Origin of the sequence: Microbacterium bovistercoris, from assembly GCF_003387575.1 — a bacterium.
In the GTDB taxonomy this organism is placed as follows: domain Bacteria; phylum Actinomycetota; class Actinomycetes; order Actinomycetales; family Microbacteriaceae; genus Microbacterium; species Microbacterium bovistercoris.
The window spans coordinates 55955-111309 of the sequence record NZ_QUAB01000014.1; the positions used below are offsets into that span (position 1 = coordinate 55955).

57 protein-coding genes (1 of these 57 cut by a window edge) are annotated in these 55355 nt (G+C 70.6%); 33 read left to right on the forward strand and 24 right to left on the reverse strand.

Annotated elements, in window-relative coordinates; all coding sequences use genetic code 11:
* The 6 genes from phnC to DY023_RS02415 all read left to right on the forward strand — a co-directional run.
* Window positions 1–493, forward strand: partial view of a phosphonate ABC transporter ATP-binding protein gene (gene phnC / locus DY023_RS02390; protein ID WP_116240747.1) — the 3' portion only. 320 nt of this gene lie to the left of the window's left edge; only the last 493 of its 813 coding nucleotides appear in the window; its start codon lies off the left edge, out of view; the stop codon is at window positions 491–493.
* Window positions 490–2235 (forward strand): PhnE/PtxC family ABC transporter permease, encoded by a 1746-nt coding sequence (locus DY023_RS02395; RefSeq protein ID WP_116240748.1) that lies wholly within the window; start codon window positions 490–492, stop codon window positions 2233–2235. The genes phnC and DY023_RS02395 overlap by 4 nt, the downstream gene beginning before the upstream one ends.
* Complete coding sequence (locus DY023_RS02400) at window positions 2232–3377, forward strand: TIGR03364 family FAD-dependent oxidoreductase (RefSeq protein WP_116240749.1); 1146 nt, start codon at window positions 2232–2234, stop codon at window positions 3375–3377. Before DY023_RS02395 ends, DY023_RS02400 begins: the two co-directional genes overlap by 4 nt.
* The gene (locus tag DY023_RS02405) at window positions 3374–4078 is read left to right on the forward strand and encodes a phosphonatase-like hydrolase (protein WP_116240750.1); all 705 of its coding nucleotides are present in this window, start codon (window positions 3374–3376) and stop codon (window positions 4076–4078) included. Before DY023_RS02400 ends, DY023_RS02405 begins: the two co-directional genes overlap by 4 nt.
* A 132-nt stretch (window positions 4079–4210) precedes the next feature.
* Window positions 4211–5296 (forward strand): alcohol dehydrogenase catalytic domain-containing protein, encoded by a 1086-nt coding sequence (locus DY023_RS02410; protein WP_116240751.1) that lies wholly within the window; start codon window positions 4211–4213, stop codon window positions 5294–5296.
* Between the two features lie 68 nt (window positions 5297–5364).
* Window positions 5365–5568, forward strand: a complete 204-nt coding sequence (locus DY023_RS02415) for a hypothetical protein (protein WP_116240752.1) — start codon at window positions 5365–5367, stop codon at window positions 5566–5568.
* Between the two features lie 4 nt (window positions 5569–5572).
* On the opposite strand, the gene DY023_RS02420 is transcribed toward DY023_RS02415, so the two are convergent.
* Window positions 5573–6028, reverse strand: a complete 456-nt coding sequence (locus tag DY023_RS02420; protein ID WP_116240753.1) for an FHA domain-containing protein — start codon at window positions 6026–6028, stop codon at window positions 5573–5575.
* Between the two features lie 396 nt (window positions 6029–6424).
* Here DY023_RS02420 and DY023_RS02425 point away from each other — a divergent pair, with 396 nt between their 5' ends.
* Together DY023_RS02425 and DY023_RS02430 are read left to right on the forward strand one after the other, a co-directional pair.
* Window positions 6425–7405 carry a hypothetical protein gene (locus tag DY023_RS02425; protein ID WP_116240754.1) on the forward strand — a complete coding sequence of 327 codons (981 nt, stop codon included), beginning with the start codon at window positions 6425–6427 and terminating at the stop codon, window positions 7403–7405.
* A 133-nt stretch (window positions 7406–7538) separates the two neighbouring features.
* Window positions 7539–8579 (forward strand): NAD(P)H-dependent flavin oxidoreductase, encoded by a 1041-nt coding sequence (locus DY023_RS02430; protein WP_116240755.1) that lies wholly within the window; start codon window positions 7539–7541, stop codon window positions 8577–8579.
* A 98-nt stretch (window positions 8580–8677) separates the two neighbouring features.
* On the opposite strand, the gene purU is transcribed toward DY023_RS02430, so the two are convergent.
* Window positions 8678–9529 (reverse strand): formyltetrahydrofolate deformylase, encoded by an 852-nt coding sequence (gene purU / locus DY023_RS02435; protein ID WP_116240756.1) that lies wholly within the window; start codon window positions 9527–9529, stop codon window positions 8678–8680.
* A 58-nt stretch (window positions 9530–9587) separates the two neighbouring features.
* Here purU and DY023_RS02440 point away from each other — a divergent pair, with 58 nt between their 5' ends.
* Both DY023_RS02440 and DY023_RS02445 read left to right on the forward strand, forming a co-directional pair.
* Complete coding sequence (locus DY023_RS02440; protein WP_245958555.1) at window positions 9588–10787, forward strand: cation:proton antiporter; 1200 nt, start codon at window positions 9588–9590, stop codon at window positions 10785–10787.
* Entirely contained in the window at window positions 10784–11251 is a 468-nt protein-coding gene (locus DY023_RS02445; protein WP_116240758.1) for a glutaminase, read from the forward strand. Before DY023_RS02440 ends, DY023_RS02445 begins: the two co-directional genes overlap by 4 nt.
* A 105-nt stretch (window positions 11252–11356) precedes the next feature.
* On the opposite strand, the gene DY023_RS02450 is transcribed toward DY023_RS02445, so the two are convergent.
* The gene (locus DY023_RS02450) at window positions 11357–12073 is read right to left on the reverse strand and encodes a glutamine amidotransferase-related protein (protein WP_116240759.1); all 717 of its coding nucleotides are present in this window, start codon (window positions 12071–12073) and stop codon (window positions 11357–11359) included.
* A gap of 100 nt (window positions 12074–12173) precedes the next feature.
* Here DY023_RS02450 and DY023_RS02455 point away from each other — a divergent pair, with 100 nt between their 5' ends.
* Window positions 12174–14702: an ATP-dependent Clp protease ATP-binding subunit gene (locus tag DY023_RS02455; protein ID WP_245958556.1), complete on the forward strand. Its 2529-nt coding sequence runs from the start codon at window positions 12174–12176 to the stop codon at window positions 14700–14702.
* A gap of 54 nt (window positions 14703–14756) precedes the next feature.
* Here DY023_RS02455 and DY023_RS02460 read toward each other — a convergent pair whose 3' ends face one another.
* Window positions 14757–15497: a LysR substrate-binding domain-containing protein gene (locus DY023_RS02460; RefSeq protein ID WP_116240761.1), complete on the reverse strand. Its 741-nt coding sequence runs from the start codon at window positions 15495–15497 to the stop codon at window positions 14757–14759.
* 182 nt (window positions 15498–15679) lie between these two features.
* On the reverse strand, window positions 15680–16354 hold the full coding sequence (locus DY023_RS02465) for a helix-turn-helix transcriptional regulator (protein ID WP_116240762.1): 675 nt from the start codon (window positions 16352–16354) through the stop codon (window positions 15680–15682).
* Between the two features lie 80 nt (window positions 16355–16434).
* Between DY023_RS02465 and DY023_RS02470 the strand changes: the two genes are divergently transcribed.
* On the forward strand, window positions 16435–16866 hold the full coding sequence (locus tag DY023_RS02470) for a hypothetical protein (RefSeq protein WP_116240763.1): 432 nt from the start codon (window positions 16435–16437) through the stop codon (window positions 16864–16866).
* A 31-nt stretch (window positions 16867–16897) separates the two neighbouring features.
* On the opposite strand, the gene DY023_RS02475 is transcribed toward DY023_RS02470, so the two are convergent.
* Window positions 16898–17236: a hypothetical protein gene (locus DY023_RS02475; RefSeq protein ID WP_245958557.1), complete on the reverse strand. Its 339-nt coding sequence runs from the start codon at window positions 17234–17236 to the stop codon at window positions 16898–16900.
* Entirely contained in the window at window positions 17233–18813 is a 1581-nt protein-coding gene (locus DY023_RS02480; protein ID WP_181905692.1) for a PspC domain-containing protein, read from the reverse strand. The genes DY023_RS02475 and DY023_RS02480 overlap by 4 nt, the downstream gene beginning before the upstream one ends.
* Before the next feature lie 115 nt (window positions 18814–18928).
* Here DY023_RS02480 and DY023_RS02485 point away from each other — a divergent pair, with 115 nt between their 5' ends.
* Window positions 18929–20122 carry an ATP-binding protein gene (locus DY023_RS02485; RefSeq protein ID WP_116240765.1) on the forward strand — a complete coding sequence of 398 codons (1194 nt, stop codon included), beginning with the start codon at window positions 18929–18931 and terminating at the stop codon, window positions 20120–20122.
* On the forward strand, window positions 20119–20775 hold the full coding sequence (locus tag DY023_RS02490) for a LuxR C-terminal-related transcriptional regulator (RefSeq protein WP_116240766.1): 657 nt from the start codon (window positions 20119–20121) through the stop codon (window positions 20773–20775). Before DY023_RS02485 ends, DY023_RS02490 begins: the two co-directional genes overlap by 4 nt.
* Window positions 20776–20779: 4 nt before the next feature.
* Here DY023_RS02490 and DY023_RS02495 read toward each other — a convergent pair whose 3' ends face one another.
* The 4 genes from DY023_RS02495 to tyrS form a co-directional block, all read right to left on the reverse strand.
* Complete coding sequence (locus DY023_RS02495; RefSeq protein WP_116240767.1) at window positions 20780–21187, reverse strand: DapH/DapD/GlmU-related protein; 408 nt, start codon at window positions 21185–21187, stop codon at window positions 20780–20782.
* Window positions 21188–21254: 67 nt separating this feature from the next.
* Entirely contained in the window at window positions 21255–22028 is a 774-nt protein-coding gene (locus DY023_RS02500; protein WP_116240768.1) for a DNA-formamidopyrimidine glycosylase family protein, read from the reverse strand.
* Window positions 22021–22761, reverse strand: coding sequence for an EI24 domain-containing protein (locus DY023_RS02505; protein WP_116240769.1), 741 nt, complete (start codon window positions 22759–22761; stop codon window positions 22021–22023). Before DY023_RS02505 ends, DY023_RS02500 begins: the two co-directional genes overlap by 8 nt.
* A gap of 99 nt (window positions 22762–22860) precedes the next feature.
* Window positions 22861–24066, reverse strand: coding sequence for a tyrosine--tRNA ligase (gene tyrS, locus DY023_RS02510; protein ID WP_116240770.1), 1206 nt, complete (start codon window positions 24064–24066; stop codon window positions 22861–22863).
* 214 nt (window positions 24067–24280) lie between these two features.
* Here tyrS and DY023_RS17880 point away from each other — a divergent pair, with 214 nt between their 5' ends.
* The gene (locus DY023_RS17880) at window positions 24281–24757 is read left to right on the forward strand and encodes an HIT family protein (protein ID WP_181905693.1); all 477 of its coding nucleotides are present in this window, start codon (window positions 24281–24283) and stop codon (window positions 24755–24757) included.
* Window positions 24758–24762: 5 nt separating this feature from the next.
* Here DY023_RS17880 and DY023_RS02520 read toward each other — a convergent pair whose 3' ends face one another.
* Together DY023_RS02520 and DY023_RS02525 are read right to left on the reverse strand one after the other, a co-directional pair.
* A complete protein-coding gene (locus DY023_RS02520) occupies window positions 24763–25311 on the reverse strand; it encodes a P-loop nucleotide/nucleoside kinase family protein (protein ID WP_116240772.1) in 549 nt (182 codons plus the stop codon).
* A 6-nt stretch (window positions 25312–25317) separates the two neighbouring features.
* The gene (locus tag DY023_RS02525) at window positions 25318–29982 is read right to left on the reverse strand and encodes an ATP-dependent helicase (RefSeq protein ID WP_116240773.1); all 4665 of its coding nucleotides are present in this window, start codon (window positions 29980–29982) and stop codon (window positions 25318–25320) included.
* A gap of 53 nt (window positions 29983–30035) precedes the next feature.
* On the opposite strand from DY023_RS02525, the gene DY023_RS02530 reads away from it, so the two are divergent.
* Window positions 30036–30647: a hypothetical protein gene (locus DY023_RS02530; protein ID WP_116240774.1), complete on the forward strand. Its 612-nt coding sequence runs from the start codon at window positions 30036–30038 to the stop codon at window positions 30645–30647.
* A 37-nt stretch (window positions 30648–30684) separates the two neighbouring features.
* Window positions 30685–31089 (forward strand): DUF6157 family protein, encoded by a 405-nt coding sequence (locus tag DY023_RS02535; RefSeq protein WP_116240775.1) that lies wholly within the window; start codon window positions 30685–30687, stop codon window positions 31087–31089.
* Window positions 31090–31092: 3 nt separating this feature from the next.
* Here DY023_RS02535 and DY023_RS02540 read toward each other — a convergent pair whose 3' ends face one another.
* A complete protein-coding gene (locus DY023_RS02540) occupies window positions 31093–31278 on the reverse strand; it encodes a PspC domain-containing protein (protein ID WP_116240776.1) in 186 nt (61 codons plus the stop codon).
* Between the two features lie 32 nt (window positions 31279–31310).
* The gene (locus DY023_RS02545; protein ID WP_116240777.1) at window positions 31311–32939 is read right to left on the reverse strand and encodes an ABC-F family ATP-binding cassette domain-containing protein; all 1629 of its coding nucleotides are present in this window, start codon (window positions 32937–32939) and stop codon (window positions 31311–31313) included.
* Between the two features lie 261 nt (window positions 32940–33200).
* Here DY023_RS02545 and DY023_RS02550 point away from each other — a divergent pair, with 261 nt between their 5' ends.
* On the forward strand, window positions 33201–33440 hold the full coding sequence (locus DY023_RS02550; protein ID WP_147303245.1) for a hypothetical protein: 240 nt from the start codon (window positions 33201–33203) through the stop codon (window positions 33438–33440).
* On the opposite strand, the gene DY023_RS02555 is transcribed toward DY023_RS02550, so the two are convergent.
* Window positions 33407–34072: an alpha/beta hydrolase gene (locus tag DY023_RS02555; protein WP_116240779.1), complete on the reverse strand. Its 666-nt coding sequence runs from the start codon at window positions 34070–34072 to the stop codon at window positions 33407–33409. The genes DY023_RS02550 and DY023_RS02555 overlap by 34 nt on opposite strands.
* Before the next feature lie 320 nt (window positions 34073–34392).
* Between DY023_RS02555 and DY023_RS02560 the strand changes: the two genes are divergently transcribed.
* From DY023_RS02560 to DY023_RS02570, 3 genes are read left to right on the forward strand one after another with little or no spacing between them, the layout of a single operon-like run.
* Window positions 34393–34980, forward strand: a complete 588-nt coding sequence (locus DY023_RS02560) for an NUDIX hydrolase family protein (protein WP_116240780.1) — start codon at window positions 34393–34395, stop codon at window positions 34978–34980.
* Window positions 34981–34993: 13 nt separating this feature from the next.
* Window positions 34994–35917 (forward strand): aminoglycoside phosphotransferase family protein, encoded by a 924-nt coding sequence (locus DY023_RS02565; protein ID WP_116240781.1) that lies wholly within the window; start codon window positions 34994–34996, stop codon window positions 35915–35917.
* 29 nt (window positions 35918–35946) lie between these two features.
* Complete coding sequence (locus tag DY023_RS02570; RefSeq protein WP_116240782.1) at window positions 35947–37851, forward strand: M3 family metallopeptidase; 1905 nt, start codon at window positions 35947–35949, stop codon at window positions 37849–37851.
* Window positions 37852–37914: 63 nt separating this feature from the next.
* Here the strand turns inward: DY023_RS02570 and DY023_RS02575 are convergent, their stop codons facing one another.
* The gene (locus tag DY023_RS02575; protein WP_116240783.1) at window positions 37915–38982 is read right to left on the reverse strand and encodes a threonine aldolase family protein; all 1068 of its coding nucleotides are present in this window, start codon (window positions 38980–38982) and stop codon (window positions 37915–37917) included.
* Between the two features lie 81 nt (window positions 38983–39063).
* On the opposite strand from DY023_RS02575, the gene DY023_RS02580 reads away from it, so the two are divergent.
* Window positions 39064–40518 carry an MFS transporter gene (locus DY023_RS02580; protein ID WP_116240784.1) on the forward strand — a complete coding sequence of 485 codons (1455 nt, stop codon included), beginning with the start codon at window positions 39064–39066 and terminating at the stop codon, window positions 40516–40518.
* 3 nt (window positions 40519–40521) lie between these two features.
* On the opposite strand, the gene DY023_RS02585 is transcribed toward DY023_RS02580, so the two are convergent.
* Both DY023_RS02585 and DY023_RS02590 read right to left on the reverse strand, forming a co-directional pair.
* The gene (locus DY023_RS02585; RefSeq protein ID WP_116240785.1) at window positions 40522–41169 is read right to left on the reverse strand and encodes an SDR family NAD(P)-dependent oxidoreductase; all 648 of its coding nucleotides are present in this window, start codon (window positions 41167–41169) and stop codon (window positions 40522–40524) included.
* Between the two features lie 99 nt (window positions 41170–41268).
* Window positions 41269–42720: a DUF6421 family protein gene (locus tag DY023_RS02590; protein WP_116240786.1), complete on the reverse strand. Its 1452-nt coding sequence runs from the start codon at window positions 42718–42720 to the stop codon at window positions 41269–41271.
* A 71-nt stretch (window positions 42721–42791) separates the two neighbouring features.
* Here DY023_RS02590 and DY023_RS02595 point away from each other — a divergent pair, with 71 nt between their 5' ends.
* A complete protein-coding gene (locus DY023_RS02595) occupies window positions 42792–43244 on the forward strand; it encodes an Lrp/AsnC family transcriptional regulator (RefSeq protein ID WP_116240787.1) in 453 nt (150 codons plus the stop codon).
* Window positions 43245–43251: 7 nt separating this feature from the next.
* On the opposite strand, the gene DY023_RS02600 is transcribed toward DY023_RS02595, so the two are convergent.
* Window positions 43252–43992: a YggS family pyridoxal phosphate-dependent enzyme gene (locus tag DY023_RS02600; protein ID WP_245958558.1), complete on the reverse strand. Its 741-nt coding sequence runs from the start codon at window positions 43990–43992 to the stop codon at window positions 43252–43254.
* A 120-nt stretch (window positions 43993–44112) separates the two neighbouring features.
* On the opposite strand from DY023_RS02600, the gene DY023_RS02605 reads away from it, so the two are divergent.
* Window positions 44113–45069: a 1,4-dihydroxy-2-naphthoate polyprenyltransferase gene (locus tag DY023_RS02605; RefSeq protein ID WP_116240788.1), complete on the forward strand. Its 957-nt coding sequence runs from the start codon at window positions 44113–44115 to the stop codon at window positions 45067–45069.
* Window position 45070: 1 nt separating this feature from the next.
* Here the strand turns inward: DY023_RS02605 and DY023_RS02610 are convergent, their stop codons facing one another.
* The gene (locus DY023_RS02610) at window positions 45071–46096 is read right to left on the reverse strand and encodes an ArsR/SmtB family transcription factor (RefSeq protein ID WP_116240789.1); all 1026 of its coding nucleotides are present in this window, start codon (window positions 46094–46096) and stop codon (window positions 45071–45073) included.
* A 67-nt stretch (window positions 46097–46163) separates the two neighbouring features.
* On the opposite strand from DY023_RS02610, the gene DY023_RS02615 reads away from it, so the two are divergent.
* From DY023_RS02615 to DY023_RS02625, 3 genes are read left to right on the forward strand one after another with little or no spacing between them, the layout of a single operon-like run.
* Window positions 46164–46544 (forward strand): cupin domain-containing protein, encoded by a 381-nt coding sequence (locus DY023_RS02615; RefSeq protein WP_116240790.1) that lies wholly within the window; start codon window positions 46164–46166, stop codon window positions 46542–46544.
* Window positions 46545–46551: 7 nt separating this feature from the next.
* Entirely contained in the window at window positions 46552–46845 is a 294-nt protein-coding gene (locus DY023_RS02620) for a DUF4287 domain-containing protein (RefSeq protein ID WP_116240791.1), read from the forward strand.
* 10 nt (window positions 46846–46855) lie between these two features.
* Window positions 46856–47500, forward strand: coding sequence for a dihydrofolate reductase family protein (locus DY023_RS02625; RefSeq protein ID WP_116240792.1), 645 nt, complete (start codon window positions 46856–46858; stop codon window positions 47498–47500).
* Window positions 47501–47551: 51 nt separating this feature from the next.
* Here DY023_RS02625 and DY023_RS02630 read toward each other — a convergent pair whose 3' ends face one another.
* Window positions 47552–47827 (reverse strand): DUF4229 domain-containing protein, encoded by a 276-nt coding sequence (locus tag DY023_RS02630; protein WP_116240793.1) that lies wholly within the window; start codon window positions 47825–47827, stop codon window positions 47552–47554.
* A 66-nt stretch (window positions 47828–47893) separates the two neighbouring features.
* Between DY023_RS02630 and DY023_RS02635 the strand changes: the two genes are divergently transcribed.
* From DY023_RS02635 to DY023_RS02650, 4 genes are all read left to right on the forward strand, one after another.
* Window positions 47894–48232 (forward strand): PLD nuclease N-terminal domain-containing protein, encoded by a 339-nt coding sequence (locus DY023_RS02635; RefSeq protein WP_116240794.1) that lies wholly within the window; start codon window positions 47894–47896, stop codon window positions 48230–48232.
* Complete coding sequence (locus DY023_RS02640; RefSeq protein WP_116240795.1) at window positions 48229–50133, forward strand: thiamine pyrophosphate-binding protein; 1905 nt, start codon at window positions 48229–48231, stop codon at window positions 50131–50133. The genes DY023_RS02635 and DY023_RS02640 overlap by 4 nt, the downstream gene beginning before the upstream one ends.
* The gene (locus DY023_RS02645; RefSeq protein WP_116240796.1) at window positions 50130–50594 is read left to right on the forward strand and encodes a hemerythrin domain-containing protein; all 465 of its coding nucleotides are present in this window, start codon (window positions 50130–50132) and stop codon (window positions 50592–50594) included. Before DY023_RS02640 ends, DY023_RS02645 begins: the two co-directional genes overlap by 4 nt.
* A 141-nt stretch (window positions 50595–50735) precedes the next feature.
* Entirely contained in the window at window positions 50736–51590 is an 855-nt protein-coding gene (locus DY023_RS02650; RefSeq protein WP_116240797.1) for a polyphosphate kinase 2 family protein, read from the forward strand.
* Window position 51591: 1 nt separating this feature from the next.
* Here the strand turns inward: DY023_RS02650 and DY023_RS02655 are convergent, their stop codons facing one another.
* Complete coding sequence (locus DY023_RS02655; protein ID WP_116240798.1) at window positions 51592–52860, reverse strand: isochorismate synthase; 1269 nt, start codon at window positions 52858–52860, stop codon at window positions 51592–51594.
* A gap of 9 nt (window positions 52861–52869) precedes the next feature.
* Window positions 52870–53481, reverse strand: a complete 612-nt coding sequence (locus DY023_RS02660) for a DUF402 domain-containing protein (RefSeq protein ID WP_116240799.1) — start codon at window positions 53479–53481, stop codon at window positions 52870–52872.
* Window positions 53482–53525: 44 nt separating this feature from the next.
* Between DY023_RS02660 and DY023_RS02665 the strand changes: the two genes are divergently transcribed.
* Complete coding sequence (locus tag DY023_RS02665; protein ID WP_116240800.1) at window positions 53526–54245, forward strand: class I SAM-dependent methyltransferase; 720 nt, start codon at window positions 53526–53528, stop codon at window positions 54243–54245.
* 20 nt (window positions 54246–54265) lie between these two features.
* Entirely contained in the window at window positions 54266–55318 is a 1053-nt protein-coding gene (locus DY023_RS02670) for a polyprenyl synthetase family protein (RefSeq protein WP_116240801.1), read from the forward strand.
* Window positions 55319–55355: the final 37 nt, after the last annotated feature.

The window sequence follows — 55355 nt, forward strand, 5'->3', positions numbered from 1 at the left end:
TGCCCTCGCCACGCTGCGCGGTCCCAGGCTCGGCCTGTTCGGCTACTCGCGCGCCCTGCGCCGCCGCGCGCTCGGGCACCTCGACCGCGTCGGACTGCTCGACCGCGCCTACCAGCGCGCGGACACCCTCTCCGGAGGGCAGCAGCAGCGCGTCGCCATCGCCAGAGCCCTCATGCAGAACCCCGAGGTGCTGCTCGCCGACGAACCCGTCGCCTCGCTCGACCCGGAGTCGAGCTCGCAGGTGATGGCGCTCATCCGGGAGATCGCCGCCGAAGACGGACTCACCGTGCTCTGCAGCCTGCACCAGGTGGATCTCGCGATCGACTGGGCCGACCGCATCGTCGGCCTGCGGCACGGCGAGGTCGTGCTCGACACCACCACCGATGACCTCGACAAGGCTCAGGTGATGGAGATCTACGGCCGCGTCGCCACCACGACCGCCGAACTGAACGCGCTGGAGACCGAGCTGCTCGCCGCGGAGCCTGTGGCATGACGCTCACCGCCCCGCGCCTGCAGCGGCCGTCCGTGCCGCCGCCCGCCGACATCCTCGACCGTGCACCCCGTCACCGGGTCAGCCCCGAGCGCATCTCCGCCACGCTGACCCTGCTCGTCATCGCCGGCCTCGCCGTGGCATCCCTCGCCGAGCTGGACATCTCGTTCGCCGGCATGGCCGACAGCTGGGGGAACGCACAGAACTTCTTCGCCCGCGTCGGCGGACTGACCTTCCCGCCGGCCGACGAGCTGATCCAGCTCACCGTGCTCACCGTCGGCCTCGTGCTCACCGGAACGCTGCTCGCGGCGGTGCTCTCGGTGCCGATCGCCTACCTCGCCGCATCCAACACGACCCCGAACGCCACCGCCCGCGCGATCGCCCGCTTCATCGGCGTCTTCACCCGTGCGCTTCCCGATGTCGTGCTCGCCATGGTCTTCGTGCTGATGTTCTCGCTCGGCACCCTGCCCGGCATCCTCGCCATCGGCATCCACTCGATCGGCATGATCTCGAAGATGTTCGCCGACGCGATCGAGCAGATCGACGAGGGCCCGCGTCTCGCGATCCGCGCCGCAGGCGGAACGCGGATGCAGGAGTTCTTCTCCGGCGTGCTGCCGCAGGTGCTGCCCAGCTGGGTGGCCACTGTGCTGCACCGCAACGACATCAACCTCCGAGGCTCGGTCGTGCTCGGCTACGTCGGCGTCGCCGGCCTCGGCCTCGAGATGTCGCACGCTTTCAAGTCGCTGAACTACGGCCTCGGCCTGGGCATCGCCCTCGTGATCTTCCTGCTCTGCGTGGTGATGGAGATCGTCTCCAGCGCGGTGCGCGTCGCAATGCTCGGGGAGAAGGATGCCGGGAGAGGCGTGTTCGTGCGCTTCGTCACTTCGTTCCGCAACAGGAAGCCGGAACACCCCCGGGTGCTGAGCGAGCGAAGCGAGACGAAGTACGCCTCCGTCGACGCAGCCATGCGCCGTCCCTGGACCGCCACCCGCATCCGCAATGTCTCGGCCGGCTTCGTCGCGATCGCGGTCGTGATCGCCGGCGTCGCAGTGAGCGACATCGTCTGGGGCGACCTGTTCACGTTCTGGGCGAAGATCCCAGAGGTCGTCGCGCAGTTCTGGCCGCCGGACTTCGGCAGTTACGGCTTCCCGGTGATCGCCGGAGCCATGCTCGACACCGTGAAGATCGCGCTCGCCGCGTGCCTGATCACCCTCGTGCTCTCGCTCGGCATCGGCTCGCTCGCCGCGCGCAACGTCGCCCCGAACGCCGGAGTCCGAGGCGGGTTCCGCCTGCTGCTGGTGATCATCCGAGGCATCCCCGAGCTCATCCTCGCGATCGTGCTGATCGTGATCACGGGCCTGGGAGCGCAGGCGGGGACGATCGCGCTCGCGTTCGGCGGCATCGGCCTGCTCGGCAAGCTCATCGCCGACTCGTTCGAGGAGGTGCCCCGCGGACCGGAGCGCGCGATGACCGCCGCCGGCGCCACGCGCCTGCAGCGCTACGCCGCGGCCACGCTCCCGCAGGGGTCCCGCGCCCTGATCGGCCACACGTTCTACCTGCTCGACACGAACATCCGCGCCGCGACGCTGCTCGGCATCGTCGGCGGCGGCGGCATCGGCTACTACCTGCTGAACGCCGGGCAGGGCTCGAACTACCCGCTGGTGACGAGCATCGTGCTGATGATCCTCGTGACCGTGCTGATCGTGGAGGGCATCGCAATGTGGATGAGGAAGGTGTTCCGATGAGCCGCGCAGATGTCGTCGTCGTCGGGTCGGGGATCGTCGGGCTCGGCGCCGCCTACGCGGCGGTGCGCCGGGGACTGAGCGTCACCGTCGTCGATCGCACAGAGCGCCCCGTGGGCGCCACGATCCGCAACTTCGGGCATCTCTGCATAGGCGCGCAGACAGGTGAGGCGCGCCGGTACGGAGACGCCTCCCGCGGGCTCTGGCTGCGCCTCGCGCAGGACGCGGGATTCTGGCTGCGCGAGTCCGGCACGTTGGTCGCGGCCCGGCACGACGACGAGCTCGCCGTGCTCGAGCGGGCCGCCCGCGACGGCGGCATCCGGATGCTGGATGCCGCGGAGCTGCTGACCCGTGCGCCGCTGCGCCGGGGCGATCTCGTCGGCGGCGCGCTCATCGAGGCCGATCTGCAGGCGAACCCGCGCGAGGCCGCCGATGCGATCGTCCGGCACCTCGCAGGCCTCGGCGTGGACTTCCGCTTCCGCACCGCGGTCACCGCCGTCGAGACCGGGCGAGTGCACACCACCCGCGGACCGATCGACGCCGGGCTGGTGGTCGTCGCGGTGAACCATGACATCGACCAGCTGCTGCCCGGAGTCGCCGAGGACGTCGGCATCCAGCGCTGCGCCCTCGACATGATGCGCGTCGCGGCGGACCTGCCCGCGCCGCTCACGGCACCGCTGCTCACCGGCTGGTCGCTGGTGCGCTACGGCCGGTTCGGGGCACTGCCCGAGACGGCGGCGCTGCGGGAACGGCTGCACGCCGAGCGCCCCGACCTCGCCGCGCTCGACCTGAACCAGATGTACACCCAGCTGCCGGACGGATCGCTGCTGGTCGGCGACTCGCACGTCAAGGATGTGCAGCCGGGGCCGTTCCAGCCCGAGGCGGCCTTCGACGCGTTCCTCGACGAGGCGCGGGCGCTGTTCGCCGCAGACCGCTTCCGCGTGCTCGAGCGGTGGCAGGGCGTGTACGCGTCCGGACCGGCGGAGTTCCTCCGCGAACAGGTCGCCGACGGCGTGCTCGCGATCGCGGCGACCACCGGCATCGGCATGACCTGCGGACTCGGCCTCGCCGAGACCGCCCTCTCAGAGACCCTCGGGTGGGCATCGTCGTCCGCCCTCATCACCGCCCAGGAGGCACTCGCATGATCCCCATCGAACTCGTCGTACTCGACATGGCCGGCACGACGGTGCTCGACGACGGCGTCGTGGAGCAGGCGTTCCAACGGGCTGCGCAGCGCACCGGCATCGCTGAGCGGATGCCGTGGGACGAGGCCCTCGCCTATGTGCGCGAGACCATGGGGCAGTCCAAGATCGACGTCTTCACGCATCTCTCCGGTGGTGACCGTGCTGCGGCCGAGCGCGCCACGACGGCGTTCGAGGGTGCGTACGAGGAGATCATCGCGGAGCAGGGCGCCACGGAGATCCCCGGTGCACGCGCGGCGATCGAGTCGTTGAAGGGTGCCGGCTTGCAGGTCGCCCTGACCACGGGCTTCGCCCCGGTGACCCGCGACGCGATCATCGCCGCGCTCGGCTGGGGAGACCTCGTCGACGTCGCGCTGTCGCCGGCGGATGCCGGACGCGGGCGCCCCGCACCCGACCTGGTGCTCACCGCACTGCTGCGCGCGGGGGCCTCCGACGTGCGTGCGGTCGCCGTCGCGGGCGACACCGTGAGCGACGTGCGCTCGGGTCGCAGCGCGGGAGCGGGGTTCGTCGCCGGTGTGCTGACCGGCGCGCACGACCGCACGGCGCTGACGGAGGCCGGAGCGGATGCCGTGCTGGCATCCGTCGTCGACCTGCAGCCCGCGCTCGCCGCGCAGGGTCTGCTGCCGCTCCCGGCGGCCGTGTGATGCCGCGCGCGGGAGGCGTGCCGACAGCGGGTGCACCGCTGGCCGTCGAGTGCACCGGCTCAGGATGTCGATACGTGGTGCTTTCGGCGACTGCCGGCGCGCTCGCCGCCGGCAGCGCAGGAGGAGTGTGAGATGCGGGCGGCACTGACGCGACCTCCGGGGGTGCACCGCGACGTCGTGCTGCGGCCGCCCGCCGTGGCGATGGCGTTCCTCGGGGAGGGACTGCCGCACGAGGCCGTCGCCGTACCGGGCGTCGCCCTCGGCGAGCACGAGGTGCTCGTCGCGGTGGAGCTCTCCACCGTGTGCGGTTCGGACGTGCACACCGTGCAGGGGCGCCGCGCGGCAACGGTGCCGCTCGTACTCGGGCACGAGAGCGTGGGGCGCATCGTCGCCGTGGGCGACGGCGGGGCCCGGTGCGCCGAGGGCTCGGAGCTCGCCGTCGGCGACCGCGTGGTGTGGTCGGTCACGGCATCGTGCGGGACATGCGATCGCTGCGCCGCAGGCATCCCGCAGAAGTGCCGTTCGCTGGCCAAATACGGGCATGAGCGCATCGCGCCGCACGCCGAGCTGAACGGTGCCTTCGCCAGCCACGTGCAGCTGAAGCCGGGCACGACGATCGTCCGCGTTCCCGAGCAGCTTCCGGCGGCGGTCGCCGCCCCGGCATCCTGTGCCACGGCGACCGCGTGGGCAGCCGTCGCCCGAGCGGGCGCGATCCGCCCGCTTCAGGGGGCGCGCGTGCGCGTGCACGGGGCTGGTCTGGTCGGCATCTCGGCCGCGGCCATCGCCGCCGAGCAGGGCGCTGTCGTCGACGTGCGCGATCCGGATGCTGCGCGCGCCGCGCAGGCCGAGGAGTTCGGTGCGGCCGGATTCGACGGGGCACCCGACATCGTGATCGAGGCCTCAGGGCATGCGGTGCAGGTGGCGCTGGCCGAGGTCGAGGTCGGCGGGGTCGTCGTGCTGGTCGGAAGCGTGTTCCCCGCGCCGCCGGTTCCCCTGGACGCCGAGAGCATCGTGCGACGACTGGTGACCGTCGCCGGGGTGCACAACTACACCGGAGCCGAGCTCGCCGGGGCGGTCGGCTTCCTCAGCGGCGCAGGACGGGCCTACCCGTTTGCGGCGGCTGTCGGTGCGGTGCATCCGCTCACCGACCTGGACGGCGCGATCAGGGCCGCCGCAGCGCCCGGTGCCCCGCTGCGGATCGGCGTCGCCGCGCACTGATGCCGTCGCAGATGCCGGTGCCGCGGCGGGCCCAGAGTGTCACACTGGAATCAGGAAAGGAGGCGACCATGGCCGATCCTGAGATCAACACGTGGTGGCCGCACCTGCACGCTGCGACGAAGGACCTGCTCGACGACATCGGCGGCGACCCGCTGCCCGCACACGTGCTCGATGAGATCGCGGTCATCACGGGCAGACCCGTTCCCGAGGACTGCCACCTGACGCCGAGCGATCACGACTTCATCCGCACGCAGCGCGAAGAGGTCGACTGACCAGTCAGTGGTGGCGGTAGTCCGGGCGATCCGGCTGCCGTCGCTGGTGCGTGCCCTCGCCGCCTTCGCGTCCGCCGTAGGGGCGGCCGTGATCGGCGTACTCGGCGCGCATGAAGACGATCCGCCAGGGGCCCATCGTGAATCGCGCTCCGGTGCGCAGCACCTCGGTGCGATCCTCCGACCCCCCGATCGGGCGGGCGTTCGTCTCGCCCGGTCCGTGCATGGTCAGCAGGTACTCGTCGTGCTCGTCGTGCCGGATGGTGGCGTGCAGGGGCATCGTGCCCTCGAGCACGACGTGATTGCCGCCGTCAGAGCCGATGGTGACGAGATCGGCGTCGAGCGGGAAGACGATCCGCCCGTCCTCCTCGTTCACGATGAGCAGGTGCGGTTCGCCGGACCCCCACGACGAGTGGGTGGTCGTCGGCTGGGGCGCGTGGGGCGCCGGCGCTTCAGGACGCATGATGTCCTCCTCGGGCTCGCCGTCGGCGGCCCTGGGGACCCGCTCCCGTCACGGGGGCGGAGCCGCCGACGGGTTCATCTCCGATGTTACGCCGGTCGCAGGGGCGCGGCTCCGGTTCTGCCGCTCCCCAGCCCGTTGGCTCCGGTCGCGATCCAGCACAGTGTTGGCGCTCGGGACTGTGCTCGATTGCGACGGGAGCGCGTGGGGCTCGCGGTCCCTCCTGTTCGAATCGCGATTCAGCACAGTGTTGGCGCGTGGGACTGTGCTCGATTGCGACGGGAATACGTGGGGCGGGGTCGCGTTGCGATTCGCGATCGAGTGCTCTGCCCGGACCGGACGCACGGAGCCTGTGGATAACGTCTGCGTGCGTGTCGGCTCCCTGCCATCATCGGGCGGATGACGGCACGACGCCCGCTTCCGGATGAACTCGACCAGCGATTCGGCATTGCTGTCGCCAGCGCGAGCGGTGTGGCGCGCAATCGCATGCGGGCGTCCGACCTCGACATCCCCTTCCCGGGTGTCAGACGCCGCATCCTGCACGACCTGCCCGATCCGCCGTTCGATCCGTACGAGCGGCAAGCCCACGAACGCCTTGAGCGTGCGCTCGACTACGCACCACGGCTGACCGATGCCCAGTTCGTCAGCCACGAGTCGGCCGCGGCCGTGCTCGGTGCACCGCTGCCCATGGTCCTGGACGAGCACGGCGAGATCGCCGACCTCTCGCGCGCGTCCGTGCACGTCAGCGTTCTCGGTACAGGGCCGCTCCCTCGCTGCTCGGGGGTGATCGGCCACCGCGCGAACCCCGAGACCACGCGTGTCGGGACGGCCCGAGGCATCCGCATCTCCGATGCGGCGACGACCTGGGCGTCCCTGGCGCATCTGCAGGTTCCCGACCTCGTCGCCGTCGGTGACTACTTCTGCCGTAGGTGGCGGCCCGGGGTCGGCCGGAAGCACGTCGGCAGACGGTCGTTCTGCACGATCGATGATCTGCGAAAGGTCACCACCGGCGGTCGCCGTCGCGGAATCATCCGTCTGCGCGAGGCCGTGGAGCTGGTCCGAGAGGACTCCTGGTCGCCTCGCGAGACGAAGCTGCGACTGATGCTGTGCGAAGCGCACCTGCCGGAGCCTCAGCTCAACATCGATGTGCGCGACGACGACGGTCGATTCCTCGGATGCGTGGATCTGGCATATCCGGAGCTCAAGGTCGCGATCGAGTACCAGAGCATGTTGCACGGCCCGCGGTACGCGGCGGACGTGGAGCGGATCGCCGCGCTGCGCGCAGCAGGCTGGATCGTGATCGAGGTGACCAGCGAGTTGTTCCGCCGCCCCGACGAGATCGTGCGCCGCGTGCGCGCGGCGATCTCCGAGCGGCGCTGAATCGCGCTGCCGTCGCAATCCGGCACGGTGTTCGCGGCTGGGCTGTGCTCATTGCGACGGGAGCGGATGCGTGGCCACGTGCGACGGGAACGTGCGTGAAACACGGGTTCGGCGCGGGCGTAGCCTCGGGAGTATGAGTGACCTCTGCGCGCTGCTCGGCATCCGGCATCCGATCGTCCTGGCTCCGTTCGGCGGGCTGTCCTCGGTGGCACTGACAGCAGCGGTGAGTGAGGCGGGCGGGCTCGGATCGTACGGGCTGTACGGCTACGACGGCGAGCGGATCGCGCGCACGGCCGCCGCGCTGCGGGATGCCACGGACGCGCCGTTCGCGCTGAACATCTGGCTGCCGACCGGGGACGAGGTCGCCCCAAGCCCCGAGCACGACGGCTATGCGCAGACGCTCGTCGCGTTCTACGCCGAAGTCGGCATGGATGCTCCGCCGCGACCCGACCGCTATCTGCCGACGCTCCAGGAGCAGCTCGACGCGATCTGGGATGCCGCACCTGCCGCGCTCAGCGTCGTGTTCGGAGTACCCTCGGGAGAACTCGTCGAGGAGGCCCACCGGCGGGGCATCCGGGTGATCGGCACGGCGACCACCGTCGCCGAGGCGGTGGCGCTCGAGGCCGGCGGGGTGGACGCGATCGTCGCGACAGGTGCCGAGGCGGCCGGCCACCGGGTGTCGTTCCTGAAGCCGGCGGAGCAGTCGCTGGTCGGGTTGTTCTCGCTGCTGCCGCAGGTGGCGGATGCCGTGTCGGTGCCGGTGATCGCGGCCGGCGGCATCGCCGATCGCCGTGGGGTCGCCGCGGCCTTCGCCCTGGGTGCCGACGGCGTGCAGGTCGGCACTGCGTTTCTGGTCACGGGGGAGTCGGCTGCGAACGACGCACACCGGGTGGCGATCCGTGGCACTGCGGCCGACGAGAGCGTTCTGACGCGGGCCATGAGCGGACGGCTGTCCCGTGGCGCCGCGAACCGCGCGGTCCGCGAGATCGAGGCATCCGGCGCCATCGCGCCGTTCCCCGCGCAGAACTGGCTCACCGGACGGTTCCGCGCCGTCGCCGGGGAGCGCGGCCTCGGTGAGCTGCAGTCGCTGTGGCTCGGGCAGTCGGCGCCGCTCGCACGCGGCACCGCAGCATCCGACGTCTTCGCCGAGCTGCTGGCGGGCGTGCCCGCCTGACGCTCCGGTCGCGATCCGGCACAGTGGCGGGTCGCGTGACTGTGCTCGATTGCGACGGGAGCGTGGCGGGCGACCGCGGCAGGGGCGCGAGGGCGACGTTAGAGGATGACGGTCGAGCGGCCGTGCACGATCACGCGGTCCTCGGCATGCCACTTCACGGCGCGAGCGAGCACGAAGCGCTCCACATCTGCGCCTCGGCGCTGCAGCTCGGCGGCCGACTCGGCGTGCGTCACCCGCGTGACGTCCTGCTCGATGATCGGCCCCTCGTCGAGGTCGGCCGTGGCGTAGTGCGCTGTCGCGCCGATCAGCTTCACGCCGCGCTCCTTCGCCCGTGCGTACGGGTTCGCGCCGATGAAGGCGGGCAGGAAGGAGTGGTGGATGTTGATCACCGGTGCCCCGAGCGACTCGATGAACGAATCGCTGAGGATCTGCATGTACCGCGCGAGCACCACCAGGTCGACGTTGCCGCGCAGCAGGTCGAGCTGCCGCTGCTCCATCGCGGCCTTGTCGGCGGCGGGGATGTGCACGAACGGCACCCCGAAGGCCCGCACCGAGTCGGCCAGGTCGGGGTGGTTCGAGACGACCATGGTCACGTCGATGTCGAGCTCGCCGCGCTGCGTGCGCCAGAGCAGTTCGAGCAGGCAGTGGTCGTACTTCGACACGAAGATCGCCACGCGCTTGCGCCGCGAGGCGTCGTGCAGCGACCACTCCATGTCGAAGCGCTCCGCGACGGCCGAGATGGATGCCTCGAGCGCCGGCCGCTTGGCGGCGAGCCCATCCAGGTGGATCACGGTGCGCTGGAAGAAGCGCCCGCCTGCGGCATCCGTCGAGTGCTGATCGAGCGAGATGATGTTCGCGCCGTGCTCGGCGAGCGCGCCGGCCACGGCAGCGACGATGCCGGGCTGGTCGTCGCAGGCGATGAGAAGGCGGGCGGTGTCGGGCTGGGCCATGCATAGATTCTGCCGCTCCGGAGCTTCGCGCCGCCAATCATGACACTACGCTGGGCGGGTGGAACACAGCGCAATCAGCCTCGTCATGATCCCTCTGCTGGCGGTGCTCGCGCCGATCCTGGCGCGGCTGATCGGTCCTGTGCTGCGCATTCCGGTCGTCGTCTTCGAACTGGTGCTCGGGATCATCGCCGGCCCGGCGCTGCTCGGCTGGGTGCACCCCAACGAGATCATCGACATGCTCAGCGAGTTCGGGCTCGCGATGCTGTTCTTCCTCGCCGGCACCGAGATCGACTTCAAGGCGCTCGGCCGCAAGTCGCTCGGTCGTGCCTCGCTCGGCTGGCTCGTCAGCATCGCTCTGGGCATCGGCGTCGGCTTCATGATCGCTCCCGGCGACGGCATGATCGTCGTGGCGATCGCGCTCAGCTCGACGGCGCTGGGCACCCTGATGCCGATCCTGCGGGACGCCGGCGAGATGGACACCCCGTTCGGCAAGGCCGTCATCGCGATCGGCACGATCGGCGAGTTCCTGCCCCTGATCGCGATCTCGATCTTCCTGAGCGTGCGGGCGGCTCCTGCGGCCACCATCGTGCTGCTCGTGTTCGTCGTGATCGCGCTCCTCGCCGTCTACGCCGCCCGTCGCATTCCGCACGGCCGGCTGCACACCTTCGTGAGCACGACTCTGCACACCTCGGCGCAGTTCGGCGTGCGGTTCGTGCTGCTGCTGGTCGCGGCGCTGGTGGCGCTGAGCATCTGGCTCGATCTGGACATGCTCCTCGGCGCGTTCGTGGCCGGATCGGTGTGGCGGATCATGATGTCGAGCGCCTCGAAGAAGGACGCCGAAGAGATCGAGAGCAAGGTCGAGGCGATCGCCTTCGGATTCCTGGTGCCGATCTTCTTCATCTACACGGGCGTGACGTTCGATCTGAAGGCGCTGCTGGCCTCGCCACTGGCGATGGCACTGGTTCCGATCCTGCTGATCGCGCTGCTGGTGATCCGTGGTCTCGCCGCGCAGTTCTCTGCGACGTCGGAGATGACGAAGCGCGACCGTTCCGCGCTCGCGCTGCTCGCCGCGACCGGCCTTCCGATCATCGTCGCCGTCACCGGAATCGGCGTCAGCGAGGGGATGCTCGAGACCGATATCGCCGCAGCCCTGGTCGGTGCCGGCATGCTGTCGGTGCTGCTGTACCCGCTGATCGGAATGACGATCCGCGGTGAGCGCTCCGCGGTGCAGAGCCCGCAACTGCAGGGCGAGCTGTGACCACAGCATCCGCGCTGTTCGACGCCGCACGGCAGCGGCTCGCGGATGCGCCGAAGCAGGGTCTCGGGGTGGCGAAGGTCTCGCGCTGGCGAGCACTGCGGATCGTCCGCGCGGGGGAGGCGTGGCATCTCGGGGTGCTGCTTCTCGGCGACGACGGCGTGTACACGACCGGCGAGGTGCTCCGCGCCGCCGAAGAGGTGCGTCGCGGTTACGCCGCGGAGTCGGCCAGGGCGCGGGCCGACCGCCGCGCGCAGGCGCGTCGCGGTGGCTTCGGTGAGGGCGAGATCGTGCACGTCGGGTGGACGGCGCTCGATGTCGCCGCGGTGGATGCCGGCGGGGCATCCGGTCCGCTGTTGGTGGCCGACGGCGTACCATCCGTGCGCTGGAGCGCTGCTGGTGTGATGCCGCTGGAGGTCTATCTGAACGAGCAGATCGAGTTGCGGTACCCGGGGTCCGGGGACTGAGGTCCTTCGTCTCGCTCCGCTCGCTCAGGAACCGGGGTCGGCGCATCGGAGCGGTGCTCCGGGGCCGAGCGAGCGAAGCGAGTCGAAGTGACGAAGGGCGTCGCCTCAGCGACCGACCAGCTCCACGAACCGGCGCAGCAGGTCGGTGCCGGTGGGTGAGGTGGCGAGGATCTCGGCCTCGACGCGGTCGAACTCCGCCGGGTCGAAGTACCCGGTGCTGCGATAGAAATCCATGCGATGCGCGAAGTCCTGCGGCGTGGGCTCGGGGTGGAACTGCGTCGCATAGAGCCGGTCCCCGACCCGGTACGCCTGCACCGGGCAGTCATCGTTCGTGGCGAGCAGCACCGCGCCCGGAGGTGGCTCGGAAGAGCCCTCCTTGTGCGCAGTGAGCACGTCCATCTCGGGAGCGCTGGGGCCGAAGAGCGGGTCCTGCGCGCCCGCGGCGGTGATGCGGATGCTGGTCTCGCGGGTGAACTCCGGGGTCGCGGTGCCGACCGTGCCACCCAGCATCCTGGTGACGACGCCGATCCCGTAACAGGTGAACATCGCCGCCGGCCCGCCGTCGATCGCGGCGCGGGCGATCCTCTCGAGGTCGGCCTCGACCCGCAGCTGATCGTCGGTCTTCTCCTCATCGCCGACGTTGAACGGCGACCCGCCGACGACGATGCCGTCGTATGCGCGCCAGTCGATCTCGTCGAGCGGATGCCCGATCAGATCGTGGCGGTCCAGCCTCTCCACGCCGAGACCGCGCCGGAAGGACAGGTGCTCGGCTGCTGCCGCGCCCTGCTCCGGACGCACGCAGACGTAGAGGAGTGAGACCACGAGCCGAGTTTAGTTGCGGTGCGGGGGAATACCGTCATCAGGTTGACGTTGAACTTGATAGAAGTACACTCAACTTCTTCGGATTCTTCAGGAGGACATGATGCCCAGCGACATCAACGGCGGTGGATCGTTCGACGACTTCCTCGCCCGCTACCTCGCCGGGGAGCAGGCCCGGCAGGCGCGATCGATCGACCTCGGTCGCTTTCTCACCGCACGCACGCAGCAGATCCTGCAGCGCGCGGGCCGCTTCGCGATCGAGCGCGGCCAGACCGAGCTCGACGCTCTGCACATCCTGCGCGTGATCGTCGACGACGAGGCCGTCGCGCGTGCGGTCCAGCACATCGGCGTCGACCCCGCGGCGATCGTCGCATCCGTCGACGCCCGGCTGCCCGAACCGCGCGATGCCGGCGACGTGGACGCCGCGACGCTCACCCCGAGCGCCTCGCGCGCCCTGTTCCACGCGTACCAGGTCGCCCGTTCGTCGGGTTCGACGTACATCGACCCCGAGCACCTCTTCTTCGCGCTGGTGCTCGGCCAGGACGTGCCCGCGGGTCAGGTGCTGGCCCGCGCCGGCGTCACCGCGGAGGCCCTGACGCAGGGGCTGCGTGAGGGCGTGCCCGCCCCTGTGGGTGCTCCCGCCGAGCAGGCATCCGATTCCCCGGCATCCGAGACCCCGATGCTCGACCAGTACGGCCTCGACCTCACCGCCCGCGCCCGCGCGGGTGAGGTGGATCCGGTGATCGGCCGTGCCGACGAGATCGAGCAGACCATCGAGATCCTCAGTCGGCGCACCAAGAACAACCCGGTGCTGATCGGCGAGGCCGGCGTGGGCAAGACCGCGATCGTGGAGGGCCTGGCCCGCGCGATCGTCGAGGGGGCCGTGCCAGAGCAGCTGAAGGACCGCCGCGTGGTCGCCCTCGACCTGCCCGGCATGCTCGCCGGCACCCGGTACCGCGGCGACTTCGAGGAGCGCCTCACCAAGACGATGGACGAGATCTCCGCTCACAAGGGCGAGGTCATCGTGTTCATCGACGAGGTGCACACCGTGGTCGGCGCCGGAGGGTCCGGAGAGGCCGGCGGCATGGACGCCGGCAACATCCTCAAGCCCCGTCTGGCACGAGGCGACCTGCACATGATCGGCGCGACGACGCTCGACGAGTACCGCCGCATCGAGAAGGACCCGGCGCTGGAGCGCCGCTTCCAGCCGGTGAAGGTTGGCGAGCCGTCCGTCGCCGACGCCGTGCGCATCCTCGAAGGCCTCAAGCAGGCCTATGAGGACCACCACCGCGTCACCTACACGGATGCCGCCATCCGCGCCGCCGTGCAGCTGAGCGACCGGTACCTCTCCGATCGGGTGCTGCCCGACAAGGCGATCGACCTCATCGACCAGGCCGGTGCGCGACTGCGCCTGCGTCTCGGCGTGCCGGTTGACGTCAGCGACCTGATGGCGCAGCTCGCCGATCTCGAGGCGCAGAAGAACGCGGCCGTGGCGAGCGAGCACTACGAGGAGGCCTCGCGCATCCGCGACGAGATCGCCGAGGTGCAGGAGAAGATCGAGTCCGCGTCGACGAGCGTCGTCGGGAACACGATCGTGGACGAGCCTGAGATCGCCGCGGTGATCTCCCGCGCCACCGGCATCCCCGTGAGCCGGCTCACCGAGGGTGAGCGCGAGCGTCTGCATGATCTGGAAGCCGACCTGCACGCGCGGGTGATCGGTCAGGACGATGCGGTGAAGGCCGTGGTGCGTGCCGTGCGCCGCAACCGCACCGGCATGGGCGACGCCCGTCGCCCTGTGGGATCGTTCCTGTTCCTGGGGCCGACCGGTGTCGGCAAGACCGAGCTGGCCAAGGCCCTCGCGTCCCGGCTGTTCGACGACGAGGACGCGGTGATCCGGTTCGACATGAGCGAGTTCGGCGAGCGGCACACAGTGTCGCGCCTGGTCGGCGCCCCTCCGGGATATGTGGGCTACGACGAGGCCGGTCAGCTCACCGAGCGCGTGCGGCGCAACCCGTACTCGATCGTGCTGTTCGACGAGATCGAGAAGGCGCACCCCGACGTGTTCAACCTGCTGCTGCAGGTGCTCGACGACGGTCGCCTCACCGACGGCCAGGGGCGCACGGTCGACTTCCGCAACACGGTGATCGTGATGACCTCGAACTTCGGCTCGGAGTTCCTGGCCTCCCGGTCGGGTGCGCTCGGCTTCGTGGCGTCGCGAGATGCCTCGGGATTCTCCTCGCAGGAGGACCTGAAGGCCCGTGTGATGGGCAAGCTGCGCGAGGCGATGCGCCCCGAGTTCCTGAACCGCATCGACGAGATCGTGATCTTCCAGAAGCTCTCGCTCGAGGAGATCTCGCAGATCGTGCGGCTGGTGCTCGGCGCCACGGCCGACCGGCTGTCGCTGCGTTCGGTGGCCCTCGAGGTCACGGATGCCGCGGTGACCTGGCTCGGCGAGCACGGCTACGAGCCGGAGTACGGTGCCCGGCCGCTGCGCCGGCTGATCCAGCGCGAGGTCGACGACCGCATCGCCGACCTGTTCGTCTCGGGCGAGCTGACAGACGGCGGGCACGTCGTGGTGGATGCCTCGGGCGAGGCGCTCGCGGTGACGGCCAAGGCGCCGGTCACGGCCTGACGCGGCACGGGAAGGCCCGGCGCTTCGGCGGCGGGCACTTTCTGGTGCCGGGCGTCAGCGCGAGGAGTTCGCGGTGCGTCCGCGGACGATCCCGACGAAGGTCTCGACGTCGGGGGTGGTGCGTTCGCGGGGCCAGGCCAGGGCGACGGTGGAGGTCGGGCCGCCCTGCAGCACGCGGAAGTCGGCGTCCTTGCGGTGATGCAGGCGGGCGAGCGACATCGGCACGACGACGATCCCGATGCCCGTGGCCACGGTCGCGATCGCGTCTGCCGTCGTCGCGACGGGCGCGAACCGCGGCGCCGCCGTCGGCAGGTCGAGCGGGCCGAGCACGTCGTCGAGCGGTGTCACCAGCACCTCGCCGTCGAGATCGGCGGAGGTGAGGGACTCGGCTGCCATGAGGTGCGACTCGGCGGATGCCACGACGACAGGCAGCTCGTCGTAGAGACGGATCACGTGCAGGTCATCGGGGCTGTCGATCGGCAGACGCACCAGGGCCGCGTCGAGGTCGGACAGCGCGTCGCGCTGACCGGCGACCTCGATCGGCATCAGCTCGAGGGCGACGCGCGGCATCCGGGTCTTCCAGGCATCGATCCACCTGCCCGGCGTCGCTCCCGGAACGGCGCCGAGCCGGAACGTGCGGGGAGCGTCGTCGACGACCTCGCGGGGAGCGGCCTTCTTGGTCTGCGGGCGCTTCGCCTGCGCCGCCTTCTTGCCCGCCGGGGCTTTGCCCGGGGGCTTGCCGCGTCCGCCACTGGGTCGCTTCCCGGATGCGGGCCGCCCGCTCTTCTTCGCCACGTTCCCACGCTACTTCCTCGCAGGCCCGCCCATGCGAGGTTGGCACCGCGCCGGACGCTGTCCCGCACCGGATGCCGGAGCCGAGCGACGCACGCTGAGGATCGCTCCTCGCGCCGGATGCCGGAGAACCGGTCCGCGCGGGCAGTCGCACCGTCGCGCATCCCGGCGGGTGTGCCGAGCGCTCAGGCGCCCCGGGTGACCGTCACGCAGCAGCGTCCATCGGCGGGGTCGAGGCGCGCGCAGACGTGGTCGCAGCCGAGGCCCTCGACGACGCCGTCGACGTAGGCGTGGTTCATTCCGCAGACGAGTCCGGTGTGCTCCCGTGCGAGCGAGTCGAAGGGGCAGTTCGCGAGGACCAGGTCGTCGTCCGATCGGCGCGGCTCATACCCCTGCGTGGCGAGGGCCGCCGCCGTGCGGTCGAGCTCGTCGCCGTCCACCGCGGTGGCCGTCTCGCCCAGCATCCGTCCCTCCTCCTTCGCGACAGCGTCCAGGGCGTCGGGCAATGCCGTGCCGTCGGCGGTGCGCTCGATCGCCGCGGCGAGCAGGTGCCCGACCAGGTCGTACCGGCGCTCCGGCAGCGACACCGCGACGGTCTCGGCGACGCGTCGGTAGAGCTTCGACGGGCGTCCGGCGCCGGGCCCGCTCCGGCCGGAGAGTCGGCGGAACTCCACCTCGAGCAGTCCCGCGTCCACGAGACGGTCGAGCTGGAACCGTGCGACGTGCGGCGGCAGGTCGAGAGCGGATGCCGCCGCTTCGCGACCGACCGCCTCGGGCTGGGCGGCGACGTACTCGTACAGCGCCTGCCGGGTGGGATCGGCGAGTGCGCCGATGCGTCCTGCCTCCGCGCTGACATCCATCCTCTAAGTGTAGCGACTCTTGTATTTAGAAGACCACCGTTCTAAAATTTGGAAAACTCACTTTTAGAAAAGAGGGCATCATGGCCGCTCCCAGCGTCACCCGTCCTGCACTGATGCAGGACGGCAACCGGCAGGCGTTCCTGCTGCTGCGCACCGTCTTCACCGTCGCCCCGATCCTGTTCGGCCTGGACAAGTACGTCCGGGTGCTGATAGCTGACTGGGAGCGCTACCTTGCGCCGTGGATGCTGCGGCTCACCCCCTTCGACGCGCACACGATGATGCTCGTCGTGGGAGCGATCGAGATCGTCGCCGGCATCCTCGTCGCGTTCCTGCCCCGCCTCGGCGGGTACGTGGTCGCGGCCTGGCTGGCAGGCATCATCGTCAGTCTGGTCAGCGTCGGCGGCTATCTCGACATCGCGCTGCGCGACTTCGGGCTGCTGATCGGTGCGCTCGCGCTGTCCAGCCTCGCGGCGGGACAGGGGTACCGACTGCTGGGCGGGCGCAAGGGCTGACGGGCGTCCGGCGAAGAGCGCGACTCCGGTCTCAGTGTGGCATCCTGCGCTGCAGCCGGCGGAGCAGCCCGGCGAGCCCGGCGACGAGCACGAGCACGCCGACGGCGAGCAACGAGACCGCGATGATCGTGGCCGGGGCCAGCCCGGCGAGCCAGTCGGTGACGCTGTCGCGTCGCTGCGGATCACTGAGAAGCCAGATGCCTCCGAACGCGAGGCCCGCGAAGAACAGGCCCCACACGATCGCAGCCCAGCGCGTGCGCGGCGCCGTGGAGGCCGCGCCCGGAGCCTCCGGCGCAGCCGCCGTCTCGGCATCCGCTTCGGCGAACATGACCTCGCTCAGGGACTCGACGCTGTCATCCGCGGTGCTCATCGGGAATTCTCCTCGGCCTGCTCGTAGAACGTGATGGTGATGTCGCCGGACTGCTGCTGCAACCGCACCGGCGCGATGGTGTTCGGCGCGTCGGGCTGCTCGGGATCCGGCCCGGAGGCCTTGGTGCGCTGGATCAGCCGGGTGCCGTCGGCCTGCCGGGTGCCGGTCCAGACTCCGCCGTCCGTCGCCTCGTAGACGCCGTCCTCTCCGATCTTGAAGGTCGTCCAGTGCACTGCGGCGTCCTGGACGGTCGCGTCCAGTTGCAGTGTGACACCCTGCGGCACCTCGATCGAGGTGTAGCCGTCGCCCTTGTACAGGGTGACCGGGTTGCTCTCGCCGCCGTCGAGAGGCATGAGGTAGATCGACATCGACCCGAACGGCTGTCGCACCGTCGACGCCTCGCCATTGCTCATTCCGCTGTCGCCCATCACCACGTCGCCGATGGTGGTGAACCCTCCGGCGATCGCCCCGCCGACGAGAGTGATCACCGTGAGAAAGGCGAGCAGCCCGCTTCGGCGTCGTGAGACGCCGGCGATGACCATGCCGAGCGCGAGGATCAGCGCGGCGGTGCACAGGGCGAGCGACACGGCGGCACCGCTGTCCGCCAGCAGGGCGACCACCGCTCCCGTCACCAGGGCCAGTCCTGCCACGGCCGCGAGGTACGCTCCGCTGACGCGGGGGTTCGATGCCCGCTTCGCTCGACGGCGTTCGGATGCCTCGGCGGCGAACTGCGCGGCGACCGCCTGCCTCTCACGCCGGGCCTGTTCCCGTGCGGCACGGTCGGCGTCCTGCTGCTGACGGCGCCAGGCCTGATCCTGTGCCTGCCACGCGGCGTGCTGCGCACGCCAGGCATCCAGATCCCCGGCATCCGCGGGTGCGGCAGGGGCGGGAGGATCGGCGAGGGCGGATGCCGCGATCGCCGGAGCGGCGATCGGCGAGGCATCCGGCCCTCGCCCGTCCGCGAGGTCGGCGATTCCCGAGTCGCCGGCCGTCGCGGATGTGTCGGGGCCGGCAGGATCCGCAGAAGCCGTTCGCGGATCCGGCGCCAGGGCACCCGGGGTGCGGCGCGCGGCCCGCACGATGAGGACGAGCAGCACGGCCACGGCCGCCAGCCCGACGAGGATGAGGAGCACGGACACCGGCCCGGCCCCGTACACGAGACCGTACGGTGCGAAGAAGGCATCCGTCAGCAGCCCACGGTCGCCGTACAGCCACCAGAACGGGTTCGCGACCGGCAGGAACGCGAGGGCCACGAGCGCGAGGATGCCGAGCTGCGCTGCCTCGAACCGGCCGTGCAGCAGCTCCCTGAGGTGGATCCTCCCCTCGGCGTCGGGCAGCAGGGCCCACGCGAGGGCGTACAGGAAAGAGAGTGGAAACCCGAACAGCGTCACGACCAGCAGGATGCCGCGCACGATCAGCGGGTCGATGCGCAGTCGTGCGGCGATGCCGGCGCACACACCGCCGACCCAGCCGTCGGAGCGTGCGAGCCCGAGTCCGGCGATCCACAGGAAGAACCGGTCGGAGCCGTGCGGCGCCGGCGGCGGCGTGGCGGATGGCGGGGCGGTCGGGATCGTCATGGTTTCGATCCTGTCCGCCCGGGACTCGCGCCTGCCATGGGGTGAACCCCTGACGCGACCCTGAAATCGCCTTCGGGGCAGGTCCGGCGGGCCGATCGGGTGATTGGATTGCGGCATGCACTCCTCCGTCCCCGGCATCCTGCCGCGCCCTCCTCGGGTCGCGCCGCCGCCGCGCCCGCCGCTGGAGCGCGACCGCGAGTGCGTGGTCTCCGGCGTGAGCGCGGGCCTCGCGCGCCACCTCGGTGCGCCGGTGTGGACGATCAGGTCGTTGTTCGCGGTGCTGGGGCTGTTCGGTGGCGTCGGGGTGCTGCTGTACGTGTGGTGCTGGGCGCTGATGCCGTGGCAGGCGGGGGAGAAGGCGCCCTCGCGTCAGGTGCCGATCGCCTGGGTGCTGCTCGCCCTCGCCGCAGCCGCGCTGTTCGTCGTCGTGGTCGACGGCGGGTATCCGTGGGTCTACGGGGCTGTTGGCGGGGGCAACCCGTTCGCCGTGTTCGCGCTGCACGCATTCCTCGTGCTCGGTGTGGCCGCCGGCAGCTGGTCGGCGCTGGTCGATCAGGCGGACCCTGCACGCGGGCCGCGGCACTCGATCGTCATCCGCTCGATCGCCGTGGCGATGATGGTGGTCCTCTTCTTCATCCTCGCGCTTCGAGGGGTCGCGTCGCTCGTGCTGCTGCTGCCCCTGCTGGCGATCGCCGTGGTGCTGTCGTCGACGCTGTACCGGCGCTGGCGCGAGCTGTCCGGCGAGCGCATCCGTCGCATCCGCGAGGAGCAGCGCAGTGAGATGGCCGCGCATCTGCACGACTCGGTGCTGCAGACGCTCGCGCTGATCCAGAACCGGGCGGGCCCCTCGAGCGAGGCCGCACGCCTCGCCAGGGCGCAGGAGCGCGAGCTGCGCGCATGGTTGTACGACGGTGATTCGCCTGCCGACAGCGATCTGCCCACCGACCTGCGCGACTACGCCGGCGCGCTCGAGCTCGATTACCCGGTGCGCATCGACGTGGTCTCGGCCGGGCTCTCGGCCGAGCGGGCCAGCGGCGAGGTCGCCGCGGCCGCGCGCGAGGCGATGCTCAACGCCGCCCGGCACGCCGGCGGCGAGGTGTCGGTGTACATCGAGGGCTCCGCCGCGGGTGTCGACGTCTTCATCCGAGACCGCGGCACCGGCTTCGAGCTCGACGGCGTGCCCGGGGACAGGCTCGGCGTACGCGAATCGATCATCGGCCGGATGCGCCGGGCCGGCGGCAGCGCCACGGTGCGCAGCAGTGAGCAGGGCACCGAAGTGCACCTGAAGTTCACAGGAGCGCAGTCATGACCGGCATCCGCGTCGTGATCGTCGACGACCACTCGATCTTCCGCTCCGGCCTGCGCACGGATCTGGACGCGTCGGTGGAGGTGGTCGGCGACGCCGCCGACGTGCCGTCGGCGATCGCCGTGATCCGCGAGACAGCGCCTGATGTCGTGCTGCTGGACGTGCACCTCCCGGGCGGGCCAGGCGATGACGCCTCCGGCGGGGAGTCGGTGATCCGCGGCTGCGCGGGAGTGCCGACGAGGTTCCTCGCGCTGAGCGTGTCGGATGCGGCGGAGGATGTCGTGCGCGTGATCCGCGCGGGCGCGCGGGGCTACATCACGAAGGGCTCCTCCGGGGTCGAGGTGAGCAGCGCCGTGCACGCCGTCGCCGGAGGGGATGCCGTGTTCTCACCGCGACTGGCCGGCTTCGTACTGGACGCGTTCGGTGCGGTGGCGGGCGAGACCGCGGCGGTGGACGACGAACTCGACCGGCTCTCGGCGCGCGAGCAGGAGGTCATGCGCCTGATCGCCCGAGGATACGCCTACAAAGAGGTCGCATCCGAACTGTTCATCTCGATCAAGACGGTCGAGACGCACGTCTCCGCGGTGCTGCGCAAACTGCAGCTGTCGTCGCGGCACGAACTGACCGCCTGGGCATCGGAGCGACGCCTGCTCTGAAGGTTCAGGCCGCCAGCCAGAGTCCCTTCTGATCGGTCGCGACCATCAGCCCGGCGGCGACGGTCTCGTCGTCGCCGATGCGGGCTCCGCGGGCGATGCGGGCCCCCGCTCCGACCTCGGTGCGGACGCCGATGTGCGCGCCGTCACCGATCACCGCGCCCTGTCCGACGTGCGCGTGCGCGTCGATGTAGGCGTTCTCGCCGATGACGGCATCCGGCTCGATCCAGGCGCCGCGCGAGACGTGCGCGCCGGCTCCGACCCGCGCGCGCGGTTCGATATAGGCGCCGGACTCGATCAGAGCCTTCGGGTGCACCTTCGCGCCGTGCGCGACGAGGCCGCGGCCGTTCGCGTGCTTGCGGTACCGCAGCGTGGCGCCCTGGTCGTCCTCGATATCGATGTAGTTCTTGCCCACGATTCCTCCCGTCCGGACACTGCCGGATATAGCAACAACCAGGGGAGGGGCGGATATATTCCCGCACTCATCTCTGGCAGGACGGGCACCAGAAAGTGACGCGCTGCGTCGTGGGATCCGCGCCCTGCGAACCGGTGAGGATCGGGGTTCCGCACCGTCGGCACGGGCGTCCGGCACGGCCGTACACCCAGGTGTCCTGCCCGCGACGTGCGACGCCGGTGAAGGTGCGCACGGGGCGGTCGCGGTTCATCCGGATGGTGCGCGCACCGAGGTCGAGCAGCGCCGCGGTGTCGACCTCGGATGCCGGCATCTCGGGCAGGATTCCCCTCAGGAACAGCAGTTCTGCGGCGTACTCGTTGCCGAATCCGGCGACGTTGCGCTGGTCGAGCAGGGCGACATGGATGCTGCGCGCATCGGAGTGCACCCGGCGGGCCGCCTCGACGGCGTCCCAGGTCTCGGAGAGCGGATCGGGGCCGAGATGACCCACGATCTGCTGCTCGTCGCGGGTGGGTACGACCTCGATGTCGTGGATGTCGACGCCGACGGCCTCGGCAGTCGGGGCGCCCACGATCGCGCGCACCTTGAAGGCAGGGTGCCGCCACTTCTCGCCCGGACGATAGATGAACCAGGTGCCATCCATGCGCAGATGGGAATGAACGGTCACGTCGTCGATGCGCATCAGGATGTGCTTGCCTCGCGGGACGACCTCGCGCACGATCCGGCCCGTCAGATCGACGGTCGCCACCTGGGGCACTCGCAGCTCGAATCGGGTGACCTGCTGCCCGCGCAGAGCCGCGTCCAGGCGGTGCGCCGCCTGGTAGACGGTGTCGCCCTCAGGCATCCGCCTGCCGGTCTGTCAGTTCCCGGGCCAGCATCGTGGAACCGGCGACGGCGGCGGGCATCGTGATGATCGCGCCGAGCGGGATCATGAAGCACAGCTGCGTGGCGACGCCGAATCCGAGCACACGGGCCCGGCCCGAGCCGAGCAGGCGAGACCGCGTCGCGGCATCCAGGCCACGGGCGTCGAATGCTCGCCCGGTGAGTTCCCGCGCGAGCAGGCGGCCAGACAGCACGACGCCCGTGATCGACGCGATCACGCCGCCGACGACGGGGATGAAGCCGATCACGAGCGTCAGCAGAGCGACCAGGATGCCGAGCACGACCAGGCGCAGGCCCTCGCCGACCGTGGTCCAGAAGCCGGTCTCGCCGGTGGGCTCGTCGCCGCCGAGCGACCGCTCCACCCCGCGCCAGATGCGCTGGTAGAACGGATCGCCGATCGTGAGGGCGAGCGCGGTGAAGACGAGTCCGGCGAGGATCGCCGCAGCGATGAACAGCACGATGCCGAGGGCCGTGCGCAGGGCGATCTGCCACCCCGCATCCCAGCCGTCGGCGAACGGCGTCATCCACGAAGTGATACCGCCGAGCGACAGCCCGAACGGGATGAGCAGCGCGGCGAGCACGAGGAACGCGAGGGCGGCGGGGATGAGTCCGAGCGCGAGCAGCTTCGGATGCGTGCGCCACATGCCGAAGCCGCGCAGCAGCGTGCCGAATCCCGTGGCGAACTCGCGGATCATGCCACCAGCGTATGCGGCACCGCCCGCGCGTGAGGCGTTCCGGTCGCACGACGATCGGTGTTGCAGGGACGGGACCGGCGAATCGTGGGACCGGAACGTTCAGGCGGGCAGGTCCAGACGAGTCCACGTTCGCCGGCCGGTGCGCAGGATGCTGCCGTCCCGAACCGTCAGCGCGAGGTCCGGATCCGTGAGGAGGGTGCCGTCCACGCGCACCGCGCCCTGCGCGAGGAGGCGCCGGCGCGCGGAGCCGCTGAGGTCGGGACGGGCAAGCTCGAGCAGAGCGAGGGTCGTGAGCACCGGAGACGTCAGCTGCACAGCATCCGTGGTCTCCGGCGTCGCGCCTTCGGAGAAGACCCGCAGGAACGCCTCGCGCTCCCGTGCCGCGGCATCCGCGCCGTGGTACCGGGCTACGAGCGCCTCGGCCATCGCGAGCTTCGCGTCGCGGGCGTCGCGCCCGCCGCGTGCCGAGGCGGTTGTCAGCTCCGCGACGCGCGCGTCGTCGAGAGTCGTGTACGCGCTCGCCCACACGCCCGTGAGGTCGTCGGGCAAGCTCATCGCCTTGCCGAACTTGTCACCGGCCATGTCGGTCAGCGCGATGTAGTTGCCGAGCGACTTCGACTGCTTCGGACCGCCGTCCAGGCCCGGCGTGATCACCGTGGTGATGAGGGATTGCGGTCGTGAGCCGAGACGCTGCTGGTACTGCCGGCCCATCATCTCGTTGAACAGCTGGTCCGAGCCGACGATGGTCAGATCGCTGTCCATCGCGAAGCTGTCGTAGCCCTGCAGCACCGGGTAGGTCAGCTCGTGGAGCGCGATCTCGCGTCCCTGCGCGAGGCGGTCGCGGAACATGTCGCGCGCCATCAGCTGAGCGTGCGTGGTCATGCTGAAGAGCGTCAGCAGCTCGGCCACCGGCATCCGGTCGAACCACTCCGAGTTGCGGCGCACCTCGAACACCTCCGGCGACGTGTCCAGCACGAGCGAGACCTGCGTGAGGAAGGCGCGGGCGTTCTCGTCGATCTGCGCGTCGGTCAGCACCGGACGAGTCTCGCTCTTGCCTGTCGGGTCGCCGACGCGCGTGGTGAGGTCTCCCAGCAGGAACACGACCCGGTGCCCGTGCTCCTGCAGATGCCGCATGAGCCAGAGATTCACCGCGTGGCCCAGGTGAAGGTCCGGGGCGGTGAGGTCGACGCCGTACTTGATCCGCAGCTGCGCGCCGCTGTCGAGTCTGTCGCGAAGGGCGTCCTCGTCGATGATCGTGTCGATCGTGCGCCGCATCGGGCGCAGGATGTCGTCTGCTCGGGTCATGGTGGTCCTCTCGTCAGGTCGGAGAGGATGGCCGGGCCAGAGCCTCCCGCGGATACGCGAAAGGCAAGGACGGATGTCCTTGCCTCGAGCTCTGGCCAGTGTGTGTGGGGCGCTACAGACCGCCGGCTCTGGCCAGAGCCGGGCGATACGAATACAGACGCGCCGTCATGTCGAGCACCGTATCACGACGGATGCCGGGCCATACGATGGCCGGGTGTGGTGGTCCGAAGCGGAGCAGGCGGCGCTGGCCGATCCGTCGACCTGCGGGATGTGCGCCGACGCGCACCTCGAGGAGAACCCGCACAGTGTCCTGATCGCGTCCACGCCGACGGCGCACATCCGGCTGGCCCGGAACCAGGCGCATCCGGGCTACTGCCTGGTCATCCTGCGCGAGCACGTCACCGATCTGGCCGACCTCGACGCCGACGCGCTCGCCGCATTCTGGAGCGACGTGCAGCGCGCGGGGCGTGCGATCGGCGCGGTGCTCGATCCGCGCAAGATCGACTATCTGGTGATGGGGCACCGGATGCCGCACCTGCACTGCCATCTGCTGCCGCAGCACACCGACGACGACCCGCTGCGGAACGTCGACATCTCGGACGGGCCGGTGCTGCTGCCGGATGCGGGGCTGCGCGAGCGGGCGCGGTCGCTCCGAGACGCGTGGAACGCGGTTTCGACAGTGGAACGCTGATCTCGTCAGCCGGCGGCGAGCAGCGCGAGCTCCTCGTGCGGGGTCGACGAGTTGATGATCCGGGGCGCTTCAGGTCCGCCGGACCAGGACGACAGCTGCCGCTGCATCCGTTCGAGTTCGAGAGCGCCGCCCGCTTCCGCGAGCAGAGCCCGGATGCGTCGGTCGATGGATCCGGATGCCGAGCCGTGCGCCCGTTCCTGGACACGGCGCCAGCATTCTTCGGCGTCTTCGTGCAGCAGCGTGCGCACGACGCGTCCGCCGCTCTGTGCGACGGCGTCCTCGAACGGGGCGGCCTCCGCCGGAGTGAAGAACAGCTGAGGGAAGATCACGTCTCCTCCGCGTCCGATCTGTTCCCGCAGCACCGCCAGAGCAAGGGGCTGCACCTCGGCGCCGGCCCGCACGAAGTCGATCGATGCGGTGTCCAGCAGGCCTCGCAGCAGGTCGACGTCGAGGTTGAGCCAGCCGCGGCGGGACTCCACGAAACTTCGTGCGTACGTCGACTTGCCCGAGCCGGGGAGGCCGTTCACGAAAATGCAGGTTCCGCCCTCGGTCATGATTGATCAGACCGCCTTGCGCAGTGCATATCCGCGCGGAGTGACGACGAAGCCGGCCTCCTGCAGGCTGCGGGCGATGGCCGTGCCGTACACGCCCTCGCCGTTGATCTTCTCGATCGTCAGCGTCTCGAGCCGGCGCAGTCGTGAGGTCGCCGCGAGGTCGGACACAGCAGCGCGCAGGGTCTCCTCGTCATCGGTGAACGCGAGCACGGTGCGGCCTCCGCGCTCCAGGTAGAGCACGAGCGCACCGTCGACGATCACGACAAGCCCGCCTGCCTTGCGACCCGGTCGATGCGACACCTCGTCGATGCGCGGCCAGGGCAGCGCGGCTCCGTACGGGTTCGCCGGGTCTGTCGCGGCGAGCGTGACAGCGTTGCGGGGCGGGGGATCGGCCAGGCCGGCGAAGGTGCGCAGCCGGTCGACGGTGGTGGACGCGGCGAACTGCGCGGCTCCGAGCCGTTCGATCACATAGCCGCGACGGGCGTGCCCGGCCTCCTCGAAGCCGGCGAGCACGCGGTAGGCCTGGGCGAAGCCGCCAGGCATGCCCTCGGCCTGCACCGCTCCGCGGGTGACGACGCCGTACCGGTCCAGGAGCAGCCCGGCGCTGACGGTGGCGCGGCGCGCGGCATCCGGGTCTGTCTCGGGCAGCACCGACCAGCGGCCACCGACCGTGGTGGGGCGGGCGCTCGCGGGGCGAGCCAGCGAGACTCCGCGGTAGGTGCGGGTGCGTGGCGCGCGGCGCGTGGTCTTGTGCGCCTGAGACCCGCCGGCGATCAGTGCGCGCACCGGGGCGAAGGTGTCGTTGGTGATGTGCCCCTGCCAGGTCAGGGCCCAGAGCGCATCGAGCACGGACTGCTCGTTCTCGGCGTCGGTCATCGCCTTCAGCGCGCCGGCGAACTGGGCGCCGCTGAGGCGCAGCGCGTCGAGCAGCTTCTCCTCGAGAGACCCGGGTGACGGTGGCTCCTCGGGGAGGGGGAGAGTGAACGGCGCGAGATCGACCGGATGCAGCGACACCCAGCCGTCCCGGCCGGGCAGTGAGCCGTGACCGGCCCAGACCACTTCTCCCGCCGCGGTGAGCTCGTCCAGCAGCGCGGGCGAGTAGTCGCGCACGCGACTCGGCAGCACCAGCGACTCCCACGCGCTCGCCGGGATCGGCACGCCGGCGAACTGCTCGACCACCGAGAGCACACCGTCGACACCCTCGAGCGGGCGGGTCAGGTGCTGCCAATCGGGCAGGAACCGAGCGTATGCCTCGGCCGGGACAGGTTCGACCGACCCTCGGATCGCTGCGAGCGACCGCATCCGCAGCCGGCGCAGCACCTCGGCGTCGCACCACTCCTTCTCGTCGGCGGACGAGCCGCTGCTGGCCGGCAGGAAGTACCCGCTGTTCAGCCGCCCGGCCGATTCGAGCCGCTGCAGGGTGTGCCTGGCGACGGCGCTGCCGAGCCCGAAGCGGGTCGCGACGGCATCGGTCGTGAACGGTCCGTGGGTGCGTGCGTACCGCGACACCAGGTCGCCGAGCGGGTCGGCGACGGGTTCGAGGAACGCCACCGGGATCCCGACGGGCAGCGCGGTGCCCAGACCGTCGCGCAGGCGCCCGGCATCCTCGATCGCGGCGAACCGGCGGGCGCCCGCGATCGTCACCTCGATCGCGCGGTGCGCGGAGACGAGGGAGGCCAGGTGAGCGGATGCCTCGGCGTCGGATGCGGCGGCAGAAGGCGTTACGTCTCGGTTGCTGGCGCTCCCTCGCGGGGCGGCCGGGGAAGTGGACTGCAGCCGCCGCGCCACCTCGGCCGCATCCAGCGGCCCGAGCATCCGCAGCAGGTCGGCGACGCCCTCCAGCCCTCGCGCTCGTCGCGACGGGTCGAGCCGCTGCGCCTCGAGCTCGAACTGCGCGAGCACGTCGGGATCGAGCAGTTCGCGCATCTCGACGGTGCCGAGCAGCTCTCCGAGCAGGGACGGATCGACCGACAGCGCCGCAGCGCGGCGCTCGGCCAGCGGCGAATCGCCCTCGTACATGAACGCGCCGACGTAGCCGAACAGCAGGTCGCGGGCGTAGGGAGAAGGCTGCGCGGGCTCGGTCTCGACCAGTCGCACGCGCCGCTCGGCGATGTCCGTCGCCAGGCGCCGCAGCGACGGAAGGTCGTAGACGTCCTGCAGCACCTCGCGCAGGGTCTCGAGGATGACAGGGAAGGTCGGATGCCGCCTCGCCACCTCGAGCAACTGTGCCGAGCGCTGTCGCTGCTGCCAGAGCGGGGTGCGCTTGTTCGGATTCATCCGCGGCATGAGCAGCGCCCGAGCCGCGCACTCCCGGAATCGCGAGGCGAACAGCGCCGATCCGCCGACCTCGGCCGTGACCAGCTGTTCGAGCTCGTCGGGGTCGAACACGAACAGCTCAGCCCCGGGCGGTTCGGCGTCGGCATCCGGCACGCGCACGATGATGCCGTCGTCGCTTGCGACCGCCGATCCCTCGACACCCAGTCGCTCGCGCACCCGCGCGCTGATGGCCAGTGCCCACGGTGCATGGACCTTCATGCCGAAGGGCGAATGCAGGATGATCCGCCAGTCGCCGACCTCATCGTGACCGCGCTCGACGGTCAGCGTGCGGTCAGTGGGCAGAGTGCCGGTGGCCTCGCGCTGCTCGGTCAGATACCCGAGCAGGTTGTCGCGCGCCCGCTCATCGAGCCCCGCGTCGATCAGGCGCCGCTGCGCCTTTCCAGCCTCGGCGGTCGACACCTCGCGAGAGAACCGGCCCAGGGCCTCGCCGAGCTCGAAGGGGCGGCCGATGCCGTCGCCGTGCCAGAACGGCACCTTGCCCGGCTGCCCGAACGCGGGGATGACGTTGACCCGGTCGTGCGTGATCTCGGCGATCCGCCAACTGGTGGTGCCGAGCGTGAACACGTCGCCCACGCGGGACTCGTAGACCATCTCCTCGTCCAGCTCGCCCACACGAGCCCCCGTCGTCTCACCGGCGACGAAGACGCCGAACAGGCCGCGGTCGGGGATGGTCCCGCCACTGGTCACTGCGATGCGCTGCGCGCCGGGGCGGCCGGTCAGCGTGCCGGCATCCCGGTCCCAGACCAGCCGCGGCCGCAGTTCGGCGAACTCGTCGGACGGGTACTTGCCCGCGAGCAGATCGAGCGTCGCCTCGTAGGCCGAGCGGGGGAGCGAGGCGAACGGCGCGCTGCGACGCACGGTCTCGAACCATTCCTCCACGTCGAGCGGATCCAGGGCGCAGGCGGCCACGGTCTGCTGGGCGAGGATGTCGAGGGGGTTGCGGGGCACAGCGATCGCCTCGATCTTGCCGGCCAGCATCCGCTCGGTGACGATCGCGGTGTGCAGCACGTCGCCGCGATGCTTGGGGAAGAGATCCGCCCGGCTGATCTCGCCGACCTGGTGGCCGGCGCGTCCCACGCGCTGCAGGCCGGATGCCGCTGACGGCGGCGCCTCGACCTGGATCACCAGATCGACCGCGCCCATGTCGATGCCGAGCTCGAGGCTGCTCGTCGCGACCACGCAGCGCAGCACGCCGGATTTCAGTTCGTCCTCGACCAGGGCGCGCTGCTCCTTCGACACCGAGCCGTGGTGCGCTTTGGCGAGCACCGGGTCGGCCCCCGCGGTCGCCCCCGCCTGCGCCATCATGGCCGCGGGCGGTCCGGAGGCGTCTGGCAGAGGGACCCCGATGCGTTCGGAGTAGATCTCGTTCAGTCGCCCGGTGAGACGCTCGGCGAGGCGCCGCGAGTTGGCGAACACGATTGTGGAGTTGTTCTCGAGCACCCGGTCGACGATCGCCTCCTCGACGTGCGGCCATACCGAGCCGGTCACCTCGGGTGCCTGCCCTGAGCCTGTCGAAGGGTACTCGGCCGGCTCGTCGGAGGCCGCGGCGGCACCGGGCGGCGGGGGAGGGTTGCGCATGTCGTCGATGGGCACGACCACCCCGAGCTCGAAGGTCTTCGTGGCGCGTGGCGCGACGATCTCGACCGGCGCCGAGCCGCCGAGGAAGCGCGCGACCTCGTCGATCGGCCGCACGGTCGCGGACAGGCCGATGCGCTGGGCCGGAGCATCCGCGCCACGCGCCTCGCGCAGGGCGTCGAGCCGTTCCAGGCTGACTGCGAGATGCGCGCCGCGCTTGGTGGCGGCGACCGCGTGCACCTCGTCGATGATCACGGTGTGCACGCCGCGCAGCGTCTCGCCGGCGCGGCTGGTGAGCATGAGGTAGAGCGACTCGGGCGTGGTGATGAGGATGTCGGGCGGATCGCTGACCAGCTTGCGACGGTCGCTCGAGGTGGTGTCCCCGGAGCGCACGCCCACCGTGATCTCGGGCACCGGCACACCGAGCCTTCGCGCCGACTGACCGATGCCCACCAGGGGCGAGCGCAGGTTGCGCTCGACGTCGACGCCGAGCGCCTTCAGCGGAGAGATGTAGAGGATGCGGGTGCGCGGGAGGCCATCGGATGCGGCGTCCGCCGTCGCACGCTCTCTGAACACGCTGTCGATCGCCCACAGGAATGCCGACAGCGTCTTGCCCGATCCGGTCGGGGCCACGACGAGGGCGTGCTTGCCGGCGGAGATCGCATCCCATGCCCCGGCCTGCGCCGAGGTGGGCGCGGCGAAGGCGCCCCGGAACCAGTCCTGCGTGGCGGGGGTGAATCGATCGAGCACGTCGCCCATCCCTCCATCATGAAGCAGGGCTCCGACACCGCGCTCCCGTTAGCGTGGGATGCATGCACGATGCCGAGTTCGCCCGCCTGTACGGCGCGTGGGAATCGCGCACGCCGGAGGATGTCCGCGAGCTGTTCGCCGGCTATCCCGGAGTCTGGTGGATCGCCGGCGGCTGGGCGCTGCAGGCGTTCACCGGCGTCGAACGTGAGCACGAGGACATCGACCCCGGCATCCTCCGCGGCGAGCTGCCGCTGCTGCGCGCGCATGTCGCCGGCCGGCTCGACCTGTGGGGAGCGTCCTCCGGCGCGCTGAAGCCGGTGACCTCCGATGATCCCGACGACCTCCTGGAAGGGTGCGGTCAGGTCTGGGCACGCCGCGGCGCTGCCGACCCGTGGGAGTACGACATCCTGCTCGGGCCCGGCACGGTCGAGGAGTGGCGCTACAAGCGCGACGAGACGGTGCGGATGCCGATGGGCGAGGCCGTCTGGGAGCGCGAGGGCATACGGTACCTGCAGCCCGAGATCCAGCTGCTGTACAAGGCGAAGGGCCTGCGTCCGAAGGACGAGGCCGACTTCGTGACGACGCTGCCGTTCCTCGATGCGCGACGCCGCGGCTGGTTGCGGGAGTCGCTCGAGCGCACGCTCCCCGGGCACCCCTGGGCCACGCGGCTCTGACCGGCCGCGTGTCGGTGCCCGGGTGCATGCTGGAGTCATGGCAGCACACACCACGAACTACGTCTCGACGTTCATCGAGGTCGCCGAGGACTGCCCGGCCGATGCCGCGCAGGAGCCGCCGGCCGAGAAGCCGACCATCGCGGCGTTGCACTACCGGCTGATCGCCGAGGAGCCGTACGGCCGCACGTCCGACGACGTGATCTTCCAGACCCAGGTGCAGCGGCAGCTGCTCGACGACACGTCCGAGGCGCGCGAAGCGTTCTTCTCGAAGGGACAGGCCTGCCTGCGGTCGTCGCCGCTGGGCAAGCGCTACGGCTGGGGCATCCTCAGCGACGCCGAGGGACGCGTCACGCTGGTGCCGCGGGAGTCGGAGGAGTACGCGCGCCTCGCCGCCGACCCGACGATCGGCCACACGAGGGCGATGCGCTCGAAGCGCGCGTAGCGGTCACTCCTCGTTCGGGATCACGATCCACAGCAGGATGTAGGCCCAGAGCGACAGGCCTGCGAACAGGACGAGCAGCACGGTCAGCACGCGCACGGTCGTCGGCGTGAAGCCGAAGCGGTGCGCGACGGCGGCGCACACCCCGGCGATGATGCGGCCCTGGCGGGGACGGACGAGAGCAGATGACATGCTCCCATCCTCCCCGCCAGGCGCCTCGGATGTCACCCGATCTCGGCCAGCTGGCCCTCGGCATCCAACTCGAGCGTGAGATCGAGCCCGAGCTGCCCGAGGAAGGCGTCGTCATGACTGACGACGAGCACCGCGCCGCGGTAGGCACGCAGCGCCTCGACGAGCTGTCCGACCGTGTCGAGGTCGAGGTTGTTCGTCGGCTCGTCGAGGATCACCAGGTGCGGTGCCGGGTCGGCCAGCAGCAGCGTCGCCAGTGCGACGCGGAAGCGCTCGCCGCCGGAGAGCGCACCCACCGGCCGGTCCATCGCCGCCCCGCGGATCAGGAATCGGGCCAGCCGGTTGCGCAGCTCCTTCTCCGGCACGTGCGGTGCCGCCTTCGCGACGTTCTCGACGACGGATGCCGCGTCGTCCAGGCCGTCCACCCGCTGAGACAGGTAGCCGATCCGGTCGGTATGCGCCTGCGCGGTCAGTTCCGGATGCAGGTCGAACACCGGAGCATCCGCGGCATCCGGCCCTTCCGGCACGAGCCTGCGCAGCAGCGTGGTCTTGCCCACACCGTTGCGGCCGATCAGCGCGACGCGCTCCGGCCCCTGGATCACCCAGGCGTGCGAGCCGTCGCCGATGGTGGCGATGCGCCGGGCAGTGGACACGTCAGGGTCGGGCAGGTCGATCTTCATCGACGCATCGTCGCGCACGCGGTGACCCGCGGCGTCGAGCGCTTCACGCGCCGCCGACTCCTTCCCGGCGACCTCGGTGCGCAGTCGTCCGGCCGAGACCTCGGCGGCCATCTTCCGACCATGCGCGACGATCTTCGGCACCCGCTTCTCGACCTCGGCCTTGTTGGCCATCCGCGCACGGGTGGCCAGCTTCGCCTCGGCCTCGATGCGCTGCCGTTTCTCCTTCTTGAACGCCTGCTTGGCGTCCCGCTCGGCCTGCCGTGCGGCATCCTGCTCGGCGTCCAGCCAGGCGCGCCACTCCGAGTATGGGCCGCCGAACACGCTCAGCGTGCTGCCGTAGAGCTCTGCGGTGTCGTCCATCAGCTCCAGCAGCGAGACGTCGTGGCTGACGACGATCAGGGTGCCTCGCCAGCCGCGTACCATCTCGCCGAGCCGCGCACGCGCGTCACGGTCGAGGTTGTTGGTCGGCTCGTCGAGCAGGGTGATCGGCGCTCGTCGCAGCCGGATTCCGGCGACGGCGACCAGCACGGCCTCGCCGCCGGACAGCTCTCCGACCGTGCGGTCGAGGAACGACGGATCGAGCCCGGCGTCGGCGAGCGCGACCTGCGCGCGCGCCTCGACGTCCCAGTCGTCGCCGACGGCGTCGAAGTGCACGGGGTCGACGTCGCCCGCGGCGATCGCGCGCACAGCGTCGAGGGCATCGGCGACTCCGAGCAGCACCGCGACCCTGGCATCCGTGTCGAGCGTGAGCTGCTGCGGCAGGTAGGCCACGTCACCCGTCGTCGAGAGCGAACCCGACGTGGGGGTGAGGCGGCCCGCGATCAGGCGCAGCAGTGTGGACTTGCCCGAGCCGTTACGGCCGACGAGGCCCGTGCGCCCGGTGCCGAAGGCGCCGGAGACCGCATCCAGGGCGACCGACCCGTCGGGCCAGGCGAAGGTGAGTCGGTCGAGCACGACCGAGGAGGTGATTGTGGGGGTTGACATGAGCGGCTCCCGAAGATGTGCGGGTGCGCTGAACAACGGGTCCCCGAGAACAGGGGGACGGATGCCTGCGGGCAGGAAGGATCGTCGGATCAGCGCGTGGACAGGACGCGGAGACGACGATTCAGATCAATGGACTTCCCAACACGGCGGACAGGACTCGTCGAGGTTACCGGTCGACGCAGGATCGTGCAACCCGGGCGTGTTGCGATATCCGCCCTGCGGGGGATGCGGGGCACAGGATCTCCCCATACGGTGGGAGACATGAGCGGTCAGGGCCCGAGTCGGCATGAGATGCGGGCTCGCATGGGCTTCGCCGGAAGCATCGTCATCGGGCTCGGCGTCGCCGCGGCGATGAGCGCCGCGACGGGGGACATGGCGATCTCCGTCGCGGTGGGCGTCGGCGTGGCGATCGTGCTCATGGTCGTGTTCACCGGCGCGTTCCGACGGCGGCGCCGCCCGCACGACGATCAGGACGCCGGAGACTCCGACTCCGAGGCCTGATCCCGCCATGCCGTCAGGAAGACGCGCACATCGTTCAGCTCGGCCTCCGAGATCGAGTGCGTGAGTCCCTGATAGACCCGGCCGGAGAGCTCGGAGTGATCGGGCAGCCACTGCGCGGTGTGGTCGATCAGGTGCGGCGGGATGACGTCGTCGTGCGTGCCCCGGCCCCAGAACACCTTCGGCCGCTGCTCCGCCAGCACGGGGTCGTTCGGCAGGGCGCCCGGGGCGGCATAGCCGCTCAGGGCGACGACGGCGTCGAAGCGCGACGGCTCCAGCCGCAGCGCCTGCAGCGACACGGCGGCACCCTGCGAGAACCCCAGAAGGGCGACGGATACGGCATCCGCCGCCTCCCCGTCCAGCCAGCGCACCAGCGCCTCGGCCGCGGTCGTGATCTGCGCCGCGTCACGGGACTGCAGGTCGTCGATCGGGTACCAGGAGCGGCCGGGCATGGGCCAGGGCGGCGTGAGGGGAGCGGCGAGCGCCGCGACCGCGATGCCCTCGGGCAGGTACGGCACCAGCCCGAACAGGTCGCGTTCGTCGGCGCCGTAACCGTGCAGCAGCACGAGCAGCGGCAGTCCGGCGCGGTCGGCGGGCGACCAGAGCGTCGCCTCGGCGTCGATCGTGAGGGTCATGCAGCCATCCTGCCAGCGGCCGCCGACCTCCGCCGCGGGCGGTCCGCCGCGCGCGCCGGCGTCCGCGGTTTCGACCGCGTGGTCGATTTTGCATCCCGCAGGCCGCGTTGGCCTGTACTTTCGACCGCGTGGTCACAAATGCTCCTGGCGACCTTGACCTGCACTTTCGACCACGCGGTCACAAATGCTCCTGGCGACCTTGACCTGCACTTTCGACCACGCGGTCGGAAACGCCGCCACGGGGAGCTCCGCAGCTGCGTTTTCGAGCTTGCGGAACGGTCCGCCGGACCGCATCGGCTCCGCCCTGGTACAAATGAGGCATGGCGGTGCGCACACCCGATCCCGACCCCGATGGCGACTTCGGTTTCGACGGCGTGCCCGAGCCGGACGCCAACCCCGGCTGGCTGACCGAGATCGAGCTCGCCGAGGCGCGACGCCGGCTTCCGATGCTCTACGTCGAGGCCGTCCCGGTGCGCACCGACGGCTCCGGGCAGGTGACCTCGCTCGGTGTGCTGCTGCGCTCGACCCCGCTCGGCGAGATCACGCGCACGGTCGTCTCGGGGCGAGTGCGCTACGGCGAGACCATCCGCGACGCGCTGTTCCGGCACATCGAGAACGACCTCGGGCCGATGGCGTTCCCGCTGCTGCCGCCTTCGCCCGACCCCTTCACGGTCGCGGAGTACTTCCCGATCCCCGGCGTCAGCGCGTACAGCGACGACCGGCAGCACGCCGTCTCGCTCGCCTTCGTGGTGCCTGTCACCGGCACCTGCGAGCCCCGCCAGGACGCGCTCGAGGTGACGTGGTTCACCCCGGAGGAGGCCGCGTCCGACGCGGTCTGGGCCGAGATGGAGGGCGGACGCGGCACGCTCATCCGCCAGGCACTCGCCCACCTCGGCCTGCTGAGATGAAGGCCCTGCTGAGATGACCTGGAGTCCCGAGGTCTGGTCCTCGCAAGAATTCCTCGACGACCTCCGCGAATGGATCTCCCCGCACGTCGGGGAGGTGCGTTCGCTGGAGCGGGTCAAGGACCGCCCCTGGGCGGCCGTCTGGCGCGTGGATGCCGCTGCCGGTGTGCACTACGTCAAGCAGAACTGCCCCGCGCAGCAGCAGGAGGCGCGGGTGCTCTCCGTGCTGTCCCGCGTGGCGCCGGAGCACGTCGTCGCGCCGGTGGCCGTCGACGTCCGGCGCGACCTGACTCTCACCGCCGATCAGGGCCGGGTGCTGCGCGACCTGCCCGAGCATGATCGCTGGGCCGAGCTGCTGCGCGACGCGATGCTGCTGTCCCGGGCATCCGCCTCCCACCTCGATGAGCTCGCGCTGACGACGATCGATCCGGCCGAAGCCCGTGAGTACGTCGAGCGCGCGCGTGACGGGTGGCGCATTCCCGACGAGTTCCGCGAGGGCGTCGATGCCGCCCTGACATCCGCCGGCGACGCCGGTGAAGAACTGGCGTCGCTCGGTCTGCCACTCGCCCTCAACCACAACGATCTGCACGACGCGAACGTCTTCGCGCCGGAGGGGCGACTGCGCTTCTTCGACTTCGGCGACTCCGTCGCCTCGTCTCCGCTGGCGGCGCTGCGCATTCCGCTGGAGGGCTACGCCCGCAGATTGGGCACGGATGTCGCAGACGCGCGTGTGCGCGCGGCCGCCGATGCCGCCCTGGAGGTCTGGAGCGACCTCGCGCCGATGTCGCAGCTGCGGGCCTCGCTGCCCGCCGCCTGGCGGATCGCCGCGCTCGGGCGGGCGGAGTCCTGGCACCGTATCCTCAGCACGGTTCCGGAGCGATTCGTCGAGGAGGACTACCACGGCGCCGATGCCGACTGGCTGGCGGAGGCCGCCGTCTGACGTCGCCGCCCGCGCGTAGGCTCGATCGGGTGACTGAACCCATCGTCTTCCCGACCACGTCCGCCGACTGGCTCGCCTTCGCGAGCACCCGATCCGATGACCGGCTCGCGCACGCCGACGAACTCGTCGCCGCCCTGAAGGACGGCGCAGCACGCACGACGCAGGAGATCCTGTCGATCTGGAACGACGTGCAGACCGACGTGCACCGGGTGCGGGCCGAGGCCGAGGTGTTCAGCGAGGTGCATCCCGACCGCGAGGTGCGCGAGGCCGCTGAGGCGCGCGTCGCCGCGGGCGAGGCCAAGTGGACCGCGCTGATGGCGGATGCCGAGCTGGCCGCGATCTTCGCCGCCACCGACCCCGCAGGCCTCGACGCCGGCGCTGCGCGGGTGCGCGAGCACCTGCTGCGCGACTTCCGTCGCGGCGGTGCCGACCGCGACGAGCCCACCAGGGCGAAGGCGCAGGAGCTCGCCGCCAGGGACACCGAGCTCAGCCTGGCGTTCTCCCGCAACATCCGGGAGGGCCGGCGCGAGATCCGCGTGGCGCCCGAGGCGCTCGCCGGGCTTCCGGAGGACTTCGTGGCGCAGCATCCGGTGGGTGATGACGGACTCGTCGCACTCTCCACTGACGCGACCGACGTGATGCCGGTGAGCAACTACGCCGCGGACCGCACCACCCGGCTTGCGCTGACCGCGGCCCGCTCCGACCTCGCCTGGCCCGAGAACGACGCCGTCCTCGCGGAACTGCTGGACGTGCGGCAGCAGCGCGCCGACCTGCTCGGCTACGGCAGCTGGTCCGACTACGAGACCGAAGACCGGATGGCGGGCTCCAGCGCCCGTGTCGCGGGCTTCCTCGACGAGGTGGACGAGGCCTCAGGTGCGGCATCCGCCCGTGAGTACGACATGCTCCTCGCGCGCCTGCGCGAGGACGAGCCGGATGCCGAGACGGTCACGGCCGCCGACCAGCTGTACCTGCTGACGCGGATGCACGCCGAGCGCGTCGCCGTCGACTCGCAGGAGGTGCGCTCCTACCTCTCCTACGAGCGCGTGCTGGGCGGCGTGCTGGCCACTACCGGCCGGCTCTTCGGCATCGTCTACGAGCCCGTCGACGTGCAGACCTGGCACGAGGACGTGCGGTCCTACGACGTGGTGCGCGACGGTGTGCGGATCGGCCGCATCCACCTCGACATGCACCCTCGCGAGGGCAAGTTCAACCACGCGGCGTGCTTCGGCATCGCACCCGGGCTGCGCGGTCGTGTGCTCCCCGAGGCATCCCTGGTCTGCAACTTCCCGGCGGGCTTCATGGAGCACCGTCAGGTGCAGACGTTCTTCCACGAGTTCGGGCATCTGGTGCACGAGATCCTCGGCGGCGACCAGGAGTGGGTCGCGTTCTCGGGCGTGGCCACCGAGTGGGACTTCGTCGAGGCGCCGAGTCAGATGCTCGAGGAGTGGGTGTGGGATGCCGAGGTGCTGCAGTCCTTCGCGCTCAACGACGCCGGTGAGCCGATCCCGGCCGCGCTGGTCGAGCGGATGCGCGAGGCCGACGCCTTCGGCCGCGCCCTGCTCGTGCGCACGCAGCTCGGGCACGCGCGCGTCTCCTACCACCTGCATGTCGATCGCCCGGGCGATCTGGCCGCGGCGACCGACCACTGGTACGAGGTGTCGACCCCGGTGGCTCGGATCGCCGGCACCCACTCGTACGCGTCCTTCGGGCACCTGACCGGCTACGGCGCCTGTTACTACACGTACCAGTGGAGCCTGGTGATCGCCCGCGACCTGCTGACCGGCTTCACCGGTCTGCTCGATCCCGAGTCGGCGGCGCGCTACCGCCGTGAGATCCTCGAGCCGGGCGGCAGCCGGGATGCTGCAGACCTGGTCGAGTCGTTCCTCGGGCGCCCGTTCACGGTCGACGCGTACCGGGAGCACCTCGGGTCCTGACCGCCCTTCGACAGGCTCAGGGCCCACGAACCGGGGTGCTGAGCCTGTCGAAGCGTCGTGCGCTCAGGCCGTGGTCAGGCGCCCGAGCTCGGCGACGAACGCATCCACGTCCGACTCCTGCGTGTCGAAGCTGCACATCCAGCGCACCTCGCGACGGGAGGCGTCCCAGTCGTAGAACCGGAAGCTCTTGCGCAGCTCGTCGGCGACGCCCTCGGGCAGCACCGCGAAGACGCCGTTCGACTGCGTCGGCTGCGTGAACTCGACGCCGCGCACCGAGCCGTCGGCCAGCCCGGCCTCGACTTCGGAGCGCAGCCGCTGCGCCATCGCGTTCGAGTGCCGTGCATTGCGCAGCCACAGGTCGCCCTCGAGCAGTGCGATCAGCTGCGCCGAGACGAACCGCATCTTCGACGCCAGCTGCATGTTGAACTTGCGGCCGAAGATCAGGCCGTCGGAGGCCTCGGGGTTCAGCACCACGACGGCCTCACCGAGCATCGCGCCGTTCTTGGTGCCGCCGAAGCTCAGCACGTCGACGCCGACATCGCGAGTGAACGCGCGCAGCGGCAGGTCGAGCGCGGCGGCGGCGTTCGAGATGCGGGCGCCGTCGAGGTGCAGCTTCATGCCGTGGCCGTGCGCGTGATCGGCGAGCGCACGGATCTCGTCGGCGGTGTACAGCGTGCCCAGCTCGGTGGACTGCGTGATCGAGACCACGAGCGGCTGCGCGCGGTGCTCGTCGCCCCAGCCCCAGGCCTCGCGGTCGACCAGCTCGGGGGTGAGTTTGCCGTCGTCGGTGGGCACGGTCAGCAGCTTGAAGCCGCCGACCTTCTCGGGGGCGCCGGCCTCGTCGACGTTGATGTGCGCAGTGGATGCGGCGATCACCGCGCCCCAGCGCGGCAGCATCGACTGCAGCCCGGTGACGTTGGCGCCGGTGCCGTTGAAAACAGGGAAGGCCTGCACGCCGTCGCCGAAGTGGCCGCGGAAGACCTCCTGCAGCCGCTCGGTGTACTGGTCCTCGCCATAGGCGATCTGGTGGCCGTCATTGGCCTCGGTGATCGCCTGCAGCACCTCGGGGTGGATGCCGGAGTAGTTGTCGGATGCGAAGCCGCGCACGGCGGCGTCATGCAGAGTGCTCACCGGACAAGCCTACGGGTCATCGGATGTCACGATCTGCGCGCAGCACTGTCGGATGTCGGTCGTCCCGCCTACCCTCGACCCATGCGGAGTTTCCTGCAGGTCCTGGTGAACACGTTGGTGGCGAACGTCACCACGAGCTTCCTGTGGTTCGCGCTGACGTTCTGGGTGTACCTCGAGACGAAGAACGTCATGGCCACGGGCATCGTCGGCGGTGCCTACATGCTGCTCATCGCGATCTTCTCGATCCTGTTCGGCACCATCGTCGACCGGCATCGGAAGCGCTCGGTGTTCGTGTTCTCCAGCGCGTTCACGGCCGTCGCGTTCGTCGCCGCCGGATGGCTGTATCTCTGGCAGCCCGAGCAGGCGCTCCTCGACTTCGGCGGGCCGTGGTTCTGGCTGTTCTGCGGTGTCATCCTGTTCGGCGCGGTGGTCGAGCAGATGCGCAACATCGCCCTGTCCACCACCGTGACGCTGCTCGTGCCGGTGGAGCGGCACGCGAACGCGAACGGCATGGTGGGCACCGTGCAGGGCCTCGCGTTCCTGGTCACCAGCGTGTTCAGCGGCCTGGCGATCGGGTTCCTGGGAATGGGCGGAACGCTCGTGATCGCCATCGCGCTCACGATCGTCTCGCTCGTGCACATCCTCTTCGTGCGGATCCCCGAGGAGCGCCCGGTGGTCGACCCGGATGCCCCCTCAGCGATGGACGTGCGCGGCAGCATCCGCTCGATCCGCGCCGTGCCTGGCCTGTTCGTGCTGCTGTTCTTCGCTATGTTCAACAACCTCATCGGCGGGGTCTACATGGCGCTGATGGATCCGTACGGCCTCGAGCTCATGTCCGTCCAGCTGTGGGGCATTGCGCTGGCCGTGGCGTCGACAGGGTTCCTCATCGGCGGGGCGATCGTGGCGTCCGCGGGGCTGGGGCGCAACCCGATCCGCACCATGCTGCTGCTCGTGGTGGCGATGGGGCTGCTCGGCTCGTTCTTCACGATCCGCGACTGGTGGCCGGTGTACGTGGTCGGCATGTGGCTGTACATGATGCTGATCCCGGCCGTCGAGGCGGCCGAGCAGACCGTCATCCAGAAGGTCGTGCCGTACGAGCGGCAGGGGCGGGTCTTCGGCTTCGCGTCGGCGATGGAGGCCTCGGCGGCGCCGATCACCGCGTTCCTCATCGCGCCGATCGCGCAGTACGCCATCATCCCGTACGTCGAGTCGCCCGAGGGCCGTGCGACCTGGGGCTGGCTGATCGGCGACGGCGCTGCCCGCGGCATCGCGCTGATCTTCTTCTTCTCGGGTATGGCGATCGTGCTGCTCGCACTGATCGCGTTCACGACGCGCGCGTATCGCCGGCTGAGCGCGGCTTATGCCGAGGGCGGCGAAACCGGCGAAGGCGAGGGCTCCGCAGAGGCCACGACGGACGACAACCCGGCCGAGACCAACTCGGCCGCGATGCCGGCGGATGCCACGCCGCTGGCCGCACGCGGCGGAATCGCGGATCCCTCCGCGCCATCGGGGCACGTCGAGGGACGCGAAGAGTGACGCTCAGCCGGCCAGGTCGATGATCTGGTCGTTGAGTCCGTTCGCGGCCGAGTCCCACAGTCGGACCACGGACCGAGCCAGCAGGTCGGGCTCCAGCGCGCCCTTCGCGCGGAACACGACGGACGCCGCGCGCAGCGGCTCCCCGGCATCCCGCGCCGCCTTGGTGAATCCCTGCGCGACGGCACGCGCCCAGGTCTCGCTCGCGGCCTTGACGCTCGCGTAGTTCGCGCCGCCGGCCAGGGGGCGGGCGACGGCCGTGGATGACACGATCGCGAAGCGACCGGCATCCGACGCCCGAAGAACGGCGTCGAAGGCGCGGCTCGTGGCGCGCACAGCCGCGAACGCGGGAAGGAGCGCGGCGAGGTCGTCATCGCTCTGCCCGGCGAGACCGCCGCCACCGCGCCAGCCGCCGACCAGCGGCAGCACGCCGTCAACAGGTCCGAGGCGCGCGGCCAGGGCCGTCATCGCCTCGAGCGAGGTCGCATCGGCGATCTCGGTCTGCGTGCCCGCATCCGCGAGCGGCGCGAGACGCTCCGCCGAGCGCCCGGTGGCGATCACGCGCGCGCCTCCCGCGATCAGCGACTGCGCGACGGCGAGCCCCGCCGCACTCGTCGCGCCGGCGATGACGACGGTCTTCCCTGAAACGCTCATGCCCTCACCTTCCCATGCCTTCACAGCTCCGGTCTCAACGGTTGCGGGTGTTCCGGCCGGAACACCCGCAACCGTTGAGACCGGAGCGGCGGAGGAGCCTCAGTCGTCGGTGCCNCGGATCCCCACGGTCGACTCGATGACCGGCTTCATCTTCTTGTCGAGCGTCTCGAAGAACATCGACAGCGGGAACTCGTCGTCCATCACCGCGTCGGTGTAGCCCTTCGGAGCGCCTGCGAGGATCTCGTCGCTCAGACCGCGGGCCCACTGCGAGGCCGGGTGCGGGGTCAGGGTGCCCCGCACCAGCTCGTACGCGGCCAGCCAGTGCGCGACCTTCGGGCGGTCGATCGAGTGCCAGTACAGGTCATCGATCGCGTCGCCGAGCGCGACGACCGCGTCGGGCACGTTGTCCCAGTCGAACGCGAGAGCGGTGTCGGTCCAGTGCAGCACGCCGCGCTGGTGCAGCCACGCGAACAGCAGCTGGCCGCCGACAGCGTCGTAGTTGCGGGTGCGGTTGCCCGTGATGGCGAAGCGGAAGATGCGGTCGAAGATCACCGCGTACTGCACGAGGTGCGCGTAGTCATGCATCTCCTGCTCGGTCTCGGTGAGCTTCTCGCCGGCGGCGATGCGGGCGTCGAACGCGCGCTCGATCCTGACCGACTCGCGGAACGCCGTCATGTCGCAGCGCATCTCCTCGAGCGAGTACAGGAAGAACGGCATCCGCTGCTTGATCATGAACGGGTCGAACGGCAGGTCGCCTCGCATGTGAGTGCGGTCGTGGATGATGTCCCACATCACGAACGTCTTCTCTGCCATCTGCTGGTCGTCGAGCATTGCGGCCGCACGCTCGGGCAGCTCGAGGTTCGTGATCTCGGTCGCCGCGCGCACGACGCGGCGGTAGCGGGCCGCCTCGCGGTCCTGGAAGATCGCGCCCCAGGTGAACGATGGAATCTCGCGCATCGCGACGGTCTCGGGGAACAGCACGGCCGAGTTCGTGTCGTAGCCCGGCGTGAAGTCGACCAGGCGCAGCGAGACGAACAGCTTGTTGCCGTAGTCGCCGGCCTCGAGGTCGGCGATGAACTCCGGCCAGATCGTCTCGACGATGAGCGCCTCGACGAGGCGGTCGCTCGATCCGTTCTGGGTGTACATCGGGAAGACCACCAGATGGCGGATGCCGTCGACACGGTGCTGCTGGGGCTGGAAGGCCACCAGCGAGTCGAGGAAGTCCGGCACGCCGAACCCCTCGTCCGCCCAGCGGTCGAAGTCCGCCACCGACGCGGCGAGGTACTCGGCGTCGTGCGGGAAGGCGGGGGAGAGGGCGCGGATGCCGGCGGTGATGGCGCCGACGAGCTGCTTCGCCTTCTCGTGGTCGGCGACCTCGGGGATCGATCCGTCCTTGATCTGCAACGCGCGGATCGCGATCGCGGCGTCCTTGAGCTGCTTCCAGGCGGCGGTGTTCTCAATGTGCTGCGCCTGCACTGAGCCTGTCGAAGTGTCCTCGACGACCTCGGGTTCGCCGATGATGGCGTGCGTTGCGTGAGTGAGAGTGGACATCGGGACCTCCGATCGTCGATGAGACGGAAATTTTCCGGCGTATGCCGGATTCAACCGCTATTCTTCCATGTATGGATGATGCTGTCGACCGCGCGATCGTCGCCGAGGTCTCCCGCGACGGACGGGTGACCCTCGCCCAGCTCTCCGACACCGTCGGGCTGTCCACTTCGGCCGTGCAGGCGCGGCTGAAGCGACTGGAGTCGCGTGGCGTGATCACCGGCTACCGAGCGCTGCTCGATGCCGAGCAGATCGGCAAGCCGCTCTCCGCCTTCATCGAGATCACGCCGCTCGATCCGGCGCAGCCGGACAATGCGCCGGAGCTGCTGGAGCACCTCGACGCCATCGAGGCGTGCCACTCGATCGCCGGCGACGCCAGCTACATGCTCTTCGTGCGGGTGCCGTCGCCGCGGGCGCTGGAGCAGCTGGTCCGCGACATCAGGCTCGCCGCGAACGTCAGCACGCGCACGACGGTGGTGCTGCAGACGTTCTACGAGAATCGCGCGATCGTCCCCGCCGGGGGCTGAGGCGGACTCAGGCCGGGTACGTCCGGGCGCCGAAGATCTTCTGGCCGACGCGCACGACGGTGGAGCCCTCCTCGATCGCGGCCTGGTAGTCGCCGGACATGCCCATCGACAGCTCGCCGGGGCCGACCAGGTCGTGCTCGCGCGCCCGGTCTCGCAGGTCGCGCAGGATGCGGAAGCACTCGCGTACACGGTCGGTGTCGCTCGTGAAGAGGGCGAGCGTCATCAGTCCCTGAACGCGCAGGCTGTCGCGGTGTCTCAGCTCCTCGAGGAACGCCAGCGCCTCGGCCGGTTCGACGCCCGACTTCTGCTCCTCGGCCGAGGTGTTCACCTGCACGAAGACATCGAGCGTCCGTCCGGCCGCCTGCAGCCGCTTGTCGAGCGCGTCTGCGAGCCGGATGCTGTCCAGTGCCTGGAACTCGTCGGCGAAGGCCGCGACATCCTTGGCCTTGTTGGTCTGCAGGTGCCCGATGACCGACCAGCGCAGGTCGAGATCGGCGAGGTTCTCGGCCTTGCGCTTCGCCTCCTGCACCTTGTTCTCGCCGAGGTCGGTCGCGCCGGCCTCGATCGCCAGGCGCAGGCGCTCCTCGGGCACGGTCTTGCTCACGGCCAGAAGCCGGATGCCCGATGCATCGCGCCCGGAGCGCTCCGCGGCGGCGGCGATGTTCGCCCGAACGTCGGCGAGGTTCTGCGCGAACTCCGCCACGGAGGTCGCCTGCGGGTACAACGGTCGTGCCGGGGTTTCACTCACGCTTCGAGAGTACCCGCCGTCATCCCCTCCGCTCCGGTCGCGAAGGATGCCGGTGCGGGGACGGAACACCCGCATCGGGTGAGACCGGAGCATCAAAAGCCGGGCCAGTAGGATGCGGACGTGGCATCCGGCAAGAGCAACAAGAGCAAGAAGAAGAGCGGCGTCAGCGGAAACCCGGCCAAGCGACCCGCGGTCGAACTGGGGCCTGTGCGCGTCGGCGACTGGATCGGCGCGGCGCGGCTGCGCACGCTGCCGCTGGCCGTCGCCCCCGTCGTGCTCGGAACCGGCGCGGCGCAGACCGTGGACCACCTGTTCCACTGGGCGATCGCCCTGGCATGTCTCGCCGTCGCCGTGCTGCTGCAGATCGGTGTGAACTTCGCCAACGACTACAGCGACGGCATCCGCGGCACAGACGCGCACCGGGTCGGGCCGGCACGCCTCACTGCATCCGGCCGGGTGCCCGCGAAGCAGGTGCTCGTCGTGGCGCTGGTGTTCTTCGCGCTCGCCGCGCTGGTGGGGCTCGCGATCGTCATCCGCACGCAGCAGTGGTGGATGCTGGCGGTCGGCGCCCTCAGCATCATCGCCGCGTGGTTCTACACCGGCGGGAAGCGTCCCTACGGCTACAACGCCATGGGCGAGTTGTTCGTGTTCGTCTTCTTCGGTCTGGTCGCCACGCTCGGCACCACCTGGGTGCAGGTGTTCGCGCTGCCGCTGTCGGCGTGGCTGGGCGCTGTCGGCGCCGGACTGTTCGCCTGCGCCGTGCTGCTGGCCAACAATCTGCGCGACATCGACCAGGACCGTGCAGTGGGTAAGCGCACACTCACCGTGCTGATCGGCAAGACGGCCACGAAGATCCTGTACACGCTCTTCGTGCTCGTCCCGTTCGCGTTCTCGGTGCTCTACGCCCTGCTCTACCCGATCGCGTGGATCTCGCTGCTGGTGCTGCTCGCGGTGCTCCCCGCCATCCTCATCGTCTGGACCTATCGCCAGGCGCGCGAGCTGATCATCGCACTGAGCCTCACGTCGCTGTCGTCGCTCGCCTGGGCCGGGCTCATCTACTGGGCGCTGGTCGGCTGACTCAGAGCCCGGCGCCGACGAGCGCCTCGCCGAGCGGGGTGCGCAGGTGCAGCATCCGGTTCCCCTCGCGCGCGCTCGTGAGCAAGCCCGCGTCCCGCAGCACGGTGAGGTGATGCGACGCGGTCGACACCGCGATCCCCGCATCCACGGCCACCTGCGACGTCGTGCGCGCGATGTGCGCCTGCAGCAGGATCGCGGCGCGCACGGGGCCCACGAGAGCGCCCAGGGCGTCGGCGAGGTCGGCCGCGTCCCGCGCCCACCCCGCCGTCACGCCGCGGGCCGGGTAGAACAGTGTGGGCTGCGCGGGCGGCTCGGTCAGCACCATGCAGCCCCACGACGACATCACCGACGGCACCAGGACCAGGCCGCTGCCGCGGCAGTCGACGTCCTCGCTGTGCCGGCGCAGCTGCACCCGAACCGCGCCATCGCTCCAGCGCACGGAGCGGTGCAGGCCGCCCGCCATCGCGGCGAGGCCGTCGGCGGCGACGGTCCTGGCGCGCACGGCGATGTCGGCGCGCAGCATCCGCTCCAGCTGTGGCCACACCGGGGCGAGGGCGGCGTCCCAGACCTGCTCCCAGGCGTCGGCGAGCAGCGCGCGAGCCCGTTCGGGATCTGCGCGCATCCGGCGCAGCGCCTGCTGGCGCTCGCCGGAGGAGCGCTGGATCATCTTGCCGAGGTCGACCAGGATGCCGGGCACCGGCGCGATGCGCAACGCGGCGAGTTCATCCGCCGGTGTCAGGTCCCATCGCGCGTCCGTGGTGAGGAAGTCGGGCATGTATCCGTCTGCGCCGATCACCTGGGCGAGCAGGGAGAACGGCTCCCTGGGCACGCTCTCGCGCACCTGCTTCAGCCAGCCCCACTGCAGCGGATGCTCCGCCGGGCGCAGCAGCACGCGCACGGCGTGCGCGAACTCGTGACCGGGCGAGACGCCGAACCTGACGGCCTGGATGTCGCCGGGGCTGAGGCGGAAGTCCACCCGGTGATCCGGGCTCTCCACGCCCTCGCGGGGACGGATGTTTCGATCCACATCGAAACTCTAGGGGCTGAGTCTGCACGGACGGAAGAGTGAGATCACCGCACGAAAGGAGCACATCATGGTCGAGACACTCGCCGTTCCCACGCTCGTCGAGCCGGATGAGATCCGCCTCGGCAGCGGTCGCAGCCGGCGGTTCCAGGGCAGCGAACACGGGGCAGGCATCTCGTACTTCTACATCGACAACCAGCCCGGCCAGGGCGCCTCGCTGCACTGGCATCCCTACCCCGAGACATGGGTCGTGCTCGAGGGCGAGGCCACCTTCGTCGTCGGCGACCAGCAGATCCACGCGACCGCGGGCGACACCGTCACCGGCCCGGCCTACGTGCCGCACAAGTTCACCAACACCGGCACCGGCACGATGCGCCTCATCGGCATCCACGCCTCCGCCGTCATCATCCAGACGAACCTCGATCCTTCGTCAAGCTCCGGAACCGAATAGGAGACACATGTCCTTCCAGGCATACCTCGACAACATCGAGACCAAGACCGGTCTCACCCCTCGCCAGTTCGTCGAACTGGCGACGGAGAAGGGCTTCGGCCCGGACACCAAGGCCACCCCGATCCTGGAGTGGCTGAAGTCCGACTACGACCTGTCCCGCGGCTACGGGATGGCACTCGTGCACGTGATCACCAAGGGGCCGCAGATCAGCGCCAAGCACGTCGGCACCGGCGGCACGCATGCAGATGCCTCAGACACCCTGTGGCTGGACGGCAAGGCCAGCAACCCCCTGAACGGCTGAGAGGAAACCCATGACTGTACACGTCGACCTGAACATCTCCCTCGACGGCTACGCCACCACGACGGACCAGACGCCCGAGAACCCGTTCGGCGACGACTGGGGCCGCCTGGTCGCCGCCTACACCGCCACCCGCACCATGCAGGAGCGCATCTTCGGCGACACCTCCGGTGCCGGCACGACGGGCGTCGACGAGAAGTACGCGGCGGCCTACTTCGACGGGATCGGCGCCGAGATCATGGGCGCGGGCATGTTCGGCCTGCACCTGCACGGCGAAGACCCGGACTGGCGCGGCTGGTGGGGGGAGGAGCCGCCGTTCCAGGTGCCGGTCTTCGTGCTCACCCACGCGTCACGCCCCTCGATCGCGTTCGACAACGGCACGGTGTTCCACTTCCTCGAGGCGACGCCGGAAGAGGCGCTGCGCCGGGCCTCCGAAGCCGCCGGCGGGCGGGACGTGCGGATCGGCGGCGGCGTCGACGTGGTGCGGCAGTTCCTCGCCGCGGGCCTGGTCGACCGGCTGCACGTCGGGATCGCGCCGATCCTCCTCGGTCGCGGCGAGAATCTCTGGAAGGAGCTGCGCGGCCTGGAAGCCGGCTGCGAGGTGACGAGCGAGGTCGCCGAGAGCGGCACGATCCACGTCACGTTCCGCAGGCGCTGAACGCGAAGAGACGAGAGGAGCGGATGCCGGCCGGCATCCGCTCCTCCTCGTTCAGGCCTCGGGCGTCTCGCCGTCCTCCACGTCCTCGTCGGTCGTCTTGCCCGGCCGGCGGGCTGCGCGGCGTTCGTAGATCTCACGGGACGTCGCCGAGAGAGGCGTGCGCAGGAACAGCAGCGAGATGCTCATGCCGATGAGTGCGGCGAAAAGTGCGGCGAGCCACCAGAACTCGCGGAAGATCGGGAAGAAGAACCACAGGATCGCCAGCGGCACCAGGAACGCCAGCAGACGCAGCACGGTGTACACGAGGAGGGGTGGGAGCTTCTTCACCCGAACAGCTTAGGCGGGTCGCTTAGGACTGGGCTGGGCGCGTCATTCCGCGCCTACACTGGACATATGGCGCGGGTCCTCATCGTCGGCGGTTTCCTGGCCGTCGTGTTCTGGGTGTTCAGCATCGTCGACTGCGCCGTGCAGCCGGCGACGCGGCACCGTGGCGTGCGCAAGGGCGCCTGGGTGGCGATCGTCGTGCTCATCCCGGTGATCGGCGGCATCCTCTGGTTCTCGATCGGCAGGCGGCGCAAGGACGACTCCGACACGCGACCCTATGCGCCCGACGACGACGCCGAGTTCCTGCGCGGAATCAACCGCAAGGAGCAGGACGCCCGCATCCGTGAGCTCGAAGAGGAACTCGCCAAGCTGGACGAGGACGGCGATCACCCGGACCCGCGGTCGTGACGGGTTCCCCAGCCAGTACGGCCGCCGGAGATCTGCTCGCCGACCTCATCGCGCACGGAGTGCGCGATCTCGTCCTCTCGCCCGGTTCTCGATCGCAGGCGCTCGCGCTGGCGGCGACGGCCCTCGACCGAGCCGGTCTGCTGCGCGTGCACGTGCGGGTCGACGAACGTGTAGCCGGATTCACCGCCCTCGGCATCGCGAGGGAGACGCGCGTGCCGGTGGCCGTGGTCTGCACCTCGGGCACCGCGGCCGGCAACCTGCTTCCTGCGGTCATGGAGGCGTTCCACTCCGGTGTGCCACTGCTGCTGATGACGGCCGACCGGCCGCCCGAGCTGCGTGGCGTCGGGGCGAATCAGGCGACCGTGCAGACCGGCATCTTCGGCCCGTTCGTGCGCTGGACGGTGGACGCCCCGGTGCCGGGCTCGGCGCCGGTACCCGTGTCGGAGAACACGGATGAGATGTCTCCCGCCCGGCGTGCCGCCGGCGAACACGCCGTCGGGGCACCGGAATGCCTGCGGAATCCGACGGCGGAGAGCGGGGCCGAGCCGATGGCCGGCACGGCCCCGGTGTCGGATGTCACGGACGAGGCGCGCGCGGCACAGCGCGGCGGGGACCGACACGCCGCCCACCACGCGGATGGACTGTGGGGTCCGACCGCGGATGCCGCGACAGCCTGGTCCGGACTCGGCGTCCAGGCGGTCGAAGCGGCCCTCGGCCTCACGGGCGAGGGCGTTCCCGGCGTCGCCGGCCCCGTGCACCTGAACCTTCCCGCCCGCGAGCCGCTCTCGGCCGCGACCGAGGTCACTGCCGTTCCCGGACCCGCGCCGAGCCCCCCGGCATCCGATCCGCTCCTGCTCGCACGCGGGCCGCGCACCGTCGTGATCGCCGGAGCGGATGCCGGTGCCGACGCCGAGGAGATCGCTCACGCCGGCGGCTGGCCGCTCATCGCCGAGATCGTCAGCGGTTCCCGGTTCGGACGCCAGCTGGTGCACGACTACCGCGGACTGCTCCGCGATGAACGGCTCGGCGGTCGCGTCGAACGGGCCGTCGTGTTCGGGCATCCGACCCTCAGCCGCGAGGTGACCGCGTTGCTCTCCCGCCGCGATGTCGAGGTGATCGCCGTGCGCGGCGGGGGAGAGCCGCTCGACTTGAACGCGCGCACCACGGCGGCGTCCGCCGTGACCGTAGAAGCGGGCGAGACCGATCGCCAGTGGCTCGGTGCGTGGATGATCGCCTCGCAGGCCGCCGCGATCGACCTCTCCGAGGCGGCCCCCGACCAGGACGGACTGAGTTCGAAGGACCCGCTCGCGCGGGCCGAGGCGGTACGGGCGGAACTCGACGCCGTGCGCAGGCCAGTGGATCGTGCGCTGCTCGCCGACGCCGTCTGGCGCGCGACCTGGCCGCACGACCGGCTCGTCTTCGGTTCGTCGCGGCTGGTGCGCGTCGCCGATCAGGTGCTCGGCGGCAAGAAGGTGCCGGTGCACGCGAACCGCGGCCTGGCCGGCATCGACGGCACGATCGCGACCGCGATCGGCATCGCCGTCGCCAGCCAGGGCGACGGCGCCCTCGGCGTCACGCGCGTGCTGCTCGGCGACCTCGCTGCACTGCACGACGTCGGCGCGCTGCTGCTGCCGGCGGGCGAGAGGGCTCCCCGCATCCAGGTGGTTGTCGGCAACGACGGCGGCGGCACGATCTTCGACGGGCTCGAGGTCGCGGCATCCGCCCCGCAGAACGACCTGGACAGGGCGTTCTACACGCCGCACGCCGCACGGTTCGCCGACCTCGCGGCGGCTTATGGCTGGGAGTACCAGCGGGTGTCGACCCGTTCCGCGCTCGACCAGGCGCTCACCTCGCCGGTGACCGGGCCGCAGCTGATCGAAGTGCCCTTGGAGCGACGATGAGCGACGCCGAACGATTCACGGCCTGGAGCGACGAGCTCCGGCGCGTGCACGGGAGGCTGCGTGAGGCTCTGCGGGTGACCGGGGAGGCGCTCGCCGCAGGCGAGCAGACGGCGCCGGCGGCCCGCGACCTGCTGCTGTACTGCCGGGGATTCTGCAGCGCGCTCGACTCGCACCACCGTGGTCAGGACCGATCGCTGTTCCCCGCGATCGAGCGGGAGCACCCCGACCTGGCTCCGACGCTGCGCAAGCTCGAGCAGGACCACGCGATGATGGCGCACCTGATCGAGGGCCTGCAGTCGGCCGTCGAATCGGATGCCGCTCCGGCTGACCTCGCCCGTCACCTCGACGGTCTCGGCGCGATCATGGAGAGCCACTTCCGGTACGAGGAGCGACAGCTGCTGACTGTGCTGGACACCCTCGCCGCCGACGCCGCACCGCGCGACGCGCTCGGCACGCTCTGAGCGGCCGTTCTCCCCGTTCCGGTCTCGCTCGTTGCGGGTGCGAGACGGGGCCGGCACCCGCATCCTTTGAGACCGGAGCTGTCGGGCGGGCGTTTCTCCCCGGAGCAGGGGAAGGGGCGCCGCGTGCGGCAGGATGTTCGCATGACGAAGCATGTCTGGCACGAGCACCCGTCCGACACCCTGCGCGTGGAGGAGGGATTCCGTCTCGCCGACGTCGATGCGGACTCGACGCCGGGGTTCCCGCACGGGAAGTCGCACGGCGAGAAGGAGCTCGCGAAGCGCCGCGAACTGCTCGGAGATCTGCAGGAGCGGCTCTACGCGGCCAGCCGCGTCGGCGACGACACGGATGCCGTGCTGCTGGTCCTCCAGGCGATGGATTCCGCGGGCAAGGGCGGCATCGTGCGGCACGTCGTGGGCGGGGTCGACCCGCAGGGTGTGGAGCTCGCTGCGTTCAAGGCGCCCACCGATGAGGAGCGCGCGCACGACTTCCTCTGGCGCGTCGAGAAGCGACTGCCCCAGCGCGGGTTCATCGGGGTCTTCGACCGTTCCCACTACGAGGATGTGCTCATCGGCCGGGTGCGCGCGCTGGCGTCAGCGGACGAGATCGAACGCCGGTACGGCGCGATCCGCGAGTTCGAGCAGAAGGTCGCGGCATCCGGCATCCGTCTCGTGAAAGTGATGCTGCACATCTCGCGCGACGAGCAGAAGGCGCGGCTCATGGAGCGGCTCGACCGCCCCGACAAGCACTGGAAGTACAACCCGGGCGACGTCGACGAGCGGATGCTGTGGGACGACTACATGCAGGCGTATCAGACCGTCTTCGACCGCACCTCGACGACGGATGCGCCGTGGCACGTCGTCCCGGCGAACCACAAGTGGTACGCGCGGCTGGCCGTGCAGGAGCTGCTGATCTCCGCGCTCGAGGGCATCGACCCGCAGTGGCCGGCCGCCGACTTCGATGTGGAGGCCGAGAAGAAGCGCCTCGCGGCGAGCTGAGTCAGGCCAGCGCGTCGACGATCGGGCGGAACTTCACCCGCGTCTCGAGCAGCTCGGTCTCGGGGTCGCTGCCGGCCACGATGCCGGCGCCGGCATACGCGGTCACCGGGATCGTGTCGTCCGCGACCTGGCCGGCCTCGCCGCCGCCGAACTGCGCGCAGCGCAGCGCGACAGCCCATTCGCCGTTGCCCGCGGCATCGACCCACCCCACGGGCCCGGCGTACCGGCCGCGGTCGAAGGGCTCCAGGCGGCGGATCGCCTGCACCGCGACATCCGTCGGCGTGCCGCCGACAGCGGCGGTCGGATGCAGCACGCCGACCAGGTCGAGCGCGGAGGCACCGTCGGACAGCTCGGCCTCGACGTCGGTCGCCAGGTGGAACAGGTTCGGCAGCTTCAGGATGAACGGCTGCTCGGCGGCTGCGAGGGCGCGCACATGCGGCCGAAGGGAGGCGAGCAGGCTCTGCACCGCGTACTCGTGCTCGTCGAGGTCCTTCGTGCTGGAGGCCAGGTAAGCGGATGCAGCGGTGTCGGCATCCGCGTCGGCGCCGCGGCCGATCGTGCCGGCGAGCACCCGGGCGGTCACGGTGCCGCCCTGCACGGTCACGAGAGTCTCCGGACAGGCTCCGATGAATCCGTCGACGGCGTAGGTCCAGGTGTCCGGGTATCCGGTCGCGAGCGCCCGCACGAGCCGGCGCAGATCGGATCCCGCGGGAACGCTGCCGGTGAGATCGCGGGCCAGCACGACCTTCTCGTAGTCGCCGGCGGTGATCTCGGCGACGGCGCGGCGCACCGAGTCCTGATAGCCCTCCGGCGACTGCGCGCCCGGGCCGAGGGTGCCGGCCCAGTGCGGCCCGTACTCGCGCGGTGCGACGTCAGCGGGGACGTCCTCCTCCGCGCCGCGGATGCGGGTGATCCAGCCGCGCCCGTCTCGGCGGCCGACGATCGTCTCCGGCACGATCAGCACAGCGTCGCGAGCGGAGCCCTCGTCGAAGGTGAGGGTGCTGAAGCCCACCAGTCCGGTGCCCGGCAGGCCGACCTGGTCGTCGATCTCGGCCGCGGCGGCCAGTTCGCGCCACGCCTCTGCCATCAGCGCTGCACGGCTCAGCCCTTCACCGGCGGGTACGCGGATGACGACCTGGTGCCGGCCTCCGGCCGCGACGATGCCGTCACCGCGGCGCAGCCAGGCGAGCGGCTCATCGGGGTCTGCATACGCCAGGGGGTCTTCGACCGGATCGATCTCTCGGGTCTCCACGACCAGTCGGGTAGTCACCCGATCAGCCTAGCTTTCTGCCGGCAGCGGCCGGTCCAGCCCCAGGGCCACGAGGCGGTCCAACCAGGCATCCGCGGTCGCGTCGTCGAAGGGCGCCCGCTGTGCGCGCACCAGGGTCTCGAGCTCGGACGCACGGGCCTCGAGGTGCGCCATGATGTCGGCCGGGTAGCCGAACCGCGCGCTGTGCTCCTCCCACTCGTCCTGGTCCACGATGCGGGTGCCGCGCTCGTCGAGGTGCCGCACGACGTCGAGGTCCATGTCGATCGCCGTCGCGACGAACGGGTCGTCGTCCGACCAGCGCACGTCCCAGGCGAGGTCGATGTAGATGCGCATCGCGCGCGGATGACCCCGGTGCACGGTGAGTGCGTAGTCGCCGGCGTCGGCGGGCAGCAGCAGCACCTTCTGCGCGGGGTTGACCCGCGGAACGAGCGTCACGTTCGGGCTCTCGGCGACGAACGACTTCCCCGGGCGACGGCTCATCCAGCCCACCGGCTGTCCGGTCCAGTCGCCCCACTGGTCCGCACCCAGGTACACGCCCTCGCCTCCCCAGTGCGGCGAGCCGTCCCACTTGCGCCACTGGAAGATCATCGTCTGGCCGGGTTCAGGACGCTGTGCACTCACTCGGCCGAGTCTATTGCGGAGCCGCTGACACGTAGGATCGAGGGATGACCGCAGAGCCCAACCGCGCCGACCTCGGCAAGGACCCGGCCCGCGTCAGCGGGATGTTCGATCAGGTCGCCGCCGGCTACGACCGCACCAACACGGTGATGACCGTCGGCAACGATGCGCTCTGGCGCGCCGCGACCACCAGGGCCGTCGCGCCCCGCAGGGGCGAGCGCATCCTCGACCTCGGCGCCGGCACAGCATCCTCCTCGGCCTCCCTCGCCGCAAGCGGTGCCGACGTCGTCGCTGCCGACTTCTCGCCGGGGATGCTGGAAGAGGGACGGCGCCGGCACGGCGACCTGCCCAACCTCAGCTTCGTCCAGGCGGATGCCACGGACCTGCCCTTCGGCGACGCGGAGTTCGACGCCGTGACCATGTCGTACAGCCTGCGCAACGTGCAGGACCCGAAGAAGGCGATCGCGGAACTGTTCCGTGTGACCAAGCCCGGCGGTCGCCTGGTGATCAACGAGTTCTCCACGCCGCCGTCGCCGATCTTCCGCGCGTTCTTCGGGTTCTACAACTCGCAGGTGCTGCCGCGGGTGGCACGCGTCGCCGGCACGAACGGCGAGGCCTACGACTACCTGAACGAGTCGATCAGGGAGTGGCCCGACCAGAAGACGCTCGCGGCGTGGCTGCGAGAGGCGGGGTGGATCGACGTGGCCTGGCGCAACCTGTCCTTCGGGATCGTGGCGCTGCACCGCGCTCGCAAGCCGGTCGCCTGACCACGGGTAGGCTGGTCTCCGTGACTTCGAGCCCCGACGCCCCGGGCACGCGCCTTGCGAGCCTGCTGGGCTTCAGCGACCGCGTGTTCCTCGGCCCTTCGGCGCGCCGTCTTTCGCGTGAGGTCGAGGCCGGCCTGGAGCTCGTGGAATCCGGGCTCGCGGAGGATCTCAAGGCCACGGACTCCGTCGCCGATGCCGCCAGCCGCTACCTCTACGAGGCCGGCGGCAAGCGCATCCGCCCCATCCTGACGCTGCTGACCGCGCAGCTGGGCGACGGCAACATCCCGGCCGTGATCGACATCGCCAAGGCGCTCGAGCTCACGCACCTCGGCTCGCTGTACCACGACGACGTCATGGACGGTGCGGACAAGCGCCGCGGCGTGGCCGCCGCGCACGAGGTATGGGGCAACAACGTCGCCATCCTCACCGGCGACATCCTGTTCTCCCGTGCCAGCCAGCTCATGTCGCACCACGGCGACCGTGCCATCAGGCTGCAGTCCGACACCTTCGAGCGGCTCGTGCTCGGCCAGCTGCACGAGACCGTCGGCGCGCAGCCGGGCGACGATCCGATCGAGTTCTACATCCAGGTGCTCTCCGACAAGACCGGCTCGCTGATCGCCGCCGCCACGCAGGGCGGTGTGATCTTCTCGAACGCCCCGGCCGAGTACGAGGAGCCGATGCGCGTCTTCGGTGAGAAGATCGGCGTCGCGTTCCAGCTGCTCGACGACGTGATCGACCTCTCCGCCAACCCGGCGGACACCGGGAAGGTGCCGGGCACCGACCTGCGCGCCGGTGTTCCGACGATGCCGTATCTGCTGCTGAAGCAGGACGACGCGGGTGACCTCGCACAGCGCATCGATGAAGGCGTCGCCCGGATCGCCGAGGGGGAGGACCCGTCGCTGCTCGACGGCCCGCTCGCAGAACTGCGCGACCACGCGGCCACCCAGCGCACCCTCGCTCTCGCGCAGTCCTGGACCGACGAGGCGATCGCCCAGCTCGCCGTCCTGCCCAAGGGCCCGGTGCGGGACGCGCTCACCCGATTCGCGGAGAGCCTCGCGGAACGCTCGCGCTGAGCGGCATCCGGCTCTTCGAACTCCGCACCGACCTCAC

Excerpts from the sequence above, each read along its gene's own strand:
- DY023_RS02645 (WP_116240796.1), top strand. The coding sequence starts at position 50,130 with ATGAGCGACGCCGAACGATTCACGGCCTGGAGCGACGAGCTCCGGCGC.
- DY023_RS02650 (WP_116240797.1), top strand. The coding sequence starts at position 50,736 with ATGACGAAGCATGTCTGGCACGAGCACCCGTCCGACACCCTGCGCGTG.
- DY023_RS02530 (WP_116240774.1), top strand. The coding sequence starts at position 30,036 with ATGCACGATGCCGAGTTCGCCCGCCTGTACGGCGCGTGGGAATCGCGC.
- DY023_RS02595 (WP_116240787.1), top strand. The coding sequence starts at position 42,792 with ATGGATGATGCTGTCGACCGCGCGATCGTCGCCGAGGTCTCCCGCGAC.
- DY023_RS02475 (WP_245958557.1), bottom strand. The coding sequence starts at position 17,236 with ATGAGCACCGCGGATGACAGCGTCGAGTCCCTGAGCGAGGTCATGTTC.
- DY023_RS02555 (WP_116240779.1), bottom strand. The coding sequence starts at position 34,072 with ATGACCCTCACGATCGACGCCGAGGCGACGCTCTGGTCGCCCGCCGAC.
- DY023_RS02470 (WP_116240763.1), top strand. The coding sequence starts at position 16,435 with ATGGCCGCTCCCAGCGTCACCCGTCCTGCACTGATGCAGGACGGCAAC.
- DY023_RS02480 (WP_181905692.1), bottom strand. The coding sequence starts at position 18,813 with ATGACGATCCCGACCGCCCCGCCATCCGCCACGCCGCCGCCGGCGCCG.
- DY023_RS02560 (WP_116240780.1), top strand. The coding sequence starts at position 34,393 with ATGGCGGTGCGCACACCCGATCCCGACCCCGATGGCGACTTCGGTTTC.
- DY023_RS02405 (WP_116240750.1), top strand. The coding sequence starts at position 3,374 with ATGATCCCCATCGAACTCGTCGTACTCGACATGGCCGGCACGACGGTG.
- DY023_RS02540 (WP_116240776.1), bottom strand. The coding sequence starts at position 31,278 with ATGTCATCTGCTCTCGTCCGTCCCCGCCAGGGCCGCATCATCGCCGGG.
- DY023_RS02500 (WP_116240768.1), bottom strand. The coding sequence starts at position 22,028 with ATGCCTGAGGGCGACACCGTCTACCAGGCGGCGCACCGCCTGGACGCG.
- DY023_RS02665 (WP_116240800.1), top strand. The coding sequence starts at position 53,526 with ATGACCGCAGAGCCCAACCGCGCCGACCTCGGCAAGGACCCGGCCCGC.
- DY023_RS02550 (WP_147303245.1), top strand. The coding sequence starts at position 33,201 with ATGAGCGGTCAGGGCCCGAGTCGGCATGAGATGCGGGCTCGCATGGGC.
- DY023_RS02465 (WP_116240762.1), bottom strand. The coding sequence starts at position 16,354 with ATGGATGTCAGCGCGGAGGCAGGACGCATCGGCGCACTCGCCGATCCC.
- DY023_RS02395 (WP_116240748.1), top strand. The coding sequence starts at position 490 with ATGACGCTCACCGCCCCGCGCCTGCAGCGGCCGTCCGTGCCGCCGCCC.
- DY023_RS02425 (WP_116240754.1), top strand. The coding sequence starts at position 6,425 with ATGACGGCACGACGCCCGCTTCCGGATGAACTCGACCAGCGATTCGGC.
- DY023_RS02615 (WP_116240790.1), top strand. The coding sequence starts at position 46,164 with ATGGTCGAGACACTCGCCGTTCCCACGCTCGTCGAGCCGGATGAGATC.
- purU (WP_116240756.1), bottom strand. The coding sequence starts at position 9,529 with ATGGCCCAGCCCGACACCGCCCGCCTTCTCATCGCCTGCGACGACCAG.
- DY023_RS02505 (WP_116240769.1), bottom strand. The coding sequence starts at position 22,761 with ATGATCCGCGAGTTCGCCACGGGATTCGGCACGCTGCTGCGCGGCTTC.
- DY023_RS02565 (WP_116240781.1), top strand. The coding sequence starts at position 34,994 with ATGACCTGGAGTCCCGAGGTCTGGTCCTCGCAAGAATTCCTCGACGAC.
- DY023_RS02430 (WP_116240755.1), top strand. The coding sequence starts at position 7,539 with ATGAGTGACCTCTGCGCGCTGCTCGGCATCCGGCATCCGATCGTCCTG.
- DY023_RS02625 (WP_116240792.1), top strand. The coding sequence starts at position 46,856 with ATGACTGTACACGTCGACCTGAACATCTCCCTCGACGGCTACGCCACC.
- DY023_RS02635 (WP_116240794.1), top strand. The coding sequence starts at position 47,894 with ATGGCGCGGGTCCTCATCGTCGGCGGTTTCCTGGCCGTCGTGTTCTGG.
- DY023_RS02585 (WP_116240785.1), bottom strand. The coding sequence starts at position 41,169 with ATGAGCGTTTCAGGGAAGACCGTCGTCATCGCCGGCGCGACGAGTGCG.
- DY023_RS02415 (WP_116240752.1), top strand. The coding sequence starts at position 5,365 with ATGGCCGATCCTGAGATCAACACGTGGTGGCCGCACCTGCACGCTGCG.
- DY023_RS02455 (WP_245958556.1), top strand. The coding sequence starts at position 12,174 with ATGCCCAGCGACATCAACGGCGGTGGATCGTTCGACGACTTCCTCGCC.
- DY023_RS02535 (WP_116240775.1), top strand. The coding sequence starts at position 30,685 with ATGGCAGCACACACCACGAACTACGTCTCGACGTTCATCGAGGTCGCC.
- tyrS (WP_116240770.1), bottom strand. The coding sequence starts at position 24,066 with ATGACCCGAGCAGACGACATCCTGCGCCCGATGCGGCGCACGATCGAC.
- DY023_RS02580 (WP_116240784.1), top strand. The coding sequence starts at position 39,064 with ATGCGGAGTTTCCTGCAGGTCCTGGTGAACACGTTGGTGGCGAACGTC.
- DY023_RS02410 (WP_116240751.1), top strand. The coding sequence starts at position 4,211 with ATGCGGGCGGCACTGACGCGACCTCCGGGGGTGCACCGCGACGTCGTG.
- DY023_RS02620 (WP_116240791.1), top strand. The coding sequence starts at position 46,552 with ATGTCCTTCCAGGCATACCTCGACAACATCGAGACCAAGACCGGTCTC.
- DY023_RS02420 (WP_116240753.1), bottom strand. The coding sequence starts at position 6,028 with ATGCGTCCTGAAGCGCCGGCGCCCCACGCGCCCCAGCCGACGACCACC.
- DY023_RS02520 (WP_116240772.1), bottom strand. The coding sequence starts at position 25,311 with ATGACCGAGGGCGGAACCTGCATTTTCGTGAACGGCCTCCCCGGCTCG.
- DY023_RS02545 (WP_116240777.1), bottom strand. The coding sequence starts at position 32,939 with ATGTCAACCCCCACAATCACCTCCTCGGTCGTGCTCGACCGACTCACC.
- DY023_RS02525 (WP_116240773.1), bottom strand. The coding sequence starts at position 29,982 with ATGGGCGACGTGCTCGATCGATTCACCCCCGCCACGCAGGACTGGTTC.
- DY023_RS02490 (WP_116240766.1), top strand. The coding sequence starts at position 20,119 with ATGACCGGCATCCGCGTCGTGATCGTCGACGACCACTCGATCTTCCGC.
- DY023_RS02400 (WP_116240749.1), top strand. The coding sequence starts at position 2,232 with ATGAGCCGCGCAGATGTCGTCGTCGTCGGGTCGGGGATCGTCGGGCTC.
- DY023_RS02485 (WP_116240765.1), top strand. The coding sequence starts at position 18,929 with ATGCACTCCTCCGTCCCCGGCATCCTGCCGCGCCCTCCTCGGGTCGCG.